A 56,561-nucleotide genomic window follows, 5' to 3' on the forward strand; every position below is an offset into this window, starting at 1 on the left:
TTGCTACCCACGCTTTCGTGCATGAGCGTCAGTATTGGCCCAGGGGCTGCCTTCGCCATCGGTGTTCCTCCACATCTCTACGCATTTCACTGCTACACGTGGAATTCCACCCCCTCTGCCAGACTCTAGTCTGCCAGTCATAAACGCAGTTCCCAGGTTGAGCCCGGGGATTTCACGCCTATCTTAACAAACCGCCTGCGCACGCTTTACGCCCAGTAATTCCGATTAACGCTCGCACCCTACGTATTACCGCGGCTGCTGGCACGTAGTTAGCCGGTGCTTCTTATTCCGGTACCGTCATCCACACAGGGTATTAACCCATGCGTTTTCTTCCCGGCTGAAAGAGCTTTACAACCCGAAGGCCTTCTTCACTCACGCGGCATGGCTGGATCAGGCTTGCGCCCATTGTCCAAAATTCCCCACTGCTGCCTCCCGTAGGAGTCTGGACCGTGTCTCAGTTCCAGTGTGGCGGATCATCCTCTCAGACCCGCTACAGATCGTCGCCTTGGTGAGCCTTTACCTCACCAACTAGCTAATCTGATATCGGCCGCTCAATCAGCGCAAGGTCTTGCGATCCCCTGCTTTCCTGCTCACAGAATATGCGGTATTAGCGTAACTTTCGCTACGTTATCCCCCACTGAAAGGTACGTTCCGATACATTACTCACCCGTTCGCCACTCGCCACCAGGATTGCTCCCGTGCTGCCGTTCGACTTGCATGTGTAAGGCATGCCGCCAGCGTTCAATCTGAGCCAGGATCAAACTCTTCAGTTTAATCCAACATTACTACTCACAATTCACTGACGGTAGAATGTTACTTCTACCTCGATGGATCTCTCCATCCGTGTGATTGCCTTTAATACTTTTGCGTGACCGAAGTCACTAGCATCAAGGCACCCACACCTATCGGTTGTCCAAATTGTTAAAGAACTTCTTTCTTCGCCGCGCCGTTTCTTTCGATCCGTCTGCAGCAGAGAGGCAAGATTATGAAGCAAACCTCACTTCCCGTCAAGCGTTTCTGAAAAATCTTCTTTCTTCGCTTGCCCCCCAAAACCGCCGAAAACACCCGGCACCGCAGGAGAGGTGCGCATTCTACAGACTAATTCCACACCGTCAACTTAAATTGAAAATAATCTTCAGGTCGCCTACAGAAATAGCTTTTTCAGGCGATTTCTTGGTATCTGACCTCGATGATATCGAGCTCTCGAATACCTAATGGGCTTTGGAAACGAATCGAGTCGCCCTCACGCGCCTTGATCAGCGCACGGGCCAAGGGAGAAATCCAGCTGATACGCCCTTGCGACACATCCGCCTCATCGACACCAACGATCGTATAGGTGTTCTCTACACCTTCGATATCTGCCACGGTGACGCGGGCACCAAAGAAGACTTGATCGTTACTTCCCTGACGCAATGGATCGACTATTTCGGCGATCTCCAGGCGCTTGGTCAAAAAACGGATTCTGCGATCGATTTCCCTTAATCGCCGTTTGCCATATATATAGTCACCGTTTTCGGAGCGATCCCCATTTGACGCAGCCCAAGCGACAATCTCAACCACATGCGGACGCTCGCGTTTGACCAAGTGCTCAAGCTCATCCTTCAGACGCGCATGCCCGGCCGGCGTAATGTAGTTGCGCGTCCCGGCAGGAAGTTTCAGTGCAGGCTGAAGCTCTTCTTCATCATCACTGTCACTTTCCCTGACGAACGCCTTGTTCATCAATAGCCAATGCTGTAATGCTCAACGTCAACTCGAATAAGCTCACGCCCGAGCAGAGCCACAGTGTATTTTGCGAATTGCTCTGCCCAAGTGTGCTGACTTTCGAAACGAACTTCACCAGCATATTTCGCAACACTTAATATGCGGTCGACTGCAAGAATCTTCCCGGTAGGCGTTGCAACGTCACACTCAAGGACGGTGAACTCATGGTCAAACCATCTGCGCGCCTCTTCAGGCAGGGCAGCACCTGAAAATTTGAATTCGAATTCTTTTTCTTTTCCGAACGAAACAATCACGTGATGTTGCATTTCCTCTCCTCCGCTAATCGGTTCAAGGTATTCTAGCAAAACAAAAGAAGTCATCAGGAGCCGAAATGTCCCTTCACCCGCTGAGCGAGACGGAGATCAGCGAAGTTCGCGCCCAATTGCATGAACTGCAGGTGGAACATCGCGATCTCGATCAGGTCATTAACCACCTGATCGACAGTCCGCCCCCGGAAGATTTATTGATTCGCCGGCTGAAGAAACGGAAGCTGTTATTGAAGGACCGTATTATTCAACTTGAAGAGATGCTGGTGCCGGATATACCGGCCTAGTCACTTTCAGCCGGGATGCGGAAGAAAAACCAGTAGATTCCGCCGATGGCGCCGACAAGAGCAAGCTCCCAAAGTACCGGAACCAGCCAAACGATTCCTGCCAGCATGGCTAATAGGAATCCATAGGCGACAACCCTGAGAATCAAAGAATCAGGGTGCCGACATACCAGGCAAGAGCGGCCATGGCCGCACTGCAAGGAATAGTCAGAATCCACGCCCAGACGATTCCCCCGGCGACGCCCCAGCGTACGGCCCGCGCACCACGTGTAGAACCGACGCCAGCAATGGCACCTGTAATAGTGTGCGTGGTTGAAACAGGGATACCGAAAGCAGTGGCTAGAAATAGGGTGATTGCACCACCGCTGTTAGCGCAGAAACCACGCGCCTGATTCAGCTTGGTAATGCGATTACCCATCGTCTTGACGATGCGCCAGCCTCCAAACATGGTACCCAAACCCATGGCGCTGTAGCAGGCCAAAACTACCCAAGCGGGGATTGAGTCGGTTGTTTTTGAGATTCCGGCCGCAATCAGCAACATCCAGATGATACCGACCGTCTTTTGCGCGTCATTTCCGCCATGACCCAGACTGTAAGCAGCCGCCGACAGCAACTGGAGACGCCGAAAATGCTTGTCCACCTTGCGTGGCGCCATGTCTCGGCAAATCCAAGAGACAATTACCATCAAGGTGCCACCAATCATAAAGCCGAGGAACGGGGCGACGAAAATGAAGGCAATGATCTTCAGCACGCCAGCTGAAACCAGGCCGCCAATACCTGCCTTGGCCATGGCCGCCCCGACCAGACCGCCAACCAGTGCATGCGACGAGGACGACGGAATGCCGTAGTACCAGGTAATAATATTCCAGATAATGGCCCCGACCAGAGCGCCGAAGATAATGTAGTGATCAACAATGGAGGGGTCGATGGTGCCTTTGCCGATGGTCAGGGCCACCTTGAGCGGAAACAGGAAATAGGCGATGAAATTGAATGCCGCCGCCCAGATCACCGCCTGATGCGGCTTGAGAACGCGTGTCGAAACGATGGTAGCAATTGAATTCGCTGCATCGTGAAAGCCGTTCATGAAGTCGAACAGCAAGGCCACGACCACCAGGGTAACGACAACCCCGAGACTGATATTAAGGGTGTCCATAGCGAGCGATCCGCTCAGGAATTCTCAAGAACGATGGCCTCGACCGTGCTAGCCACATCCTTGCAACGATCGGTTACCGATTCGAGCAGTTCGTAGATTTCCTTGAGCTTGACCACCTCGCGAACATCCGGCTCTTCGCGGAAGATTTTTGACATGGCAGAACGCAACGAACGGTCTGCTTCGGACTCCAACTCGTTGATCTCATGGCAAAGTTTCAGAATGGCTGGTGCGTTATCCATGCTGTGCAACAGCTTGACTACCGACCGCACGCAAATGCAGCAATTCTCGGTCACTACTGCCATCACCTTGGCCTCAGGCGGGACTCGGTTGATGTCGTACAGCGACATCGACTCGGCAACATCCTGCATGATATCCAGAATGTCATCCATGCCATTGATCAGTTGATGAATTTCGTCCCGATCAAAGGGAGTAATGAACGCAGTGTGCAACTGCGCCAGCGTGTCATGGGTAATAGCATCGGCCTTGCGCTCAAGGGTATCGATTTCCTCGGCATAAAGCGGTGCCTTCTCCGGATGGTCCACCAACGCGCCGATCATATTGGATAAAGCCGTTCCACCCAGCGCAATCAACGCGGCATGCGAGTTGAACAGATCGAAATACTTGCCCTCCCTGGGCATCAAGCGTCCGAACATGACAGTTCCGTGAAGTTATTATTACAGCCATTGATTTTAGCACCTGGCACGTCCAACCGGCGCTCAGTGAAGCCCTTCCCGCTAAAATACGGTATGGCCAATTCTTCATTTCCTGTCGATGCCTTTGGTGATCGCTTCGATCTCCGCAAACTGCCGCTTCCTCGACCACCCGCCGGTTACGCAGTACAGATGCTCGATACCGACACCGTGCTGGACCGCGATTCAAACACCTTCTTACCGATCCGCTCGCCAGCACTGCGCGGCCTTTTCCCGAGCTTTGACGAAGCCTATTCGGCCGCGCGGAACTGGGCGGAAGGCAACTGTCCCGATCCTCAAGCGCACCGCCTGGCCATTGTGCCGGCGGGATTTGACACTGTCTTGAATCGCCATGTGCTGATTTATGGCGTCCTCTGCGGTCAACCCTGATTTTTGCCCGAATTCGGAATATTCCAATGACCCCATTCCTGATCAATCCCCTTGGCGGCAGCCCCTTGAAAGTCCCCGAAGTCTGCCTCGGCACCATGACCTTCGGCGAACAGACCAGCGAGGCCGATGCCCACGCCCAGCTCGATTTCGCGCTGGCAGCCGGAATCAACTTCTTCGACACCGCGGAAATGTACGCCGTCCCGACTCGCGCCGAGACCTATGGTGCCTCGGAAAGCATCGTCGGTCGCTGGCTCAAGAGCCAGCCGAGAGAGCAAGTATTGATCTCGACCAAAGTCGCCGGCCCGAGCCGTAATCTCTCCTGGATTCGCAACGGTCCGCCGGCACTGGATCGTGCCAACATCCGCGCCGCCATCGACGGCTCGCTGCAGCGCCTGCAGACCGATTACGTCGACCTCTATCAATTGCACTGGCCAGAACGCAACCAGCCCATGTTCGGTCAGTGGAAATTCGAACCCCAAAACGACAGGGAATGCACACCCATTCGCGAACAGCTCGAAGCGCTGGCCGAACTGGTACAAGAAGGCAAGGTTCGCCAGATCGGCGTCTCCAACGAGCACCCCTGGGGCATCATGGAATTTACCCGGCTGGCAGATGAACTCGGCCTGCCGCGCATTGCGTGGACGCAAAACTCCTACAGCCTGCTCAACCGGACTTTCGAAACCAGTCTGGTGGAAGTCTGTCATCGTCAAAAAATTGGACTGCTCGCCTATTCCCCGCTGGCCTTTGGCCATCTGACCGGCAAATACCTGACAACGCCCAATGCGCCCGGTCGCCTGACCCAGTGGCCAGCCTTTGGTCAGCGCTTCAACAAGCCCAACGTGCCAGCCGCCGTCCAGGCCTATGCCGATCTGGCTACGAAGCATGGCCTGACGCCATTGCAACTGGCGCTGGGCTTCACCCGGTCCCGCTGGTTCGTCACCAGCACCATCATTGGCGCCTCGTCGCTGGCACAATTGAAAGAAACGCTGCCGGCCATGCAGACACCGATGTCGCCCGACATCCTGGCGGACATTGACGCCATCCATCTCCGTTACACCAATCCGGCGCCCTGATGGAATCCATGTTTGGCCGCCTTGCCGAAGCCCTGGCAGTTTCCGAAATTGGCCCAAAAGTCGCGTTGACCGCAACACTGGCCACCGACTGGCAAGCTGGCAAACTCGACTACCGGGACGCTTTGCCAGCCGAGTTGATGTGCGGCCGCCCGGACAAGCCAGCGCTTTTGCCCCACAAAGACGTGCCGAATCGCAGCCCAGGCACACTGGAAGGGCGTGCCCGGCTGCTCCACGCCATCGTGCACATTGAATTTTCGGCCATCAACCTTGCCCTTGACCACGCCGCCCGCTTTCGCGGCCTTCCGCAAGCCTATTACGCCGACTGGATTGGCGTCGCGGCCGAAGAAGCGGAACACTTCATGCTGCTCCGCGACCGCCTGCAATCGCTCGGTTACGACTACGGCGACTTCCCCGCCCATGCCGGACTGTGGGACATGGCCGAAAAAACCGCTGACGACGTCCTCGCCCGCATGGCGCTGGTACCACGCCTGCTCGAAGCGCGCGGCCTCGATGCCACACCCCCCATCCAGATGAAACTGGAGCAAGTGGGCGACCACGAAAGCGCCCGCGTACTCGACATCATTTTGCGCGACGAAATCACCCATGTCGGACTGGGCGATCGCTGGTTTCGCTACCTCTGCGCCGAGCGCGGGATTGAACCCGAAAGCACCTACCTCGACCTGCTAACCCGTTATCAAGCGCCCTGGCCGCAAGGAAAAATGAACGAATCCGCGCGGTTGGCAGCCGGTTTCAGTGCCGGTGAACTGGCGGCCCTTGCAAAAAAAAGGTAGAATAATCAGATCAATGCGTTGATGCACCGCCCGCAGTAGTTCCGAGCAGCCCCCGGTTCAAGTAGGTTTTGTTTGCAGGTTCACCCCATTGATTCGCCCCCGGTATGGCTGCATCGGGGTACTCAGGCCGCCCGACCATCGGGCCAATCCGTCGCCGGTTAAAACAATGTGAATGGCGACGATGAAAGGAAACAGCATCTATGTCGTCTACTCCCGACAGCTTCGCCGATCTCGGCTTAAGCGAAACGCTCCTCAAAACACTGATCGAAATCGGCTACGAAACCCCGTCGCCGATCCAGGCCCAATGTATCCCGGTCCTGCTCGAAGGCCATGACCTGATCGGCATGGCCCAGACCGGCACCGGCAAGACCGCCGCTTTCGCCCTGCCGCTCATGGAACAGATCGACGTCAAGCTGATGAAGCCGCAGGCGCTGATCCTGACGCCGACGCGCGAACTGGCCATTCAGGTTGCCGAAGCCCTGCAAACCTACGCCAAGAACCTGCCCGGCTTCCACGTCCTGCCGATCTACGGCGGCCAGAGCTACACCATCCAGTTGAAGCAGCTGTCGCGCGGCGCCCACGTCATCGTCGGCACCCCGGGTCGCGTCATGGACCACCTCGAGCGCAAGACGCTCAACCTCGACAACCTGAAGACCATGGTGCTCGACGAAGCCGACGAAATGCTGCGCATGGGCTTCATCGACGACGTCGAGTGGATTCTCGAACGCACCCCGGCCCAGCACCAGACCGCGCTGTTCTCGGCCACCATGCCGGAACAGATTCGCCGCGTTGCCCAGAAATATCTGGTCGAGCCGCGTGAAATCAAGATCAAGTCGGCCACCGCCACTGTTGCCGCCATCCGTCAGGTTTACTGGCAGGTTTCCGGCATGCACAAGCTGGACGCCCTGACCCGCATCCTCGAAGTAGAAGAAGACTTCGACGCCGCCATCATCTTCGTCCGCACCAAGACGGCCACCGTCGAACTGGCTGACAAGCTGTCGGCCCGTGGTTACGCTGCCGCCGCCCTGAACGGCGACCTCAACCAGCAGATGCGCGAACGCGTCATCGAGCAGTTGAAGTCCGGCGCCCTCGATATCGTCATCGCCACCGACGTTGCCGCTCGCGGCATCGACGTGCCGCGCGTCAGCCACGTCGTCAACTACGACATCCCGTACGACACCGAAGCCTACGTGCACCGCATCGGCCGTACCGGCCGCGCCGGTCGCACCGGTAACGCCATCCTGTTTGTTGCGCCGCGTGAAATCCGCATGCTGCGCACCATCGAGCGTGCCACGCGTTCGCCGATCGCGCCGCTAACGCTGCCCAGCCGTGCCGACGTGACCAACAAGCGCGTTGCCGACTTCAAGCAAAAGGTCGTTGAAGTGCTCAACGCCGAAGGCCTCGATTTCTTCTCCAACATCGTCTCGCAAATTGCCGAAGAGCAAAACGTCGGCGCCGAGGAAGTTGCCGCCGCGCTGGCCATGATGGCCCAGGAAGGCAAACCGCTGCAGATCGTCGGTGAAGACCCGCGTCCCGCCCCGGCCCCCTCCTTCGACAGCCGTGACAGCCGCCCGCGTCCGGGCAGCTTTGGCGAACGTGATGAACGCAAGCCGCGTGCCGATCGTGGCGACAAGCCCAGCTTCGAGAACCGTGGCGAGCGTCCGCGTCGCGAAGAGCGCCCGACCCGTTCGGCGCCGAGCGGCGACATGGTGCGTTACCGCATCGATGTGGGCAGGGATCACGGCGTTCAGGTCAAGGACATCGTCGGCGCCATTGCCAACGAAGCCGGCATCGAAAGCCGCTTCATCGGCCGCATCGCCCTCTACGACGAGTCGAGCACGGTTGAATTGCCGGCCGGCATGCCGGGCGAAGCTTCCAACGCCCTGAAACGCACCCGCGTCCGCGGTGTGCCGATCAACCTGCGTCCGGACGAAGGTCGTCAGGATGGCGGCGCCAGCACCGAACGCAAGTTCGACGGCGAGCGCAGCTTCAAGAAAAAGAGCTTCGCCGACCGCTGATCACGTTCAGCCAGCATCACACCAAAAGCCACGGCCAGTCCGTGGCTTTTTTCATGTTGGCATCAGCGTCCGATGAACCGATCAGGCTTCGTCGATTAGCACCCAGTGATTGTCCACCGCCATTTTCTCCGGCCAGGGCAACAGGGCCGGCTTGGCGCTCGGGTGCCAGCGAACCAATCCCAAGGCCGTGGAAACCAGTACGCCTCCGCCGGGATCGGGGCCCTCCCAACCGGTCAGGGCGTAGGCTTCCTGCAACTCGACGATGCGCGTCAGCTTGTCCGGCTGGCCCGGATGCCACAACTGGGTCAGCCCGACCTGATTGCTCGACAGGGCAAATCCGCCGTTGTAGGCGGGGGCAATATCACCGGCATAGCCGGCGCCATCGCTGACCCGGGTTGGTATGCACAGTTCGTCCCCGTTGAGCACGGCAAGAATCGGCGCCGCCATACGCGCGACAGGATCGTCATGTTCGGCCTGCATGGCAACGCCGAGGAAATTTTTGTTGGCCGCCGGGCTGCGGCTCCAGGCCAGGTGGCGCAGGCTGAGGCGACGGTCATCCAGCGTCCATTGACGCAGCAGGCCGCCATTCTGGCCATCGAGCCTGACCAGCGATGACTCCATACGGTGCAGATCGTATTTTTTGTCGTTTGCCGTACGCGGGATGCCGCCGTTGGCGATCATCAGGTGCCCGGTGTCGTCGAGCAGCAACTGATGCGGCTCCTGACCGTGGCTGTCCCACTCGGCCAGTTTTTTCAGGCTCCTGCGGTCGCGCACGCCGATCAGGCCACGTCCGCTCTTGCTGTCCGTTTCCGTCGTGTAGATCACGTCGCCACGGGCACTTACCACAACGTGACCGTTCAGCCGGGCGTTTGAGCTTTCGTTGGCGAGGTCGATCAGCTGGACTTGCTTGCCGTCACGGTCGATGCGCATCAGCCATCCCCCTGGGCGCACACCAGTCACCAGCAGGCTGCCATCGGCTTCCGGCGTCAGGCCGTGCGGGCGTGTCGGCAAAGCTACGGCGTGGCGGATTTCCATTTTTTTGCGCGCCCAGTCCGCGGCCAGCACACCGGCGTAATAAGTATCGTCGGCATTGGGGCCACGCCAGGCAGCAGCAATTGTTGCCCCCTTCGGCGCGTCTTGCCCGGCCCATGACAATCCAGCCTGCGGCATCACTGCCATGGCGCCGAACAGCTTCAGAAACTCACGTCGCTTCATTTTCATGACTTATCCATCATTGCTACGGTCAACCGGAAATTTTGGCCAAAATCGAAATCCGGGCCGGTTCAGAAAACGCCCATCCCAGGATGGGCCGACGGCCAGATACTCAGAATCTGAACTCGCCGCTAAGGATGAAACGCCGAGCCTGGCCGGGGACGGTAAAGCCGCCGTTATCGTAGAGCGCGTCGTAATACAGCTTGTCGAAAATGTTCTGGACATTGAACTTGATTGAATACTTCGGCTGCTCGTAGGTCACCATGGCATCCCAGCGCACATACGACGACACGTAGTTCGGGTTGAAGGCCGCTGTTCCGGTCGGCGCGCCACCGTAGCGCTTGCTCTTGAATTCCGCCCCGCCGCCAATCTTGAAACCCATCGGCAAGCGGTAGGTCGACCACAGGTTGAAGGTTGTCTTCGGCGTATTGCGCGGCTCCTTGCCGATAAAGTTCGGGTTGCCCGTCACCGGCGCCACTTCAAGAATTTCCGCCCGGATCAGCGACAGGCCGCTGAAAACCTCCCATTCGTCGGTAATACGACCGGCCAGCTCCAGTTCCAGGCCATTCGAACGGCGTTTTCGGGTCAGAATGCTGGCCGTCGATTCCAGATCGGTGTTGCGCTCCCAATCCTTGATCGCGCTGTACAAGGCCACGCGGAAAGCCAGGTCGCCATCGAGCAGCAACCACTTGGCGCCCAGTTCGGTCACCGCCGAACGTTCCGCCGGATACTGATTGCCCGAAAGCTGGTAGAGATCCGCCGTCGGGCTGAAGGAATCGCTCCAGCCCAAGTAGTAGTGCGCGTCGGGCTGCGGCTGCCAGGACAGGCCGACGCGATAACTGTTCTCGCCGAAGTTGCCGGAGTACTGCGTGCTCGTCATTGTCGAAGTACCCGTCCGGGCAACCGCCACGTAGTCCGAACGCATCTCGTCACGCCGAATGCCTGCGGTCAGCTTCCAGTCTGGGATGAACTCCATCGAATCCTGAACGTAGGCGCTGTAGGTATCACCCTGATAGGTATTGACCGGTCGCGAATCGATGAGTTGGCCCGTCACGCTGTTCGTGAACCCGACCACATCCTTGAAGTAAACCCCGCTGTTTCCGATATTCGCCAGATTCCAGCGTCTTGCCTCTTCCTTCAGATACTCAACCCCGGTGACCAGCTCGTGCGTCATGCCAAAAGTCTTGAAGCGCGTATTCAGGTCGCTCTGAATCACCAGATTGTCGGTCGCCGTCTGTCGTACCTTGGCACTGCTGCCGGTCGCAAATGACGCGGCGCTGCCCGGCGCCGATGCCCAGTACGCGCGCTTGTAGTTGCTCGAACGAAGCACCGTTCGCCACTGGGTATCGGGCGACATCGTGAACAGGTAGTTCAGAGTCGTGATGTTGGTTTCGCTATCGTCAAAGGTGCCATCGACGCCCCAATAGGCGCCTGACTTGGCATAAGCCGCGTTCGGCCGCTTGGTCGCGCTGTCAAACGGAACACCGTAATCGGCGCGGTCCTGGGTGGCCAGATACAAGTGACTCAAAGTCACTTCATGGGGCGTCCCCATGCCGAAGGCAATGTTCGGCGCAAAACCTTGGCGGTGGATTTCCGGCGTTGTTCCGGTTACCGGATTGCGCCGCGTGCTGCCCTCGTCGCGCGTCATGACATTGATGCGAAATGCCGCCTTGTCACCGATCCGCTGGTTCAAATCAGCCTTCACTTCAAAAAAATCGTTGCTGCCGATCCCGATACCAGCCTTGTTGATACCAAGCAGCATCGGCGTCTTGCTCACCTGATTGATCACGCCACCAGCCTGGCCACGACCGAACAGCATGGCCGCCGCGCCACGCAGCACATCGACCTGCTCGGTGTTGAAAACCTCGCGGTTGTACTGGGCGGTATCACGGATACCATCCAGATACATGTCACCAAACGTATAAAAGCCGCGGAGCATCATGTTGTCGCCGGAACGGCCGCCCTCGGCGGCATTGAAGGACAGGCCGGAGACATTGCGCAACGCCTCGCGCAGCGAATTCGCCTCCTGTTCTTCCATCAGCGAACGGGTGATCGTCGTGATCGCCTGCGGCACATCATGCGGATCCTGCACCACCTTGCCGACACGGGTCTTGCTGCCAAGGTAGCGATCCTGCTGTTCCGCAGTCGCCTTGACGGTCACCGGCGCCAGCATCTGCTCTTCGTCAGCGGCAGCATCGACCGCGCCAAGCAAACCGGCGACCATGACCGCCCCAAGCGGCATCAGGCTGGCAGGTCGCCTGCCATGAAGCGGCATGGACTGTGCCCGGCCGAGCTGAAATTTCAAAGGGATTTGGTGGCTGTTGTTCACAAGCAGTCCTCAGTCAAGTCAAAAATGGCTGGCTGGCAGAGGCTGGCTTGCCGAACAAAAAATCAAAGGAATCGCGCGGACCTGTCCAGTAATCCCCGGGTCTGAATACTCCGCTCAGGCGCTTGAAACACAAACCGAAACATGGCGGAACGGAAAATGGCTGGTGATCGACCGAGCGTTAATGCGAATGTATCGCATTTGCAAATAAACAACAAGTTAATTGCGAATGATTCGCAATTGTAATTGACACACATTCTTACTTACGAGACGATGCGATCAATTCTTATTTGCATTAGGTATCCACCATGACCGTTCAAGCGCAAACACCCGAGCCCTGCCCGACAGAAAAAGGACCCGAAAACACACCGCGGATCAGCAGTGAATCCATTCTCTGTGGCGCCCCGATGGTCGAGATCGAACACGCCGGGCAGCGCTACCTGCTGCGCGTCACCCGGGAAAACAAGTTGATCCTGACCAAATAGCCGCTTGCCGCAAGGCCATTCAGATCGCCAAAAATCCCGCAAACCATGAGCTACACGCTATCCCGCCCCTCACCTTTCCAACGCAGCGGCCTGCTGACGGCGGTCATCAGCTTGCATGCCGGCATTTTCCTGATCCTTCTGGCAGCGAAAACTGTCGCACCGCAGATAATCGAACTACCCCTCATCGTCGATCTGCTCGAGACGCTGGATCCGAGTAAAGACCCCATCGCCATGCCACTGCCAGTGGCCAAGCCGCTCCCACCCCTCAAGGTGTCGCGGACACCAGCACCCAAGGCTGCTGCCCCCGCCCCCGTCGAGGCCACGCAACGGAACATTGATCCGCCCGCCGCCGGGATGGCTGCCCCGGCCCTCATCGAAACCAGGCCAACCCCCGCTGCCTCGCCAGCCGAAACAGTCAGTCAGGCACGTTTCGATGCCGATTACCTGAAGAACCCGGCCCCGCCCTACCCACCCCTGTCCCGCCGGATGGGCGAGGAAGGCAAGGTCGTGCTGCGCGTGTTGGTCAATGCGCAGGGTACGGCGGACAGCATCGAGATCAGAACGTCGTCGGGCAGCGAGCGACTCGACTCGTCGGCGCAGAAGGCCGTACGCAACTGGAAATTCATTCCGGCCAAACGGGGCGATATCGCCGTTCAGAGCTGGGTGCAGGTCCCCATTATTTTTAAATTGGAGCAATAAGATGCAGGAAAACACCTTCGGTTTCGCGCACCTGTGGGCCAGCGGCGACACTATTTCGCACGGCGTGGCGGTCATCCTGGCCATCATGTCCGTCATCAGCTGGTATCTGGTCCTGGCCAAGGCCGTCGATTGGTGGATGATGCGTCGCGCCGCCCGGGCCCTGACCGCCTTCTGGTCGGCAAGCAGCGTCGGCGACGGCATTGCCCTGCTCAAGCAGGCCGGCGCCAACAGCCCATACGCCCAACTGGCGACCCAGGCCAACGGCTGCAACACCGATTGCGAAGCGCTTACCGGTCGCCTCGCCTCCCGTTTCGACCCGGCCGAACAAATGGAACGCGCGCTGCGCCAGCAACTGTCCACTACCCAGGCCGGCATGGAAAACGGCCTCACCCTGCTCGCCACGACCGGTGCCACCGCACCTTTCGTCGGCCTGCTCGGCACCGTCTGGGGCATTTACCACGCCCTGCTCGCCATTGGCCTGTCTGGTCAGGCCGCGCTGGAAAACGTCGCCGGCCCGGTTGGCGAGGCGCTGATCATGACTGCCGCCGGCCTCGCCGTCGCCCTGCCCGCCGTCTTCGCCTACAACGCCTTCACCCGCGCCAACCGCGTCATTCTGGCCGACCTCGACGCCTTCGCCCACGACCTGCATGCCTTCTTCACGGTCGGCAAACCGTTTGTGGCCAACAGCGCCCAGATTCATCCGATGCGCGCCCGCGTTGCCACGGAGGCGGCATAGCATGGCTATCGGCAGCTTCAATGCGCAGAACCACCCGATGCCGACGGCGGACATCAACATGACGCCGCTGGTCGATGTGATGCTGGTGTTACTCATCATCTTCATCATCACGGCGCCGCTGATGACGCATCAGGTGCCGGTCGACCTGCCACGCGCTTCAAGCGCCCCGTCGCCGAAAAAGCCGCTGACGCTGCAAATCAGCATCGATGCCGAAAACCGCGTTTTTTTGGCGGCAAATCCGGTTGACCGTGACAGCCTCGAAAACCGCTTCCGTGAAGCCGTCGCCCAGGATGCCAACGTTGACATGCAGCTGCGCGCCGACCGCGCGACCCGCTACGAAACGGTGGCCGAAACGATGAGTGCCGCCCGCCGCGCAGGCCTGACAAAAATCGGTTTCGTTACCCAGCCGGGGGCTGCACCGCAGTAAGAACTTCGACGTTCAATCATCCTCAAGCCAGCCAAGCGATGCCCAGCCAGCCAGAGAAACCAGGGAGTTTATAAATCATGCTGACTATCAAAAATCTCGTTTCCACGCTGGCCTTGACCGCCGCCCTCGCCACCCCGGCCCTCGCCCTCGAATACCCCATCGGCGTGCCGCAGCAACGCAACGGCATGGAAATCGCCGCCGTCTATCTGCAACCGGTGGAAATGGAACCGGACGGCATGATGAAAAAAGTGTCGGAATCCGACATCCACCTCGAAGCCGACATTCACGCTCTGGCCAACAATCCCAACGGATTTGAGGAAGGCGCCTGGATGCCTTACCTGATGATCAAGTTTGAAGTCAGCAAGATCGGCGGCGACTTCAAGACTTCCGGCGACTTCATGCCGATGGTCGCCAACGACGGCCCGCATTACGGCGATAACGTCAAGCTGGCCGGCCCCGGCAAGTACAAGGTGAAGTACACCATCCTGCCGCCGTCGGCCAATCCGCACGCGCATTTCGGTCGCCACACCGACCGCGCCACCGGCGTTCGCCCGTGGTTCAAGCCGTTTGAAGTCGAGTACGAATTCACCTACGTCGGCATCGGCAAAAAAGGCGGCTACTGATCATGCGCCTCGCCAAAATCACCGCTGCGCTCGTCGCGGCGGGGCTGGCCCTGCCTGCGCTCGCCGCCGCCGATGAGGCCACGATGAAAAAGCTGGTCGAGCGCATGGAAAAACTGGAAGCCCGCAACGCCGAACTGGAAAAGGAAGTCAAAGCGCTCAAGGGTGAAAGCGAGGAAATCGCCAAGGGGCTCGAAAGCCCCCGTCTGTCGCAATACGAGCCGGAGCTGACGGTACGCCTGAAGGGCGCCGAAAAGGATGTGCTGGAGATGAAGAAGTCGGCCAAGCTGGCCGACAAGCTCGACGGCATCAAGGTCGGTGCTGCGCTGACTACCGTCGCCCAGCACGCGTCCGGCCTGCCCACCGGCACCGCCGATGGCGGCAGCCAGCTCAATTACCGGGCCGATGTCAGCGTTGAATTGCCGCTCAGCCCGATTGGGGACATCGAGCAAAAAGTCTTCGCCCACGTTCGCATGGGTCAGGGTCAGGGCTTGAACGCGGCCCTGTCGCGCCTCGGCTATTTTGCCAGCGCGCCGAATGCCGTCGCCTTCCGCGCCAGTGGCGCCAATCCGGACGACTCGGTGGCGATCCTCGGCCAGGCCTGGTATCAGGCCGCCATTCCGCTGCCCTTCGGCGGCTTCAAGCCCTATTCGCGCGAGAAGCTGGAACTGACCTTCGGCAAGATGGACATCTTCGGTTTCTTTGACCAGAACACCGCAGCCGCCGACGAATCGAAGCAATTCCTGAACTCCGTCTTCGTGCACAACCCGCTGCTCGATGCAGGGCGCGAAATCGGCGTCGATGCCAACGGCTTCCAGCCCGGTTTCATCGCCGCCTATGTCAACAACACCAACAAGGCCGAACCGTGGCGCGTGTCGCTGGGCGTTTTCGGTGCCGGCGACAAGGGCTCGAATTACCAGAAGAGCTTGTCGGCCCCGCTCACCATGTTGCAGGCCGAAAAGCAGTTGCGTCTGTTTGGCGGGCTGCTCGGCAACTACCGGGCCTACGCCTGGACGCGCAGCCAGGTGTCCGAACTGGATGGGGTGACGACTGGCCGCCATACCGGCATCGGCCTCTCCATCGACCAGCGCGTCGGCGACGGCGTCAATCTGTTTGCCCGCTACGGTAATCTGGTCAAGGGCGAACTGCCGTTCAATCAGGCGCTGTCGATTGGTGGGGAAATCAGCGGCGCCTACTGGGGCCGGGGCGGCGACGCCATCGGTATTGGCGGTAGTTGGCTGAAGGCGAGCGCGGCCTATCGCGCCCATGGCGGCAGCGGCGATGTGGATGGCGACGGTGTGGCCGACTTTACCTTCACGCCGCTGGGGGCCGAGAAAGTGGCGGAAATTTACTACCGCTACCGCATCTCGCCGCAATTTGAAGTAACGCCCGATTTCCAGCTGATCACCCGCGGCGGTGCCAATCCGGATGCCAGTTCGGTCAAGGTGCTCGGCCTGCGCGCCAACATTTCGTACTAAGGAAAGCTCATGAAAACCGCCCGCCTGATTTTCGTTTTTGGCCTTTTTTTTTTTACGGTTGACCGTAGCAATGGCCGACGACCTGCCAACCTACCAGATACTCATGAAGGACGGACGCCTGATCCCGGCCACGCTGGAAGTACCGGCCAACACCAAGTTCCGGCTGGAAGTTCGCAACGAAAATCCAGGCGCGGCGGAATTCGAAAGTTACGACCTGAAAAAGGAACTGGTGCTGGCCCCCGGCGTCACCCGCAAGCTCGTTTTTCAGCCGCTCCAGCCTGGCAGCTACAAGGTCTTTGACGAATTCCATCTGGAGACAGGCAAGGGCCTGATCATCGCCAAATGAGCAACGAACAGGTCATCAAATTCCACCCCGGCCGCGCCAAGGTCCATAAAGCCAACGGCCAGCCCCAAGGGCGTCTGGAAAAAATCGGCCTATTCCTCAGAAACAACCGCCGCACCATCATCGCCATCCAGTGGCTGATCGTCACCCTCTACGCCGCGATGGTCATCATCCCGGCGTTTTTGCCTTTGCCGCCGGAAGACGCGCACATCTGGGACAACCTGCGCCTGTTCGCGCAATTCTGCTTCTGGGGCTTGTGGTGGCCGGGCGTCATGATCGCCACCGTAACCATGGGCCGCGTCTGGTGCGGCCTGTTCTGCCCGGAAGGCGCCGTTTCCGAATGGGTCAGCCAATACGGCCGGGGCAAGGCGCTGCCGCGCTGGCTCAAATGGACCGGCTGGCCCTTCGTCGCCTTCGTCATGACCACAGTGTACGGCCAACTGGTCAGCGTCTACGAATACCCGCAAGCGGCGCTGCTGGTCCTCGGCGGCTCGACCGTCGCCGCCGTCGGCATCGGCCTCCTTTACGGGCGCGAAAAACGCATCTGGTGCCGCTACCTGTGCCCGGCCTCCGGCGTCTTCGCTGTGCTCGCCAAGATCGCCCCGCTCCACTACAAGGTCGACCGCGCCGCCTGGGATCGTCACCAAGGTGACTTCGAACCGGTCAATTGCGCCCCATTGCTCGACGTCCGCCGCATGACCAGCGCCTCCGAATGCCACAGCTGCGGCCGCTGCGCCGGCCAGCGCGGCGCTGTCACCTACTCGGCCCGCTCGCCGTTCAGCGAAATCCTCGATTTCAACAACCCGGCCAGAACGCCGGATGCGCTGACCCTCGCCTACGGCGTCCTCGGCGTTGCCACCGCCGCTTTCCAATGGACGCTCAGCCCCTGGCTGCTCGCCATCAAACTGGCCACCGCCGACTGGCTGGTCGACCACAACCACTTCGCCCTGCTTGACAACGACGTACCCTGGTGGCTGCTCACCCACTACCCGGAAGCCAGCGACCTGTTCACCTGGCTCGACGGCGCGCTGATCCTCGGCTACCTGCTCGGCGGCGGCTTCCTGCTCGGCAGCCTGCTCCTCATCGGCCCGGCCATCGCCGCCCGTCTGCTCAAAACCGAACACCTGAGCTGGCAACGCTTCACCCTCGCCCTCACCCCGCTCGCCGCGGCCAGCGTCATCCTCGGCCTGTCGATGCTCACCGTCACGCATTTGAAGGCCGAACGCCTGTGGCTCGGCTGGCTACCCTATTTCCGAGTCGGCCTGCTCACCACCGGTTGCCTCGGCAGCCTGTGGCTGGCCTTTCAGCTAATCCAACGGTCAACCGGAAAAAATGCCCAAAAATGGAATGCCGGGCTGGCGATGCTGTGGCCGGTCGGGCTGATGGCGACGGTGTGGTCTTTGGCTTTCTTCGTCTGGTAATTCACGAAACGGGAAAATTAGCAAAACTTGCTATAGCTTTTGACTGGCATAATCGGTCGAATACATAAGCATAAGGGGGCGGCCTTGGCTGCGCTGATACCGGCAATCGGCACCTACGTCTCGCGCATGACGGGCGGCGAGCGATGCTTTGCTATCCGCCTTGAACAATGGCGGAATATCAGCCGTGCCCCGATCAGCGCCGGCCGCCACGGCCCGAAACCGCTGCTCATCAAACTGCCAAGCATTCAGGAAGAAGCCGACTACATCGCCAAACACCTCAAGGAAGCCTACACAACCGGCACCCCTTGGAGCGACATGGCCGTCATCTATCGCGACTACGGCAACGGCAAACCGGTCCTTGCCACGCTCAGAAAAGCCAGCATCCCGGTCACCTATCAGGACGACATCACCTTCGCCGAAAGGGAAGACACCGTGAAGTTTTTGACCATGCACAGCTGCAAGGGGCTGGAATTTCCGCTGGTGGCGATACCGGGGGCTGGGAGAGCAGTGGATGAAGGGCGGAAGGATGAGGAGGCGCGGTTGTTGTAAGTGGCGATGACGCGGGCGACGCGGGAGTTGGTTATAGTCGGCGACAGCTGACATTACGCTGGCAATTGATTTGACTGATACAACCAGTTTAGAAAGCGACGATTATGGCTTTGCATGAGTTTCTGATCGATGAGTCTTTGGATTTTGCACGAAGACACTTGACGGCATATTACGACTCAGATTTCTTTCCGAAGCCTTTTGAGTTTGAGTGCATTTGGCATCGTTGGGATGACTTAAAAACGATGGGCAAAGAAAAACTCGCTTCAAATGTTCCACCTATAGCTATTCCTTGGAAAAAGCCGCGTGGTGGATACCGAATAGTTCATCAAATGGACCCACTTGACGCCATTTGTTACACAGCAGTTGCTCACGGTTTATCAAACAAAATTGAGGAACATCGTATTCCCGCTCGGGAAAACGTAGCTTGTTCATATCGCATATCTCCGGACGGAAAAGGCTTCTTTGTAAAGGGCTCTGGATTTTCAGACTACAGGGTGCGATGCGAAGAATTAGCCAAGATTTACAAGTATGTATTGGTTACCGATATTTCGGATTTCTACAATAGAATTTACCTCCATCGACTAGGCAATGCCATATCGATAGCCTCTACGGAAAACGCCGGCAAATCGGTAGAAAACTTCCTTCTTGGGATTAATTCAAAAGCGTCACAAGGAATCCCGGTTGGACCGGCCGCAAGCATAGTAATGAGCGAAGCTGCACTAATTGACATTGATCAGTTCATAATGAATTTGAACGTTGATCACGTCAGATACGTGGACGATATTCGTATATTCTCAAACACTACCCACCAACTGGATAGCATACTCAGAAACCTAACGTTATATTTACATCAAAACCATCGTCTAGGACTTGTCAGCGATAAAACGAAAATAATCGATTCCGAGAAGTTCATACAGATCGAATTAAACAACCAGTATCAACTAGAAAAAATAGATATTCTTCATGAAATTGAAGTTATAAATCCCTATACTTTTCAGGTTGAAGATATTGTTGAGAGTGTTTGCTCTGATATTGGAGAACGCTTAGCAGATGCCATTCAGAGAATATTGAAATTTGAAAATCTAGACCTTGGTGTTGCCCGAGCAATTATTCGGAGAGCAAGAGCCCATCGAATTCCTGATATAGCCGAAATCTTACTAAACAACTGTGAATTCTTCCGCCCAGTTATTAATGATGTCGCTTTATACCTTGATGTAATACTAACCGAATTCGACGCAGGGCCATTTATTAAAATAATTGTAGATTTAGAACAGCAACGGCTACTGGAAGACCCTGGAACAAACGAGTGGTTCTCATGGTTAATCAGCAAACATTCGCGCCTCGCAAAAGATCGGCGCCTGCGTCGGGTATTGGATTCAAACATGCGACTAACCTATCTTGCCCGCGCCGCAGTTTGCACACGCAACCTCGCATGGGTTAGAGAACAAAAGGACTTGTTGTTTAACAATGCATCATGGAATAGAAGAGCGATTCTATATGCTGCTCAACTTATGAGCTCCGACGAAAAGAATGCTTGGCTAAGACCACTTAAGAACCACTCAACTATTTCGCTTCTTGAAAAATGGATGATCGAATGGGTTCTAGCAGACACACCGATAGCGAATCCCCTACCGGATCCAGCGGCATTAGAGTTTGATTTTGACGCAGAGTTTGGAATTCCGTTTTAGAAGCCAAAGGGGTCAGAGTGAATTAGTTTTCCCGACCCCTACGGTCAACCGAAAAATAGTCCAAAAATGAATTGGCTGGGTATTCCCTGAACAATGGTTGTCAGGCCGCTATTGTTTAACTGGCTCAGCCTTCGATCAACTTGCCGGCGTCAGCTATCAGTTCGGTCACCAGCGCGCACAGTTCGGCGATGGCGGATTCTTCGATCTCCAGAAACCCCTCGTATTCGGCAAGATTCCGTTTCTGGTGGGCGTTATCCAGGACGCGCCATTGGACGGCGGACCAACCCAGCGTGTGGGACAGACATTGGAAGACGGTGTAGCGGTTTTCGCTGCGGTAGCCGTGCCAGCGCAATGCGGCGAGTGCGGCGGCGTGGGCAGCATTGTAGGCACTGGTGAAGCGGCCTTCGGCGGAGAGATTGCCGAGTTGGGCATCGGCCAGCCGGGTGCGTGCCATGGCCAGCATGCGCCTGGCTTCGGCGTCGTTGCGCGGTTCGGCCTTGAGTTGGCCGATGCGAACCAGATTATCCAGGGCGGCTTGGCTCAAGATCTTTTCCGATCAGGGGCAGGATGGGTTGGGCGAGGATGCGATTGACGAAGGAGTCCGCTTCGGCGAGGCGTCGCGCGTATTCAGCCGAGGTGTAGCAGTTGGGGTTGATCTTGCGCCCAAGTTGCGTTTCGAGGGGTAAGAGCAGGGTCAGTATTTCGTTCAGGGAAAGATCTTCGCCAACCAGCAGGAGGTCAATGTCGCTTTGGGCGGTGTCGGTTTGTTTGGCGACGGAGCCGTAGATAAACGCGACTTGGAGCCGGGCGGCGATGGGTTGCAAGGCTTCGCGCAGCAGGGGCGCAGCGCCGAGCGTCTTGCGCGTCAGCGCAACCAGTTCTGTGAAAACGGGGCTTTGCGAGTTGGCCTGAAAACGCCGCTGGTTGCCGACGCGTTCGGACAGAATGAGGCCAGCATCGACCAGACGGTTCAACTCGCGTTGCAGCGAGGCGCTGCCAAGTTGGCTCAGGCGGCGCAATTCGCTGAGGTGATAGCTGCGTTCGGGCTGACCAAACAGCCAACAAAACAGGCGAGCCTGGCTATCGGAGAAAAGGGTTGTGGCAATCGACATAGCCAAATATTAGCATGATCATGCTAAATTTTGGATCGATATTCCCTGCATTTCAGATTTGGCCATTTTTCACGTTTCAAGTAGCAAACCCGGTTGACCGTGGAAACCGCCGCTATTTCCCTACCCCAGCCGCCCAATCCGCTCCGCTGCCGCCTGCAAGTGCCTTTCCAGCGCGGCGCGGCATTCGACAAATCCGGCATTGAATCCCGCTTCCTTGTTCAGGCGATCCAGATAGGCCTGAGCCAGCGCCAGTGCCTGGCGCCATTGGGTGGTGCTGATCTGGCTGTCGAAACCGGCAGCCGGCAACGTGGTGGGGAGTTCGCCGCTGCTGCGCGGGGCAAAGGCCATGGGGAGCATGTCGTAGGCCGGGGCAAGTTGGTAGGGGCGGCCGCTGTCGGTGACGAAGGAGAGGTTGCCGGGGTGCATGTCGGTGTTGCCGATCAGTGTGCCGAAGGCGTGCAGCAGGCCGGCGGTTTCGTGTGCTTGGCCGGTGATGTGGCGCTCGGCGAGCAGGCGTGCGGTCATGGCCGGCCAACCGCCGCGGCCGAGGCCGATGAATTCGGCGTCCATGGCGCTGAGGGAAATGAGGCCGCGCCGACCGTGCGGGCCGATGCGGTCAAACCGTTCGACTTCGAGAAAGCGCTGTTGGCCGTGGTCGATGATGCGCGTGGCGACGGCGGCGATGTCGTTTTCGCGCAGCAGCGTGAGGGCGTGGTGCTCGGCCAGCAATAGATCGCGCCAGCGTTGGGCGATGGGGTTGTTGGCGCCTTCGCCGACCTCAAGCGAAAACTTGACGAGCACATGGCGCGGGCCATCGGTGGTTTCGGCATAGGCGCCGAACTTGGGTTGCTCGCCGCCGGCCGACGAGGCCGGGGTTTCGCCGCTGAGCGCTTGCCGGGCGCGTTCGGCATAAGCGGCGGCAAGCCCGGCAGCTGGCAGCGCCACCGGCTCGGGGCGCTGGATAAAGTGCTGGCGCCCGGCATCGCCGATGATCAAGTTACCGATGGCGTCGCTGCCCGGCTGACTTAGCAGGGCGCGCAGGATGTGTTCTTCCTGCCAGTCGCCGAGACGGGATGGCAGGCTGAGCGTTTCAGCCTGGGCGGCGACAAAGGCACGCCCGAGAAAACCCTGTGGCCGCATGTCATCGAGCCACCAGGGGAAACCTTCGCTGTGGCTGGCGCTGCCGTCGGCGTTGGTCATCACATAACCCGTGGGCTGCACCGGGCTGAGTTGCCCAAGCGCCTCGACCTGACCTTCTGGCGTAACGCGATGGACGGGAACATCCGGCATGGCCAGCAAGGGTCGGCGCAGCGCGTAATGAATAGATCGGTAAGGGCCAAAGCGGATGATCTGATTGCCCAGCGATTGCATGGCGCGGGACAACGTGGCCTGGCTAATGCCCATATTTTTAGCCAACCGTCTGGCTGTCAGCGGGCCGCTGGCGAGTAATGTGCGAATATTCAGCGCGTGATCGGGCGGCACTTTGGATCGATCCATGAATAGATTGTTGAATCGATAGTAGTCTAATTGAGGCAGATTCGCTACGACAGAGACGGCGGTTCTCCTCCACCGAGAAAATTCACAACTTAGATTGGTTCGCTGGAAATTTTTATAGCCGTAACCCAACAGCTGCGGTCAACGAAAAAAGCAGGCAAAAAAAGCCAGCCGGGGATTTCCCGGCTGGCTTATCTGGAGAAATAGCCTGGATGGCTATCCACTGTTTTCTGGTTCTGGGCGATCTGAGGCATTCGCGCTCACTGGGGCGAGGGCCAAAGGAACAGCCCTCTTTGCGACGACTTCTACACGCCGAAATGCAGTCCCGGTCAGCTCTTTTCGACCACGACTTCGCTGATCTGGAGTACCGGCGCGAGGTCCGTGTAATTCGGAATATCGGCCATGATTTCTTCCGCATGCGGACCGAAACCGGCTTCGAAGGCTTCGACCGATTCGCAGAAAATGTGGCACATGCCGATGTAGGTTGCTGGTTCGCCCGGCGCACCGCCGGCCAGGCCCTTGTCCACGGTGTAGTACTTGCAGCTGTCGCCCATTTTGGCCTTAACGAAGGGCATGTGCTGGTCTCGGTAGTAGGCGTGGTCGAATCGCGCACCGGGCGTATTGGGGTACATCACACTGACTTTGATCATTTGTTGTCTCCGGATTTTTCTAGTCTGTTGGGTGGAATGGCCATCCTGCCTTAGACCGTCATTTGCTGCAAGCGACGGGCGGGATGCGCATTCACCAACATACAAACGCGCTCCGACCCGGAATGAATCGATTTCGCCGACTTCCACGGTCAACCGGAAGTTTTGGCCTAAATTGAAATTCGTTCTCAAAGCCAATACAGGTCAGCCGCTATTGTTTTCTCCCCTTTCAATTTTGGCGCTTTTTCCCGGTTGACCGTGGAAGTCTGCGTCAGCCAATCCCGGTCGGTCATTCGCGCCCGGCATTGATGCCTGGTTGCCGCCTGGAACAGGTAGCTTCGTAATAGGGCGGCTTTCCTCACTGGCCATTTCTCACGAATATGTATCTCAATATTGACAATACGGCTTATTTGCCTAGTATGAGAAACACTATGCCAGCCAAAGCCCCACCCAACCCCGCCGTCGTTGTCGAGCAGCTTGCCGCGCTCGGCGTTCAAATTCGCGCGCAGCGCAAGGCCTTGCGGGTAAGCGCGACGGCGCTGGCCGAGGCGGCGGGGATGTCGCGGGTGAGCGTGCATCGTATTGAGCAGGGCGAGCCTTCGGTGACGATAGGGGCTTACCTGAATGTGCTGGCCGCGCTGGGGATGACTTTTTCGGCGACGGCTGCAGGCGATGAGCCTTCGGAAAACAGTCCGGACGACAAGGCCGGCTGGTTGCCGGCGCGGGTTCGTCTGGCTGATTTCCCGGCGTTGAAGGAATTGGCGTGGCAGGTTCAAGGGACGGATGAATTGACGCCGCGCGAGGCGCTGGGGATTTATGAACGCAACTGGTGGCATGTCGATGAGGCGGCCTTGTTGCCGCGTGAGCGGAATTTGATCGATGCCTTGCGGCTGGCTTTCGCTGGCGCGGAGTCGCCGGGTGCCGGCGATGTTTGAACGGTCGCACCATCGGCGGATTGGCCGCGTGTTGTCGGCGCTGGATGGTGATTTGTTGCGCGAGGCGAATTGCCTGTTTGGCGGCGGTACGGCGATGGCGCTGCGCTTTGGCGAGTATCTCGAATCGGTCGACATGGATTTTCTGGTGTCGGACCTTGATCGCTACCGCGGTCTGCGCCAGTTGCTTACCGGCGAGGCCGGCTTTGCCAGCTTGTTGCGGCCGGATGGCGAACGGTTTCGGCTGGCGCGGGAGGTTCGTGCCGATCAGTACGGTATTCGCACGACGCTGCTGGTCGATGATCTGCCAATCAAGTTTGAAATCGTTCTCGAAGGCCGCATCGAGATTGAGGCGGCCAGCGGGAAAGATCAGGTGTGCGGCGTTTCGACGCTGAGGCCGCTCGACATGGCGACGAGCAAGTTGCTGGCGAATGCGGATCGGTGGAGCGACGACAGCGTGTTCAGCCGCGACGTGATCGATCTGGCGATGATGAGTCCTTCGTTACCGTTGTTGCGCAAGGCGCTGCTCAAGGCGCAGGGTGCGCATGGCGAGGCGATTGCTCGCGATCTTGATCGCGCTATCGAGAGTCTGCAAAATCGCCCGGATTGGCTGGAGCGCTGCCTGCAGGTGATGGCGATCAATCTGCCAAAGGCGGTGCTGTGGAGCAAAATCCGGGCGCTGCGGCGGGTGCTGGTCTGAGGCTGGGCGTGGTTTGGCGATTTTAATTTCGGCGGTTTTTTCGGGTTGACCGTGGAAATCGCTCCGGCGCTACCTCAATCGCCCAATCCGCATCGCCGCGGTTTGCCGATGGCTTCCCGATGCGGCGAGCAAGTCGCCAAATCCGGCTAGTTTCTTTCTGCTTGCTCTTGCCGCTTGGCCGGCAAATATCACCTGCCTTGTTGGGAACGTGTCGGCTGGGTTGGGGTCTGTCATTTACCGTTGAAGTTCTGCCCGGCACGTTCCGCTGCCTCCGGGTTCCTTGTGCGGCAAGCGGCCTGGCCGGAAGATTCGGCTTGGCGCCGCGACGACCCAAGGCCATGCGGAGGACCGGTTTGATTGTTGCTTGTAATTGGACCAGAAGCAGGACGAGGGCCTTTGGCCTTCCAAACAGTTGGAGGCGTTATGTCGGTCAATGGAATTAACAGCAACAGTTTCGATTTCTCAAAACTTCTGGGCGACAAGGCAACGACGCCGGCGACGGGTTCGGCGGGGGCGGTGGATTTCTCGTCCGCGCTGAAGTTGCAGATGGCCAGTATTCAATCGCAAACGGTCGGTTCTCTGGTTTCGTCCACGCTGGGCTCTGGCAAGGTGTCGGGGGGGACGAGCTTCGCCGATATTCTCGGGGCCGGCAAAACGGCGGGTACTTCGTCTCTGGATGCCATGCTGGCCGGCGCTGCCAGCATGAGCGGGACGAATGGCGTTTCGGCAGTGGGGCGCAACATGGCGCTGTTCGATCCGGAGTCGGCCTACCGGATGATGACGGACATCAACGCTATGTCCGTCACCTACAAGGCCGAGGCGTCCGAATTGGGCGACATGAAGTCCTACGTGTCGACGCTGCAGCAGGAGGCTATCAAGCTGGGCAGCGCCGATGGTTCGACCGGCAACGAGGAAATCCGCGGCCGCGTGCAGGCATTTGCCGATGCCTACAATGGCTGGATGCAGCGCTTCGGTAGTGAGTTGCAGGATGGCGGCATGCTGGCCGGCACGCAGGCGGCCAAGGTGGCGCAGTGGGAATTGGAGCAGAGCATTGCCAATCCGTTCAATGGCGCGATGAACGGCGTGCATGGCATGGCTGATCTCGGTCTGAGCATTGATCCGGTGAGCAAGCTGGCGACCGTCGATAACGCCCGGCTGGATGCCGCGCTGGCCAGCAACAAGATGGCGGCCATGGGGGCACTGCACGAATTCACCACCAATTTCGCCAAGTCGGCTGAGCTGTTGAACTCAGCCGGCAATTTCATTAGCAACCGTCAGGATAATCTGTCGCGCGTCATTGACTATATCGACACCAACACGGCGTCCCTGCAGGCCGAATTTGGCCTGGGTGACGCGGCGAAACCGACCGGGCAGCAGGCCAAGGCACTGGCCAATTACAACGCGACGCACGGCATTGGCTGAATTGGCGGTTTTTGAGAAGTCAAAGGGTCAGGAAAAGGGGCCAGACCCCTATTGATATTTTGGCCAGCAGGACAGTGCCTGAATATTGGCTCTGTTGGGTGCCGGCGCGCTGGCTGCGCTGTGGCAGCCGTGATGGCCGGCGTACCCGACGCTGCGGGCTACGGTCAACCGGAAATTTTGCTCAAAATGAATATTGAACTGTGCCGGTGGAACGACCACTAACGGCAATCCATCTTCGCGTTTCAGCCCGCGCCTAAACAGGCATGAGCGACCATCGAGCCTTCAATGAAAGTTTTCCTTTCCTACGCCTCCAAACAGCGTGCCCTGGCTGAAGACCTGACCAAGCGATTGGAGAGCGCGGGAATCGACGTTTTTTTCGACCGCGATGACCTGCTGCCGGGCGATGCTTTTGATTTGCAGATTACGCAGTCGCTTTCCCACTCGGATTTGCTGGTCTTTCTGGCCAGCCCGGATTCACTGCGCGCGGGCGCCTACACACAGACTGAGCTGGCGATGGCGGAGAAGCAATGGCCCAAGGCGACCGGGCGGGTAATTACGCTGCTGGTGGGCGACACGGCGATTACGGATTTGCCGAGCTATCTGCGTTCGGTTTCGGTACTCAAGCCGGAAGGCGACGCCATTGCCGAGACGGTGGCCGCCGTGTTGCGGCTGGCGGATCGGGCGCACCGCCGCTTGCGCTGGCTGTTGCTTGGTGGCGGCGTCCTGCTCGCGCTGGCGGCCGCGGCATTCTGGAAGCTGGCGCCGCAGTCAGACGCGCCTTACCGGATCGGAAATGTCGCGGTGGCCAAGGTGGCGGCGGGCTATCGTTTCACTGCCAACCTGAAAAATGGCGGGCCGGAACCGGTCACCACGGTCAATCTTTACGCGCAGGCCGATAACCCGGCAGTCCATTTTTCTGGCGACTTCGAGTGGTTCGAGCTGTTGCCGACCGATGAAAAGGCGGCCTCGGTCGACCTGCAACTGGCCGATGGCGCCGGCGGAAAGCCGTTCAAATGGCGGCTGTGCTGGGTGGTGGTCAAGTCGCTTGACCTTGAAATGGCGAAGGATATCAATCCGATCGAGAAATTTATCGACCAGCGCAGCCGAACGGTGTGCACCGCCTACCGACCTTGGGCACCGTAGTTTGCAAAGAAGCCAAAGGGGTCAAGGTGAATTGGTTCGACACCCATGCCCCAAGCGGGCCTCCTTCGGGGCGCGGTCAACCGGAAATTTTGGCCAAAAACCAAATCGGTTGTGGCCGGTTTTGGAAACAAGGGAATCGATAAGTAAAAGTAATAGAAAATGCCTGGCTCGAATTTTGAACACGGCTGCATACCTAGCCGCAGCCAACTGCAACATTAGAAAATCACATTTCCCCGTACCGCCAATGCAGGCGAGCGTCGCTGGTGGGCTGACATCCCGGTTAGGCTCATCTGCCCCATGGGGCTAGACTTGGGGGTGTCTGTGTTGCATTCGCGCTTGGTGAGTGCAGCCTGATTCGATCTCTTGAAAGGAGTTTTCAATGGGAAAGAAGTTGATTTTGTCGCTGGCTATCGTCGTTGCGCTGGGTCTGGGTGTCGCTTTCTGGCTGTTCCAGACACCGCCCCCAGAGCCTGAGGCGATGGTGCTTGCGCCGCCTCCGCCAGCGGCCGTGATGCCACCGCCGATGCCGGTCGAGCAGCATCCGATTGTGGCTGTCGACGCGTCTGCGGAGCAGGTGCCGCTCCCCGATCTTGAGCAAAGTGACTCGATTTATCGCCAGGCGCTGGCCAAGTTGTTCGGTGACAAAACCTTGAGCCGCTACTTTTATTCGGACCGGATGATTCGCCGCTTGGTGGCGACTGTGGACAATCTGTCGCGGCATGATACGCCGGCCATCATGATGCCGGTCAAGCCCGTGGGCGGTGCCTTTCTGGTGGATCACCACGGGGCTGAGATGAGCATTTCACCCGCCAATGCCCAGCGTTATGCCAGATATATGGCGGTGATGACAGCCGTCGAACCCCGCCGTCTGGTCGATTTGTACGTGAGTTTCTATCCGCTGTTCCAGCGGGCTTATCGCGAGCTGGGCTACCCCGACGGCTTTTTCAATGATCGCGTGTTCGAGGCCATCGACAGTCTGCTGAAGACGCCGGAAGTGGCGCCGCCGATTGCTTTGGCTCAGCCGAAGGTGCTTTACACCTATGCCGACGAGTCGCTGCAAGCGAGCTCGGCCGGACAGCGGATCATGCTGCGGATGGGGGCCGAGAATCGGGCCAAGGCGATCAAGGCGCTCCTTGCCATTCGCACTGAATTGCTGGGGCGTTCGCCGGCCAAGGAATAGTAATCGGCCAAAGCGGTTAGCGTGAATTGGTTTTTCCGATTGCTGCGGTCAACCGGAAATTTTGGCCAAAAATGAAATCCGTTGTGGCCGGTTTTGCATGGTGATTGACTGGCCGGACAATGGTGCGTGCACTCGCCATCGCCCAGAATGGCGCTTTCAAAACACAAGGGAGACAGCATGCAGGCCTTTCAGGATTACTACCCGGAGAACCTCGCCCACTGCTACGGCTGCGGCCGCGAGAACGCGCAGGGACACCAGATCAAGACTTTCTGGGACGGTGACGAGACGGTCACGCATTTTCAGCCGCGCCCCGAGCACACGGCGATTCCCGGCTTTGTTTATGGCGGCTTGCTGGCTTCGCTGATCGACTGCCACGGCACGGGATCGGCCGCCGCCGCGATGTATCGCGCCGAGAATCGCAGCATGGACAGCCTGCCGGCTTTTCGCTTCGTCACCGCGTCGCTGCAGGTCAGTTACCTGAAACCGACACCGCTCGGCCCGCAATTGGAGATTCGCGGCAAGATCAAGGAGATCAAGGGGCGCAAGGTGGTGGTCGAGGTGACGGTATATGCCGAGGGCGAGGCCACCGCGCGCGGCGAAGTGGTGGCGCTGCAGATGCCGGATACCTTCGTCGCGAAGTAAGTGGCCATCGGGATCGGAGACATTTCGTTTCCTGCCCCTTTCAAATTTGGCCGTTTTTCCCGGTTGACCGCGGCAGCCATGGATAACGCGCTCTGGCCTGTCCTGCTTGGTGCTGGTTTTGTCGGAATTTCTTACAGTATGGAAGCAGTGGTGACGCAGCAAAACCACAAGCCATTGATTAGCAAATGCTAATCAATGGCGGCACAAAATATGCACGTATGAATTGAACACTGTCGGTGAGGTCAAATTTATCGACAGGTTCGATAACACTGCCGAACAGAGCTCGGGTCCAAGCTCAGCAGCTTAAGGAATCCGCGCCAAATGTGTGCCAGGGAGGCATCATGAAATCTATAAAGCTGTTTGCTTTACTGTTGTCGTCTATTGCTTTTTCAGCCAACTCAAACGCGTCAGTCGTCAATCAGTTCATTTCCATTGACCAGTCAGGCTCAGTTGTCTCGGTAGTGAATAAAACGATCCAACCATTTGATACGTCGCTGGGCGAACTTGAGGCGGTTCGAATTAACTTTAATGGCACCTTGTCGGTATCCGGGATTTACACCTCGAATTTGAGGGGGGATTTGGTACCGGCACCCGTTCCCTATTCCTTCATGGCCAAAGTCGATCAGGCTTTCTATGGCGAAGCCGGGCTTTCAGGATTCGGGTTCGATACGCCAGCCAGCTACGTCTTTAGCGCGGTGGCAGTTGGCACGATCGGCGAATCTTATTTGCTGCAAAAATCATTCAACTTTGACTTTACGTTTGATGACATCAGCGATCTGCTCGGGTTTGCATTGCACGCCAGCGTCAGTGGCCCGAATACGCCGCCGACGCAGATCAATGGCCTGACGGATACGTTTGAGAATTCCAATTTGTTATTGCTTAGCCGGCTGATAACGACAGATTTGAGTGGCATGCCGAATACCCCTGTCACATCGATGCATGCGCTATTGTCGGTAACCTACGACTACACGCCGAATCAACCAGGAAATGACGTGCCGGAACCGACGACGGCAGCACTGCTTGCAATCAGCTTGTTGGGACTGGCTGCTTCATCTCGGAAGGCGAGATTACATTAGGACTGCAAAGCAAAAAATCCATCGCTACAGGTTGTGGTACATCGATAAATTGGGGTTCGCCACCAATTCAAGATCGAGATCAACCTCGATCAATTCGCTTTCCCCGCGCCGAGGGTCGTCGGCCAGCTGCGCCAGCGGCGTGGCCGGAGGGATTGGCAGCCCAAAGCTGACCAATGCCGTTACGTGCCGGAGCAAGTCTTCCGCCGCCATGACACCAGCGTGTTCCACACGCTGAGCGGTGCTATCGCAGTCGGGAAAATCGGGAAATTCGATCCGGTAGCCCGCGTTGCCGTTCTTGCGCAAATAGCCAATGTAAGTCGCCATGCCAGGATCTCCTTGATGTTGATTAGCCATACCGGGAACAAGCCCGCCTTCCATCCGACAAAGCATGTTCCGGACCGGGACCAGGCTTTGATCTGCTGCCTCAGGATCGAATTTCCCGATTTTCCGCGCCTTGCACATAGCTATTCAGCGCTGCCGGTAATGCTGGAGCGCTGGCGTGTCAGCCCTGCAAGCTCGCATCAAGAGTGATTGTCTTTATCCGTATCCGGCTTGGCGCGGCCGGCAAAAAACAGAATCAGCCGCAAGCTTGCAACGCAAGCGAAGGAGACGCCCAATATCGCCGCCCACGACGAATCGGGGAAGAAGTAGGCGCCCGTTGCTGCCAGGCTGAGGAAAATGATGGCTAAAAACATGGTGGCATATTAACCGGCAACGTGCATTTTTGAGTACAGCGGTGCCACCTTCTTAGGCCCGGCAGGTTGTCCATCGCTATGCGCCCGTCGGGCAAGCCTGCTGAGCGGCATTCGAGCTTTCTCATCAGCGGCCCTTCTGCGAAAATCGCTGCTTTCCAGTTTTCAGTGCAATCATGATCCAGGGTCAATTCCGTTCTTCCATCCTGCAGGTGCCGGCCAACATCACGCCACTCAAGTTCCGCGGTTATCTGCGCAAGGAGATCGAGGCGGTGCAGGCGACGGCGCAGAGCGAGGAGGACATCATTGTCGTCCGTGTGTTTGTGCTGGAAAAGGTGCTGTTCGGGCTGGGCGCCAGGAAGGTGGACAGCATTCTGCATGGGGTGGTCGCAAAGTGTCCGAACATTCAGCGTATCGAACTGGAGGCGCTGGTTCGGCCTTTGAGTGCCGAAGAGATGCAGGAAGCAGCTGACGAAGCTCAGGATACCTTGCAGGCGCTGGGTGATCGGGTGATGGCTTCGGGCGGCAAGCTGGTGGCGGATACCGGCGGCAACTAATTAGTGGGAATCAAGCGGCTGCGCGTTGGCTATTGGCCGAGCGGATATTTCAAATTCGGCGCTTTTTTCCGGTTGACCGTGGCAACGATCCCGGGAACTGTCAAACCAGCATTGGATGCCCGGCGCATCTGAGCACGACGTTTTACATGGCCGGGGATTCGCGTGGCCCGGATCGGGCCACGCGAAATTCAGAGGCTAGGCACCCGACCACAGATTTTGGGCGTGCTCAAAGGCGGCAACACCGACCTTTTCGCCAATATCGAGCCCGACCACATTGCCTTCATAGAAGTGAATGCCCCCATAGAGGCGCGACTCGCCGGCTTCCCGGGCGGCAGCGCTGAAGGTGGGCCAGGAGAGCAGGACGCCCTTGACCGGCTCGCCGGGGTCGGCTCGCAGCACATCGTTCTGGACATAGAAAAAGCCGAAGGCGTCACTGCCGGTAAATTTCTTGAGCACGGTGGCCGCCGCCATGGAAAAGGCACTGTGACCGGAGGTGAACTCCGCAAACGGCGGCGTCGGGAAGGTGGCTGCCTGGAACGGAATCCAGGCTTCACCGGGTACGTCCTGAATGCCCTTGCCCGGCCCGCCCCAGGCACGCAGCAGTTTGCCGCGGAAGAGATGACGGATGGCGGTGATCGGCCGGACGTAATCGAAGGTCCGCTTGGCGTCCCAGGTGGCGATACTGGCGTCAAGAATGGCGTTGGCCAGCGCGAAGTAGAGTTTGACCGAGGCTGACAAATCAAGCCCGTCACGCTCGGCGACAAAGGCAGCAAACTCGGTCCAGTGGCCAGGCGGCAATTCGGATTTCGGGCCGTCCGCCCAGTATTCGGCGATCACCTTTTGCTCGAGCGTCAGCTTGCTTTGCACATCAACGACATGCTTGGCCTGATCGAGGTAGCCCTGGCTCAGCGGGTTTTGCGGCGGGGTCGTCGGGCGGAACTGGCTGCCGCTGCTCATCGCGAATGGTTTGACGCTGCCCCAGTGCGGCGCGATGAAGCCCGGCGTCTTCGCTTCGTGCTGGTCGTTCAGATAGGTAATGGGCTGCCAGCGACCCGGATAACTGATGGCATCCACGGCAGAGGGCAGCAGCACGCTCATCGGATGATTGACCGGGGCATAGCCCGTGGTATCGGCATACAGGCCGGACTGGTTGGCATGGTCGCCATGGCGAAACGCCAGCACCGCATCGGCCGCAAGGTTGCCGACCCCCACCGGGTTCGTCGCGCTGGTGTTCGGATCACCGTAGGTGATCCCTTCACTGGTCAGCAAGGTCTGAAGGGATGCTTCGTATTGGCTGCGAAACGGCTCGGCAAATACCTCAATCGGAAACTGGTCGATCAGCGCCCGATAGACTGCCTGGCTGACGGCCTTGCGCCGGTTCGGCTCAGTACGCTGGGCGAGCGGACGCCTGGGGGTCGAACTGTAAGCGGTTTTGGCGACGGCATCATAGGCTGCCCAGGCATCGTAGGCGGCGCTGAAAATCACACCCAGCGAGCGCGCCACTTGCGGCGGTCCGCCACGGATGGACTGGGGCGCAGGCAATTTGCCTACGTTGCGGATGGCTTCAAGAACGACGCTATTCCAAGCAAGAAGCAGATTCATGTTCAAACTCCTCCAGTTAATTTATTTTCGCGGAAACCCCCCAGGAAAATACGACATCTGGGTATTCAAAATGTATACGATTTGGACACAGTCAGGCAGGGATATAAAAAAATTCAATGAGCACCGGCCGCAAGTGGGCCTTTGATTTTTTGGGGTAATTACACGGTCAACCCGAAAAATTGGCCAAAAAGCAAATATCGGACAGGCGACATGGCGGGTGATGCAAATGCGTATCCAGTCAGCGCTTTTAATGAAATCAGGGCCCGGAGAAAATCATTAAAGTCGATAAATTAGATACAATTTATTTCAAATATGGCACATATGGCGATCATATTCTGAGAAAATAAACAAAAGCTACCAAGCTATGATCCACGGCTCTCATCACATGATCAGTTCCACAAACATGAATACTGGCTGGCGCGCTCGCATACTTCTGGTGATGGGGCTGCTCGGCGCGAACATCCTGGTATTTGTTTTGGCCTTTTATTCGCTGGAGCACAGCAGGACGCTCTACGAAAAACAAGCACAGGCACTGACCCAAAACGCCGTCCGTTCGCTGGATCAATCCGTTTCCGGCAGTATTCGCAGCATTGATCTGGCGCTGCATGTCGTGGTTGATGAGCTCGAACAACAACTGGCGGCAGGTGGAATCGATGAGTCGTCGATCAACGCTTACATTGCCCGCCAACAAAAACGACTGCCCGAACTCGAAGGCATGCGCATCGCTGATGCATCCGGCCTGGTTTTTCTGGGGACGGGCGTAGACCGGACGGAAGCCGCATCATGGGCGGACCGCGACTATTTCATCTATCACCGCAATAATGCTGACGAGGGAATGCGCTTTGCCAAGCCCCGCTGGGGGCGGATAGCAAAGCAATATATTGTTAATTTTTCCCGTCGATTCAATGCTCCGGATGGGCGTTTTGCCGGTGTGGTATCGGCCCCCATAGCGGTCAGCTATTTCGCCGAGCTGCTGAAACAATATCAACTGCCGCCCGACAGCACCCTCATTCTGCGCGATAAGGACAATGGGCTGGTCACGCGCACCCCTGCGCTCCCCGACCGTCCGGATGGCCAGGTAGGCGACGCCGGCGGATCGCCGGAATTTCTAAAACTGATCGAATCTGGCGTGAAATCCGCGACCTACCAACTGTCAAACTCACCGGATGGGGCCGATCAAATGCTTTCGTTCCAGCGTTTGGACAATGCGCCCATGATTGCCATCGTCGGAATATCCGGCAATCACTATCTGGCCGGCTGGCGTGCCGAGGTCTACAAGACAGCCGCGCTGGTTGCCGGCTTCCTGATTTTGTCCGCGCTGCTTGGCACGCTGCTTTTCAAGATGCTGACTCGTTCGGAACTAGACCGCAAGCGCCTCGAACTCAGCGAAGGACAACTCCGAACCATCATCGCGACCGAGCCAGAGTGCGTGAAGCTTCTGGACAAGGACGGTCGATTGTTACAGATGAATCCCGCCGGTCTGGGGCTGATCGATGCTTCCTCCATCGATCAGGTTGCTGGGCATTTCGTCCTCGACCTGGTTGCCCCCGAAGACCGCCAGGCCTTTGCCGACCTACATCAGCGGGTGATCAACGGCGAAAGCGGAACGCTTGAATTCTCGGTGATCGGCCTGACTGGAACCCGCCGAATCCTGGAGTCCCATGCCGTGCCGGTCGAAGTCGCGGGCGCCATTGCCCATTTGGCGGTCACTCGCGACATCACGGAACGCAAGCGCTCGGAACACGAACTCAATGCCTACCGCAGCCATCTGGAACTCCTGGTCAAGGCACGGACGGCGGAGCTTCGCTCGGCCAAGGATGCCGCCGAGGCAGCCAGCCGTGCCAAGAGCACGTTCCTTACCAACATGAGCCATGAGCTGCGCACACCGCTCAATGGCATTACCGGCATGATCCGGCTGGCGCGCGCCAGAATGGACGACGTAAAAGGCAAAGATCAGCTCGACAAGGCCCGATCCGCCGCAGATCACCTGCTCTCCGTCATCAACGACATCCTCGATATCTCCAAGATCGAAGCCGACCGACTGATACTGGAAAGCACCGACTTCAAGCTCTGGCCGATCTTCGAAAAACTCGTCAGTCTGGTCGATGACAAGGCTCGCGCCAAAGGGCTGAAACTCAATACCGAACTACCGTCAAACCTGCTGGAACAGGCCTTCACCGGCGACCCGCTGCGCCTCGGGCAGGTACTGATCAATCTGGTCGCCAATGCGGTCAAATTCACCGACCATGGCAGCGTATCCGTCCGCGTGATCGAGCGTGAATCCAGCCCGAGCACAGCTCATTTACGCTTCGAAATTGTTGATACGGGCATTGGTCTGAGTGCCGAGGAAAAGCAGCGGCTTTTCTCCCCGTTCGAACAGGCCGACAGTTCGATGAGCCGAAAATACGGTGGCACGGGTTTGGGGCTGGCGATCAGCAAACGCCTTCTCGGCCTGATGGGCGGAACAATCGACGTTGAGAGCACCCCTGGGCATGGCAGCACTTTCTGGTTCGAGATTGAATTACCCAAGTCCGTCCATTCAGTCGTTGATCCGGCCAAGCCGCTGGTTGAATCCGACGCCAGCCAGATTCTCCGACTGCATGCCGGAAAACGCATTTTGCTGGTCGAAGATGAAGTCATCAATCAGGAGGTCGCCCGTGACATGCTTGAGCAGGTCGGCCTGTTGGTCGATGTCGCAGAAAATGGCGAGGAAGCGGTGCAGCACGCGACTCGCGAGGACTATGCAGCCATCCTGATGGACATGCAGATGCCGGTGATGAGCGGGATTACGGCGACACGGGTGATTCTTGCCGAGTCCTGCAACCAGAAAACCCCGATTATCGCGATGACCGCAAATGCCTTCACGGAAGATCGTAAAAGCTGCCTGCAGGCGGGCATGAAGGACTATGTCACCAAGCCATTCAGCCCTGAGCGCCTCTATGAGACGCTGTTGAAATGGCTATCCGCGTAGGAATGCCATTCGTTTTGAATGAAAAATCCCGTGAGTAGCGGCTAGCAAGTGCTTAACCGTTTCCCCGGTATTTTTTGCAGGGAAGTCCATCGATTAGGTGAATAGCGCTCACATGCGATCTATGCCTAAGGTAATATCGAAGCCATTGTTTTTTAGGCTAATTGCCTTTGCATAAATCATATGAAGTTAACAAGCTTGCGTACTGGCCGTATCGTTTTGGGAGCGGCCGGACTCCTCATCTTTCTCATCATCAGCATTTCGATTGTTTCCACACTCTATCTTCGTGATCGGGAACTGGAGAGCGCACGCCAGCAATTGGCCAATCTTTCAATGGTGCTGGCTCAGCAGTCTTTTGAGACCATGTCCTCCGCGCAGCTTGCCATGGATAGCATTGCTGACGTTCTTGAAGCGATGAATATTCGCGATGACACCGAACTGCGCCTGATCGCGAAAACCAAAGCAATACACGAAAGCCTGAAAGACAAGATAACAAGCCTGCCACAGATTGATGTGGCGACGATCGTTGCAGCCAATGGGGACGTCATCAACTTTACCCGTGGCTTCCCTGCCCCATCGATCAATTTGTCCGATCGTGATTATTTCAAGGAACGAAGAGACAATCCTTCGCAAGACATATTCATCAGCGACCCGGTTCGCAACAAAGGCAACGGCAAGTGGGTTTTTTATCTAAGCCACCGACTTAACGATCCACAGGGCAATTTTCTGGGCATGGTCCTGGTCGGTATTTCGGTAGAACAATTCAGCAATTTTTATGGGCGCCTGGCGGAAAATCTTGGCGAAGGTGCTGCTGTCACGCTCTACCGTCGAGACTTCTCGGTACTGACCCGATGGCCAAGAATGGATGAATCCATCGGCAAGAAGAACCTCAGTGGAAGCTCCTACCACGTCGTTCAAGAATTGAAAAAATTGCACGACGTCGTCTATTTTCGCGGTCCGCGATTCTCGGAAGGCGGTCAGGCAGTTCCCCGCATCGGTGCCGTGCGGGTTCTGGAACGTTTTCCGATGATCATCAACTTGACCATCACGGAGGAGTTCGTTCTTGCAAACTGGCGGCACGCCAGCGGCGTTATCGCCCTTCTCGCCGCTGGAAGTTGTCTGGCACTGGCCATCGCGACCATGGTGTTGCTCAGGATTGTTCGGCATCAGGAAAAAAGTGACGGCTTGCTGATTCGTGAAAGTCACAAAAATCAGCTACTTCTGCACAATGCCAGCGACGGGATTCATATTCTCGATAAACAAGGAAATGTGATCGAGGCTAGCGACTCCTTCTGCCGGATGCTGGGTTACGAACGCTCGGAAATCATGGGCATGAACGTCCGCCATTGGGATGCATTTTTCAATGCCGAGCAACTGAATGATGTATTGGCCAAACAATATGGCCAATCCGAAACAATGAAGTTTGAAACCAGGCATCAGCGTAAAGATGGAAGCATTCTGGACGTCGAGGTGACCGGGAATCCTCTGACGCTGGATGGCGAAATCGTGCTGTTCAATTCTTCCAGAGACATTACTGACCGGGTTCATTCACAGAACAATCTCCAACGTAGCCAAGCCATTTTGCGAGGAACGCTGGATGCCAGCGATGAAGGCATCCTGGTCATTGGGGCGAATGGCAAGGTCCTCACTGCGAACAAGCGTTTCCAGACCCTGTGGAGTATTCCCGATGCGTTATTTAGCGCCGGCGACGATGACCAGCTATTGACATTCGTCCTTGCGCAATTACTCGATCCCGATGGTTTTCTGCGTGAAGTTCAACGACTTTATGGCAGTCTGGATTCGAGCTTCGACATTTTGCACTTCAAGGATGGAAAGGTCTTTGAGCGCTATTCTGCTGCCATCGACTTGCCGGGTGACCATGCTCGCCTCTGGTCTTTCCGTGACGTGACGGAACGCAAGAAAACCGAGGATGAACTGGAACGCCACCGCAGCAATCTGGCATCACTGGTCGAGGAGCGCACCGCTGCCCTGTCGATTGCCAAGGAGGCGGCCGAAACAGCCAGTCGGGCGAAGAGTACTTTCCTTGCCAACATGAGTCACGAATTGCGCACACCGATGAATGCCATCATGGGAATGACCGCCTTGGCGCTGCGTCTTGCCAGCGATACAAAACAGCGCGACCACTTGTCCAAGGCTCAGTTGGCATCCCGTCACCTGCTGGATATCATCAACGACATCCTGGATATTTCAAGAATCGAGGCCGAACGCCTGACGCTCGAAAAAACGACTTTCCAGTTGAGCGCTGTATTCGAGCATTTCAGCAGCATGATCAGTCTGCGCGCCAGTGAGAAGGGGCTCGGACTTGAAATTGTCTTTCCTGACGAACTGGCGCAGCAGGCTCTGGTGGGCGACCCCTTGCGTCTGAGTCAAGTGTTGCTCAACCTGACGGCAAATGCGATCAAGTTCACTCCGCAGGGGCATATTTCCGTACGTGTAATCAAAATCCAGGCGCAATTCGAGAGCATAACGCTGCGTTTTGAAGTGATTGACACCGGCATCGGCATCTCTCCGGAAGCGCAACAACGGCTGTTTACGGCGTTTGAGCAAGCTGATAATTCGATGACCCGAAAATTTGGCGGGACCGGCCTGGGCCTGGCAATTTCCAGGCGACTGGTCAATCTCATGGGTGGTGATATCGGTGTCGATAGCGAGCCCGGCGTTGGCAGCACCTTTTGGTTTACCGTCACGCTTCAAAAATCGGCAGACACCGTAAGCCGGCCGCTGGAGATGACGAACCAATTGCCTGAAACACTGCTGAAATCGAAATTTGCAGGTAGCAGAGTGCTGCTGGCTGAGGATGAACCGATCAATCAGGAGGTTGCCTGCGGGTTGCTGGAGGATGCAGGACTCCAGGTTGATCTCGCCGAGAATGGTCTCGAAGCCGTAGCACTCGCCCGTGAAAACACCTACGACCTGATACTGATGGAGATGCAGATGCCAAAACTGAATGGGATCTACGCAACACGTGCCATTCGTTTACTGCCGAACCATGCCACGACGCCCATTCTGGCGATGACCGCGAACGCTTTCGAAGAAGACCGCCAAATCTGTCTCGAAGCTGGCATGAACGAGCACATCGGCAAGCCCGTTGTTCCCGAAAAGTTGTTTGAAACCTTGCTGACGTGGTTGTCCAAGGAAAAGCAGATTCAATAAATTGCAAGGGCGGACTTGTGGCCTGCAGCGGCTGAATTGAAATTGAACACTGGCACCGTCGCTTCGGGCGATGGGTTGCCGATCAAGGTCACGGCATTGCCAAATCAGCAGCGGAAACAAAGCTCGTCGCCAGAGGATTCGTCTCGGTAGGTAATCGTTGCCGTGTTGAAATTCAGGTCAACCAGCAGGTGACAATAGTGTTGATCGAGGCGCCAGCCCATGGCCAGTGAGCTGCGATTGCTCGATTGCAACTCGAAGCGCCCGGCAAAGGCGGGGTATTGATTGCGAAAACGCATCAGGCTCAGCAGGCGCTTGACGACCGGTTTTTCCAGAGCTTCGTCGGCTTCGGCCAGCGTATAAAAATGGCGGTTGATGTCACGCGATTCGCCCGAGCTTTCCATGAGTTCAACATCGTTGCTGCCGGCGAACAGGCCCACGTAGTAAACCTGCGGGATACCAGGGGTAAAGAACTGGATGGCACGGGCGCAAAGGTAGGCGTCGTCGTTTTGTTTCAGCGCGTCGTAGAAGGTGCAGGTGAGCTGGTAAATGGCGCCGACGCTGTGCACGTTGGCAGCGGAGCGACGGAGGATGGAATCGCCGCCACGGGTCGATACGTTTTCGACCAGTTCGCGAATTTTCGACTCGGGCAACAAGTCTTCGACATCCGGAATGCAGATGCCATCGTGGGTGTCGAGCACGGTAATTTGCCGTTGCGGACACATGCGCAGCCAGGCTTTGAGATGCCGGCTGTCGACATCCAGCAGGGCGAAGAGCACCAGCGGTGGCAGCGCGAAGGCATACGGAAGCATCCCCTCACGGGAGATGGCGTGCTGGTAGCTTGGGTGATCGTGCACTTCAGGCAGGACTTCTGCCCCGTAGGTTTGAGCCTTGTCGCGGAACCAGTTGAGAATGCCATAGACCTCGGGTTCGACCAGAAAGCAGGTGCTGCCCAGGCGCTTGGTGGTGTACCCGAACGCATCGAGACGAAACAGCCGGACGCCGCGCTGAGTCAGAAACGCCATGTAGCGATCCATGAGTTCATAGGTCTGTGGCGAGGCAAAATTGAGATCGATCTGATGTTCGGTAAACGTGCACCAGACACGACTGTGGTCGCCGTTGGCGCAAAGCACTTCACGGAAAGGCTCTTTCTCCTTGCGGATGTGGATGCGCGACAGATCGTCCGGCGTCGGCTCGCCCAGCCGTTCGAGATGCACGAAAAGGTCGGCATAGGGCGACGCGAAGCCGTTTTGCTGGAAATCGATAAACTCTGGCGAGGCGTCGGAAATGTGGTTGAGGATCAGGTCGACGCACAGGTCGAAGCGCCGGCTGATTCGCTCGACATCTGACCAGTCGCCCAAGTCTTGATCCACCGCCATATGCGTCAATGGCGAAAAGCCGGCATCGGCATTTGAGGGATAGAACGGCAGAAGGTGAACGCCACCGATCAAATCGGCCAGGCGTGTTTCCAGGAATCCGGCAAGGTCGGCGAGATCTTCGCCAATCCGGTTGGGGTAGCAGATCAGCTGGATCTGGTTCTTGAGCGGCATCGCGATTCTTTCAGACAGTAGGTGGCGTCGAGGACGACATCGAACAGTGTCGGGCCGGGGGAGAAGCGTGAACTATACCCGCTGCATCGCCGTCGCTATCCGACGACATGAAAACTCCTGCCCGCTTGGTGCCACGCCGGCTTTTTCTGCCAACAGCGTCGCTAATAAACGACAATGACCCGCCCCAAAGAGGCGAGCCATTGATTTGATCACGCTATTTTTTGCCGAAAGATCGGCAAAGGTGAGCTACACCCAGGGCTTGCTTGTTACTTGTAATAGCCCACGGCGCAGACTTGGTCACCGATTTTGGTCACGTAGCTGTATTTTTGTACTGGCTCGGCTGAGCCCGGGCGTGGCCACATATATGACACTTCGGAAATAGCGCCTTCCTTGGCCGCACCGTATAGCTTGGCACCTACCGGCTCGCCGGTTTTGCTCATCAGATCCTTCATGCTTTTCCCGGTCAGGCTCGGGTGCGCGCTGAAGTTGCCGTCAGGGCCACCACAGAAGGGATAGAGGTCACGATCCCGAAAGCCATTTTCACCCTTGGCCATTTGGGCCAAGGCGGTGGCCTTGTCAGCCTTGACGGCGACGACGGCCTTTTCCAGCATTGCCTTTGCTTCCACTGCGTTGCCAAACTCGGCGGCACTGATGGCTGCCGTACTAAAACCGCCGGCGACTGCGACCAGGGTAATTGCGATGAATTTTTTCAATTTAGCTCCTCCTGCGTTGATATGACACCATCACCGGATGACGATGGTGAAATCAATTAGACGCAAGATGGATGCCAATCAGTTTTTTTGAAATTCCGCCAGTCAATGATGAACAGCCAGGAAACGTCAATGACGTTTCGATAGCCGTCACTACCCACTGCAAAGGCATCAGAGGATCTTCCTGCAGCCTCATTTTCCATCGCCATGCCTCGCCTGCCTGACCCAACGAATTGGCTATCACGCGGCTTTGGCAGGGAACTGATGTCATCGCCTGCCACCATGAATGGGTCTAGCGCAGGCGACCGTTGAGTTCGTCGATAACCGAGGCCCAGTCAGCGTCTTCGATGATTTCTTCCTTGAGAAAATCGCGTTGTGCAACGCTCCAGAATGACGCGCGATACAAGGCGATATCGTTGTCCAGCGGGCGGTGGGCGGTGATGAATTTCTCAATCGCCACGTCATCGGACGGCAGTCCGAGTTGGGCGAACAGGTTGTTCATGGTGTGTAGTTGGGATTGCATGGAAAACTCCTTGGTTTGGCAATGCGCGTGCTCTGGTCAATGGATGGAAAGTGAAACGATTGCGCTGATCAGCGGCGTCGGGCAGCTTTTTGTCGTTACCTCACGACGATGGGCTAAAGCAGCGCCTCGATGGCTTCCACCAGTTCATCCGGTCGGGTAGCCGGTGCATAGCGATGGATGACCTTGCCGTTACGGTCGACAAGAAATTTGGTGAAATTCCATTTGATGGCCTCGGTGCCAAGGATGCCGGCCGCTTCATGCTTGAGCCATGCATAGAGCGGATGGGCGTTGTCGCCATTGACATCGATCTTGGCAAAGAGCGGGAAGCTGAGGTCAAAACGGGTCTGACAGAATTGGCCGATGGCCTCTGCGTCGCCCGGCTCCTGTCCGCCGAACTGATTGCAGGGGAAGCCGAGAACAATCAGGCCCTTTTCCTGGTAAGTCCGATAAAGCTCTTCCAGGCCCGTGTATTGGGGGGTAAAGCCGCACTGGCTGGCGGTATTGACGATCAGCAAAATCTTGCCTCGGTAGGCGTCGAATGTCTGCAGATCACCGTTCAGGAGCAGTGCACTGAAGTCGTATAGGGTTTGGCTCATTAATATTGGACGTAACTGGTTTCAGTAGCTCGATGTCGGCGCCGCGGGCGGTAGCAACTGCCCACGAATCTCTCCGGGTTTGTGATCGGCGCTATGGACATTGACGTACAACTCGCCGGCTTTGTAAGCCTTGTATTCGGCCTCGCCGAGTTTGCTGCCTTCTGGAACTATCCACCCATTGTTGCCACTCTTGCTCAGCGTGATGACGACCGGACCATTGGTGCCGGCTTTTCCCAGATGGATATGGGCCATGGTGCCGTCCAGCCCACGGGTCATGACTTTGCCCGTAACGCTCATGTCGGGCTTGATGGTGATAGCCCCTTCTCCGGTGGCCGCAGTATTGACCGACGGAACCTCCATGTCGCCGGAGAGCTTGAACATGAGATCATCGGCGACAACCGGCATGGCAATCGATGCCAGGACGACGGAAATGGCGGCCAGAATACCTGGCGGGCGGCAATTCAGTGAAGTGTTCATGGCATGCCTCTTGTTCTTGAATGGGGAGATGTAGCCAGTCGAAAGATGTCCCAGTTTGGCTAATGTCGTTTCGATAGCGACCACTTGCGATTTGAACGCCAATACCCCATTTGGTTCGCACAAAACAAGGGAGGCCTGCGCCAAGGCACTCAAGCGGTTAAAGCGCCCCAAGCGCCTAATGTGGCGACTTGCGCCGCCAAAAAACATTCATCAAGGGTTTTACGCTGGCGCCGTGCATGACGATCGACAGGGTAACCACAACCAGGGTCAGCTGAATCAGCTGCAAAGCCATTGGCTCGGGCAAGCCGTGCTGGATTACATACATCAAATAATACAAAGAGCCGATACCACGCACACCGAACCAACCGATCAGGCCGCGCATGCGCCACGGGGTATGACTGCCCGCCATGCCCATCACCACACTGACCGGACGCACAACGAAAAACAGGAACAGGGCGAAGCCAACGGCCGGCCAACTCCACGAATTGACGAAAAGCATTCCGCCGACCAGAAGAATAAGCAGAACCTCCGACAGACGCTCCAAATGTTCCTTGAAAACCAGTGAGGCTTCGCTGACCAGCGTCGGCGGATCGGCGATGACCGGCGTAGGCATACTGATGCTGGGAAAAGCGTTAGCCTCGGACCTTGATACGGTCAACGCCAGATCTTGCTGAATTGTCGGCACCTTGTTGGCTGCACCGGCCAGTTTCAGCTCGGTCTGATGCAAGGCAACGGCAGCAAAGAACACCGCCAGAAAGCCCCATGCGTCAATCAGTACGCTAACGCCATAGACAACCCCGATCAATCCCAGACCAAGAAAATCGTCCATCATTTCACGGTCCTGTTTATGGCCGCGAATTTTCCAGACCAGCCGCGCCAACGTCGTGCCAGCGAGGACGCCGACGGCGATGCCGGCGACGGTCGCCCAGACCACATCCAGCAACACCCAGCGCATGCCGTGATCGCCGATTTCATGCAAGCCAAGCAGTCCCATACCGAGCATGACAAAGGGGAAAGCGCTGCCGTCGTTCATGCCGGCTTCGCAGGTCAGGTTAAAGCGCAACAGATCGTGGTCGCCGGGGTGGCGAATCTGGACATCGGTGGCCAGCACCGGATCAGTCGGGGCGACGATGGCGCCGAGCAGAACGCAGGCCCCCAACGGCAACTCGAGAACGTAATAGGCGAAAGCGGCCACCATCGCGACGCTTGCCGTCATCGACACCGTTGCCAGCAGGACAGGGGTGCGCCAACGCCTAAAACTGACCGGTGTCGGCATTTTTACGCCAGCGGAAAACAGGGAGATCAACACGGCGACTTCGGTCAGCACTTCCAGCAAACCCGACTGCTTCAAGGGATTGAAGTGGAAGACGTTGAGCACGGTTGGCCCGACCAGCAAGCCGACAGCCAGATAAATAATGGCCGAGGTCACCGGCAAGTACTTGAGCCGCGAGTAGGTCAGTGCCATAAACAGCAGCAAGCCGCCGACCAGCAGGAACCAGATGGAATTGGAAATCATCCGGGCATTTTAATCGACAAGGCGAGGCTGCTACGTGACCGAGCTTGACCGAACTTGACCACGGCGATACGCAGTGTACCGACGTTCATGAGCATCAACGCGTTCAGAGGCATTTGCCTGACGGAACGGAAATAATTCATGCGCGGCGTATTCCAATTCCGGACCATGCGCGTTAGTTTCCTTGGTGACGAACCGGCAAACGCACATCAAGGCAATTGCCGGGGATCGTCCATAGCCCTGTATTGGTATCCACTCTCCCGAACCTGAAGGAAGAAAACAATGACCCAGACCAACTCACTCCTGCGTACCCTGATCGCCATCGTCGCCATTTCGGCAGCGGTTTCCGCTTGCGGCAAGAAAGAGGATCCCGTTGCCACCGCCAACAAGGCGGCCGAAGAGGCTGTCAAGGCAGCTGGCGATGCCGCAAAGTCGGCGGCGGAAAAGACGGGTGACGCCGCCAAGGCAGTGGGTGAGGCCGCCAAGGCCAACGCCGAAAAGGCAGCCGAAGAAGCCAAGACTGCCGCCGCTGAAACGGCCGACAAGGCCAAGGAAGCTGCAGGAAAAGTCGCCGCTGAGACCAAGGAAGCCGCTGAGAAAGCTGGCGCCGAAGTCAAGGCAGCGGCAGAAGCCGGCGCCCAAAAGGCCAAGGACGCCGTCTCCAAGTAAGTGATCCGTACCGTCCCTGCAATGGCCCGCCTGAGTGCGGGCCATTTGCTTAGGAGATGCGTACTGAATGGCGTAAGAGTCAGTGCTGCGATGCACGCGGTGTTGAGCAGCGAATGCTGCCGGAGTCGGCTATTCCTAGTTGATGACCAATCGACCGAACTTCTAATTCGCTTTTTGCAGCCAAGCCATCCCGCATCCTGCGGTCAACCGGCAAAAACAGGCAAAAATGAAATGATTCCAGTCTTGCCTTTTGGCTTCAGTCCGCGCGGCGCAAATGCAGCTCCCCGATATTGCTGCGGCTGGCGTCGATCAGAACTTTGCTGATCTGGTCCGCCGGCTGGACGTTGGTGCAATTGGGGATGTCGGCCATGATGGCGGTGTAGGGTGCGGCACTGTCCGGCGCCTAGCCCCCCCTCGTCAACGGCGATGCCCTTGCAAGCATTGCCCAACTAGTCCTTGATCATGGATAGTCTCCGGTCAATGGATGAAAGGCGTGTGGTGCTTTGGGCACCTGTTTCTAATCTGGCAGGTGGCGGCGCCACTGGAAATGCTGGGGAATCTCATGCGCAGGCGACTTGTGCGTTGCGGCTCAGGATATGCAGCTCGGGCAGGTGTTGCAGGCAGTGGCCATGCCGGCTTGCAGTTAGCGCATTGGGTACGGTGAGCGCCTTTAACCGGCCAGCCCGCCTTCCCGCGCCAGCATGGCATCCTTTTCGGCCTTGACCGTCGGGTGGTAGCACTCGGCTGGCTTGGCGCCAAGATGGCCGACGCAGCCGCTGCAATCAACGCAGCGCGGCCCGGGCTGCCTGTCGCGCGTGTGACGATAGAAGAAGGGGTCGGCAATGTAGGCACGGCCGGCCGAGACGGCGTCGCATTTGCCTTGGGCGATGGCAGCTTCCATGACGTCTCGGGTGCGAAAGCCGCCGACGCAGATCACCGGAATACTCAGCCTTTTCTTGAACTGCGGCGTGTAGTCGAGGTTGTAGCCCTGACGTCCTTTCCAGAGCAGGTTGGAAACAATCGTGACCAGCGGCCGGAAGACCCGCAGCAGGGTGCGGCGAGGTTCCGGCAGGTAGCTCATGCTGCCGTCGACCATGTAGCGCAGGCAGCGGTTGAAGGTGCCGCAGACCATGGGGAAGCCGGATTCGTAATGACCGACCGAGACTTCGACGGCGTTGAAACCGGCCGCTTCGAAGTGCACGGCCGCATCGACCAGTTCGGCGGTCTTCAGGCCGTCGCGCAGGGGCAACCAGTCCGAGCCGTTCATTTTGATAATGACGGGAAAGTTCGGCCCCAGGCGGGCGCGGATGGCCTGCAGGATTTCGCGGTGGAAGCGCGTACGGTTTTCCATGGAGCCACCGTATTCGTCGATGCGACGGTTGGTGTAGGGGGTCAGGAACTGGCTGAGCAGGTAGCCGTTGGCCGAGTGCAGTTGCACCCCGTCGAAGCCGGCGCGATGGCAGCGTTCGGCCGCATCGGCGTAGCAGCCGACAAGGCGCCTGATCTCGGGCACAGTGAGCGCCTGTGGCTGGGTGCCGGTGAGCAAGTCCTTGACGTTGGAGGCCGAGTAGGCAATCGGTGACTGGGCAAAATTCGGAATCACCTGGCGCCCGCAGTGGTTGAGCTGGGCGAAGAATTTTCCGCCGTGGGCGTGCACCGCATTCACGACGCTGGCGAGGCCGGGGATTTTTTCATCGTGGTCGGCACCGAGTTGCATCGGGGCCGATTTGCCATCGCGGCTGACGTAAATATTGCCGGTGATGATCAGCGGCGTTTCGCCACGCGCGATGAGGGTGTAGAAGTCGATCACCGCCTGCGTGGCAAAGCCATCGAGCGTCGCCCGGGTTTCCGCCGTGGCAGTCTTGAACAAACGCCCCGGCAACGTCAGTTGCCCGATACGGATAGGCGAGAAAAGTATGCTGTTGTCTGCGGCCATCGCTGCCCCCTGTGACAGGCGCGTTGGTCGCGCCATGGGAATTGGAGTCAGAACATTCCATTTGGTTCACCCCGGGATCAGCAGCCCCGGCCATGGCGATAAAGTTGATCGCTACGGTCAACCCGAAATTTCGACCAAAAATCAAATTTCTGTTGGGCTAGCCAGGGCCGGGTCAGGACTAATGTGTGGCATGCCAAAAATAATTACCCCCGCCTGAAGCGCCAGCCCTTACCATCCGAACCAGCAATTTTTCTGAATCCCCTCGCCCATGAGCACCGCGCTTTCTCCCCGCGACGAACGTTTTTTTCTGCTGACGCTGGCCGGCATTCAGTTCAGCCACATCCTCGATTTCATGATCATGATGCCGCTCGGCCCCGTCCTGATGAAGGCCTTCGGCATCGGGACGCACGAGTTCGGGCTGCTGGTCGCCTCCTACAGTTTCAGCGCTGCAGTGTCCGGGATCCTGGCGGCCACTTTTGTCGATCTCTTCGAACGCAAGCGCCTGTTGCTCATCGCCTTCAGCCTGTTTGCACTGGCCACGCTGGCCTGCGGCCTGGCGCCAAGCTATTCGATGCTGATGGTGGCGCGCGGCCTGGCTGGCGTTTTCGGCGGCATCATGGGCGCGCTGGTGCAAACCATGATCGGCGATGCCATTCCTTTTTCCCGGCGGGCGCGAGCCAGCGGCATTGTGTCCAGTGCCTTTTCGATTTCAACCATTGCCGGCGTGCCCCTGTCGCTGTGGCTGGCCAACCATTTTGGCTGGCGGATGCCTTTCATGTTCATCGGCGCATTGAGCGTCATGTTCATCGGCATCGGCCTGCGTTTCCTGCCCGAACTGCGGCACCACCTCAGCGACGAAAAACGCGCCCACTTGCTCTCGGCCACCTTCAGCGTGCTCGGCGATGCCAACCATTTGCGCGCCCTGCTCTTTTCCGCGCTGATCATTTTTTCCGGATTTACCATCATTCCCTACATCACCGTTTATGGGGTCAATAACGTCGGCATTCCGCTGCACCAGATCCCCATTATTTATCTGGTCGGCGGTTCCGCCACCTTCATCAGCGCCCGCCTGATCGGGCACTGGGCCGACAAGCACGGCAAGGTCGAGGTCTATCGCAAGGTGGCCCTGCTCGCCATGCTGCCCTTGCTGGCGGTGACCCATGTTGGCGCAGTGCCGCTGTGGGGCTGGCTGATCTGCACTACTGCCTTCTTTGTCCTGACTTCCGGGCGGATGATCCCGGCCATGGCCATCATCTCCTCATCGGCCCAACCCAAACTGCGCGGCACCTTCATGTCATTGAACGGCACCGTCCAATCACTGGCCATGGGCCTTGCCACCACACTGGCCGGCTTCGTTACCTCACTCGACGACAGCGGCCGCATCGTCGGCTACCCGCTGGTCGGCTATGTCGCCGTCGCAGCGAACCTGATCGCCGTCTGGTACGCCTCCCGCATCGTCATGCATGGACGAAATGCGTAGGACAGCCCAGTTTTTTTGATGACTGCGGTCAACCGGAAAAATCAGCAGAAAAACCAAAGTATGAAACCACACCCGGACGCAACGACATGCCGGATGACAGACAATAGGCCTGTGCCAGCTTACTGCTCTGATCGCAGGCAAGTTGCCGAAACCTGCCTGGCAAGGAACAATTGAACACCAAAATACATCGCGCTGACCCGCCGAAATTATCTCCTCGGTCGGCTGATGTGTGCCCTGAGCGGAAGTCAGCGAAACGAAAAGCGGACGTTCAACGTGGAGGTAAGCTAGGACACGAAGGCACAGTATTAAATATAGAGAGATGCCATGCCAACACGCTTAATGAATTGAGCGATATATATAGGCGTCATCAATGTAGATCCCATTAATATTGTTTCGCGTAAACCTAATACCTGAAATGCCTTGGCCAGTGCCAATCATCATGGCTAGCATGCTGATGAGTTGGTGCTTGGGCGTTGTCACGCTGATGTCGTTAAGCGAAATGACATCCTCGGACTCAGCCGCGTTTCTGTTTGCCCCTTGAATTTTTTCATACAGTTTTCTAGGCCCGTCCGTTTCGACTATCTCCGATGCGAGTATCAATTTCCAGTTTCTAGCGTCTGGAAAGTAGAGCCATAGGGCGCTCTTGATGTTTGACGCATCTTCATCCAGTCGCTCGACAAGCTTGGCCCCGGCTTGAATCATCTTGTCCGATAGCGCGTCGGTTACCAGTAATTCTTTAGCCATTGCAGCACTCCATTGTTGTTGTCTGATATGGCAGCAACGAGATCTCGTGCCTGCGCCTGAGTGATGCCTATTTCATAACGCGACCTCTCAGACCAGTCCTTTGCAACGGCCCAGTTGAGCGAGAACACTTGGTCGCTCTGCTCTCGTTGTGACAAATCTGTTTTCAACCCGGCCACCCCAACCAGTTTGCTGAGATCGTGGCTGTAGCTGTCTTCTGCCAGCTTCTTGTTGGGAAAGTCGTGTTGATTAACCTTTTTTGCTATGCATGCCTTTAGTGCACATTCAAGTGCGTAGCCGGCAAGGTAGTAAGCACCGTGAAAGTGACTGAATGAAAGTAGGGTCTCCGCTTCCTTGATGCGCAGTTCCGCTAATGATTCGAGATCTGATTTATTCATTACCTATTTTTCCCGCCAAACCATGCAAGCACTCAATATTGACAATTGAATTGTACGACTGCTTTCAGGCGATTCGACGACTGACCGCTCCGCAGGGGGGGAAGGGGGCCGGGGGGGGGGGGGGGGGGGGGGGGGGGGGGGGGGGGGGGGGGGGGGGGGGGGGGGGGGGGGCGGGGGGGGGGGGGGGGGCGGGGGGGGGCGCGGGGGCGGGGGGCGGCGGCCCCCCGGGGGGGGGGCGCCGCCGAGGGCGCGGGGGCCCGGGGCGGGCGCCCCCCGCCGGCGCCCCCGGGCGGCGGCCGCGGGGCGCCCGGGGGCCGGGGGGGCCCGCGCGGGCCCGGGGGGGGGGGGCGGGGCCGGCGGGGGGGGGGGGGGGGGCCGGCGCCGCCCGGCGGCGCGCGCGGGCCGGCCGGCCCGGGGGGGGGGCGGGCGGGCGGCGCGGGGCGGCCCGCCGGGGGCCGGGCCGGGGGGCCCGCGGCCCCGGCGGCGGGGCGCGGCGCGCGGGCCGCGCCCCCCCCCCGGCCGCGCGGCGGGGGGGGCGGGGGCCGGCGCGGCGGGGGCGGGGGGGGGGGCGCGGCCGGGGGGGCGGGCGCCGGGGGGGGGGGGGGCCGCGCCCGCGGCGCCCGGCGGGGGGGGGGGGGCGGGGCGGCGGGGGGGGGGGGGGGGGGGGGGGGCGGCGGGGCGGCGGGGGGGGGGGGCCCCCCGGGGGCCGGGGGGGGGCCCCGGGGGCCCCCCCCCCGCCCCCCGCCCGCCCCCCCGCCGGCCCCGGGGCCCCCCCGGGGGGGCCGCGGGGGGGCCCCCCGGGGGGGGGGGGGGGGGGGGGGGGGGGGGGGGGGGGGGGGGGCCGCCCCCCGGGGCGCGCCCCCCCCCCCCCGGGGGGGTTTTCCCCCCCCCCCCGCCCGGCCCGGGGGGGGGCGGGGGGGCCGCCCGGGGGGGGCCCCCCCCCCCCCCGGGGGGGGGGGGGGGGGGGCCCCCCCCGCCCGGGGGGGGGGGGGGGGGGGGGGGGGGGCGGGGCGGCCCGCCCGGGGGGGGGGGGGGGGGGGGGCGCCCCGGGGGCCCCCGGGGGGCGGGGGGGCCCCGCCGGCCCGGGGGGGGGGGGGGGGGGGGGGCGCCCGCCCCCGGGGGGGGCCCCACCCCCGGGGCCCCCCCCCGGGGGGGGGCCGGGGGGGGGGCGGGCCCGCCGCCGGGCGGGGCGCCCCGGCCCCCCCCGCCCCCGCGCCCCCCCCCGGGCCGCGCGCGGGGGGGGGCCCCCCCCCCGGGGGGGGGGGGGATTCCCCGCCCCCCGGGGGGGGGGCGCGGGGGGGCGGGGGGGGGGGGCGGGGGGCCCCCCGGGCCCCCCCCCCCCCCCGCCCCGCGCGGGGGGGGGGGGGGGGGGGGGGGGGGGGGGGCGGCCCCCCCCCCCCCCGGGGCCCCCCGCCCCCCCCGGCGGGGGGGCCCGCGGGGGCCCGGGGGCCGGGGGGGGGGGGGGGGGGGGGGGGGGGGGGGGGGGCCCCCCCCCCGGGCCGGGGGGGGCCGCCCCCCCCCGGGGCCCCCCGGCGGCCCCCGGGGGGGGGGGGGGGGCCGGCCGGGGGGGGGGGGCCCCGCCCCCCCCCCCGGGGGGGGGGGGGGGGGGGGGGAAGGGGCGCCCCCCCGCCGCCCCGCCCCCCGGGCCCCCCCCCCCCGGGGCCCGGCCCCCCGGGGGGGGCCCCCGCCGGGGGGGCCCCCCGGCCCGGCCCCCGGGGCCCCCCCCGGGGCCCCCCCCCGGGGCCCCCCCGCCCGGGGGGCGGGGGGGGGGGGGGGGGGGGGGCGGGGGGGGGGGGGGGGGCCGGGGGGCCCCCCGGGGCCCCCCGGGCCCCCCGGGCGCCGGGGGCCGGGGCGGGGGGCGCGGGGGGGGGGGGGGGGGGGGGGGGCGCCCCGCCCCCCGCCGCCCCCCGCCCGGCGCCCCCCGGGCGGCCGGGCGGGGGGGGGGGGGGGGGGGGGGGGGGGGGGGGCCGGGGGGGCGCCCGGGGGGGCGGGCGGGCCCCCCCGCCCCCCCGGGGGGGGGGGGGGGGGGGGGGGGGCCCCGGGGGGGGGGGGGGGGGGGGGGCGGCCCCCCCCCCCCCCCTGCGGGGGCGGCGCCCCCGGCGGGGCGGGGCGGGGGGCGGGGGGGGGGGGGGGGGGGGAGGGGGGGGGGGGGGGGGGGGGGGGCGGCCGCCGGGGGGGCGGGGGGGGGGGGGGGGGGGGCCCCGCCCCCGGCGGCGCGGGGGGGCCCGGGGGGGGGGGGGGGGGGGGGGGGGGCCGCCGGGGGGGGCGGGGCCCCCCCCGGCCGGCCCCGGCGGGCGGGGGGGGGGGGGGGGGGGGGGGGGGGCGCCCCGGGGCCCGGCCCCGCGGGCGGCCCCCGCCCCGCGGGGCCCCCCCCGGGGGGGGCGGGGGGGCCCGCCCGCGCCGGGGGGCGGGGGGGGGGGGGGGCGGGGGGGCGGGGGGGGGGCCCGGGGGGGGGCCGGCGGGCGGGGCCCCCGGGGGGGGCCGGGGGGGGGCCCCCGGCGGGGGCCGGGCGGGCCCGGGGGGGGGGGGGGGCGGGGGGGGGGGGGGGGGGCCCGGGCCCGGGCCCCCGGGGCCCGGGGCCCGGGGGCGGGGGGCCCGGCCGCCCGGCCGGGCCCCCCCCGCCCCCGGGGGGGGGGGGGGGGGGGGGGGGGGGGGGGGGGGGGGGGGGGGGGGGGGGGGGGGGGGGGGGTGGCCCCGCCCCGGCCCCCCCCCTTTGGGGTGGGGGGGGGGGGGGGAAGTTTTTAAAAGTTTTAATTGGCCGAACTCCGCCTAATGACGATTAGGTATTTTTCATTCAGCGATGAAAAACTCAGTTGATATGCCACATTCAAATCAGAATTGGCTTCACTCATCAGCCAGAAAAAAACCCCGATTTTCGGGGCTTTTTTCTGGCTGAAGGCCCCGTTTCCGGGGCGCTTTCTTGGCTACTACGATTGCACGATCAATAGCGTGCGTCCGATGGCTTGGGATCCTTCGGCCAGTCCTTGACCTTGTCCGGGAAGTCCGGACGTGGCTGGTGACTGAAGTACTCGGCCACGTCGAGCGCTTCCTGGTCGGATAGACCACCCTGGCCGAGCGGGAATTTGTCATGGAAGCCGATCGGCATGTTGCGTTTGACGAAGGCTGCTGCCGTGTAGGTCCGGGCCATGCCGGCGCCGATATTGAAGGACTCGTCACCCCACAACGGTGGATAGACCATCTTGCCGACGGCGTTCTTCAGTCCCTCGCCGTTTTCGCCGTGGCAGACCGCACATTGGTCGGCGTAGATCTTCTTGCCGTTGTCTGTATCCGGCTTCATCGAGCGGTCGATCTTGCCGACGCCACGCCCGGCGACTTTGTCTTCCGGCTTGGTTTCACCTTTCATCCAGTCGAAGTACGCGACCATCGCTTTCATATCATCGGAATCTTTGGCCAGCGGCTTGCCGTTCATCGAGCGGCGGAAGCAACCGTTGATCCGTTCCTCAATCGTGATGATCCTGCCGGCCCGCGCACCATAGCTCGGGAAGAAGGCGGAAACACCGACGAAGGGCGAGCCGTCGGCTACCGTTCCGGCGTTCAGGTGGCAGCTGGTGCAATTGAGCTGGTCGCCAACATTGTTGGGTAGAAAGTCCTTGGTTTCGAGGTGCAGGCGCATGCCGCGGACCAGTTGCGGGGCATTCTTGGCCAGCAACATGTTGGCCAGACGCGGCGTTTCGAATTTGCTCGAATCGGTCGTCTTCGGATCGAGTTCGGCCCGCATCTTGGCCACATTGCCCGCATCGACCACGGGCGCACCATTGCCCCAACTAGCCCGGACGAAACTGAGGATCTCTGCCATTTCCGTGTCAGCAAGACGGGCAAAGGCCGGCATGGCGAACACACGCGGATGGGTTGCCGTGGCAGCAGTCTGCCCACCGGTCAGCATGATATGCACCAGCGTCGAGGCATCTTTCGAACTGACCGTAGGATTGCCGGCCAGAGGTGGGAAGATTTTTTCGACGCCGCCGCCATCAGCGCGGTGACAGTCACCGCAGAACTGGATGTAGCCGAGACCGCCACGGGTGCTGAACAGGTTGTCCGGCACATGGGCGACCACTGCCAGCTTTTCCGTGCTGGCCGGCATCGGCTTGTCGTTGGGACCGGCTGGCAGGGATTTCAGGTAGCTGGCGATGGCCAGCAGATCGTCATCGCTGACATGCTGCGTGCTGTGCATGATGACGTCGGCCATATTGCCCGAAGCCGTTGCATAGCGGTTCTGCCCTGTCTTGAGGAAGAGTTTGGTATCTTGGACCGTCCATAGATCACGCAGGCTCAGGGCGCGCCAGGATTCGACCGTTTCGCCGGACAGGAAGAGCGAGCCGTTTGAACCCGAGTCGCTCATTGTTTTTTCCTGGAAAAGGAATCCACGCGGTGTATGGCAGGCGCCACAGTGACCCAGGCCCTGGACCAGATAGGCGCCACGGTTCCAGGTCGCATCCTTGCTGCTGGTGGCTACGAAAGGCTTATCGTCGAGGAAAAACCAGTTCCAGATCGCCAGGCCCCAGCGCATGTTGAAAGGCCAGTGCATTTCGGAGGGTTTGTTGGCCAGCTGGACGGGCGGCAGGCCTAGCATCAAATAGGTGTAGAGCGCCTGCATGTCATCCGCCGTCATCTTGGCATATGAGGGATAAGGCATGGCGGGATAGAGATTGTGGCCGTCAGCAGCGACCCCTTTACGCATGGCGCGGTCGAACTGTTCGAAGGTGTAGTTGCCAATACCAGTGGCCTTGTCCGGCGTGATATTCGTTGAGTACAACTTGCCAAACGGCGTGTCCAAAGCCCGACCGCCAGCCATCGCCGTTCCCTTTTCGCTGGTGTGGCAAGCCACACAGTCACCGAGCTGGGCGAGGTAACGACCGCGCTCGACTGACTCATTGGCGGCCATGGCAAGGCCGCTTGCTGCAATTGCCAACGTGGCCAGCAGGCTGTGCAAATATCGAAATTTCATGCTGTTCTCCCATTGATTCATCTCTGCCTGAATCCAGGAAGAGAGCTATGCGCTGCCCGGCCATACCCGCCCTAAACTTTGGGCGGGGGATTCACTTTTACGCTGTCGTTGCGCCCCATGCCGCCGAAGATTTGCTTGAGACCAAGATAGGGACGAGCCTCCTCTGGCTCACTATCGACTACCGGGATGCGCATCTCCAGATCGGCGATGACTTCTTTCTGAGCACTGCAGGCTTTTTCCAGCTCGGCAATGTGCTTGTTCTGCCGGGTTGTCGCCCATTGCCGTCGCAAGGTGGCCGGTGTCGACATCAGCGCCACGATAAAGCCACCAAGGGCCAGCGTTAGCAGAAGCACGATGGCCAGTGAACTTTCGAAGCGCCAAAGCATGAATTCCACGACAGTGGGCACATTGTTTTGCAGCGCAAAGACGACGCAAAATGCCGCAACCAGAATCCCGGCGATAGTAAGTAACTGCATAGTGTTCTCCTGGTGCTGTGACGTTTCGAGGAAGCGTTACGTCTTGAGGCTTGCGCAGACTTTCTGCAAAAGTGCCCCGACTTCCTTGGCAAGCACTTGCACCTCAGGTTTGTCGACCAGCCCCAACACTGCCTCGGGATCCATGAATGCAACCGTAATGCTTCCATCGGCTTCTTCACGGACCACCACGTTGCACGGCAACAGCAGCCCAATGTCCGGATCCGCCTCAATTGCACGGTGGGCGAGCGGCGGGTTGCAGGCGCCGAGGATGCGATACGGCCGATGCTCGATATCAAGTTTGGTTTTCAAGGTCGCTTTGACATCGATATCGGTGAGCACGCCGAATCCTTCCTTCTTCAGTGCCTCCGTAACTTTGGTGACGGCGCTATCGAATGGCAGTGTTAGCTGCGTACTGAATCCATACATGGACAGACTCCCTTTTTCGTGATGAAACCGTGAGCCGGACTTTGCGAGTTGATATTGCTTGCCGGCAAAAGAAACGCCTTGCGGCGTGGCGGCCCAGCCTGCCGGCCACCCGCCACGATTGGGCGTTTCTCGCATCGCTAATCAGCCGCGTTTCTGCTTTTCGCGCTGCTCCTTGGTGAGCACCGCCTCGATCTGCTTCCGGGCATCGAGCGACAGATCAAACATCTGATGTCGGAGGTCCGATATATTTCTGTAGGTCTTTTTCAGCATCGCGTCATCGGGGTTATCCGAGGAATACTGCTCGCCCATCTGCGCTTGCTCGTCGAGCATTTTGCCCATCAGGGCCCAGTGCT

General features: G+C 59.4%; 54 protein-coding genes and 1 rRNA gene (2 of these 55 only partly in view). 28 read left to right on the forward strand and 27 right to left on the reverse strand.

The features are described 5' to 3' along the window. The 3 genes from IPJ12_03755 to IPJ12_03765 all read right to left on the reverse strand — a co-directional run. Positions 1-773: ribosomal RNA gene (locus IPJ12_03755) — 16S ribosomal RNA — on the reverse strand (it extends 763 nt beyond the left edge of the window). A gap of 388 nt (positions 774-1,161) precedes the next feature. Continuing rightward, positions 1,162-1,719, reverse strand: coding sequence for a transcription elongation factor GreB (greB, locus tag IPJ12_03760; protein MBK7646284.1), 558 nt, complete (start codon positions 1,717-1,719; stop codon positions 1,162-1,164). Then, positions 1,719-2,027, reverse strand: coding sequence for a hypothetical protein (locus tag IPJ12_03765; protein ID MBK7646285.1), 309 nt, complete (start codon positions 2,025-2,027; stop codon positions 1,719-1,721). The genes greB and IPJ12_03765 overlap by 1 nt, the downstream gene beginning before the upstream one ends. A 65-nt stretch (positions 2,028-2,092) precedes the next feature. Between IPJ12_03765 and IPJ12_03770 the strand changes: the two genes are divergently transcribed. After that, the gene (locus tag IPJ12_03770; protein MBK7646286.1) at positions 2,093-2,314 is read left to right on the forward strand and encodes a DUF465 domain-containing protein; all 222 of its coding nucleotides are present in this window, start codon (positions 2,093-2,095) and stop codon (positions 2,312-2,314) included. 142 nt (positions 2,315-2,456) lie between these two features. Here IPJ12_03770 and IPJ12_03775 read toward each other — a convergent pair whose 3' ends face one another. Further along, positions 2,457-3,464, reverse strand: coding sequence for an inorganic phosphate transporter (locus tag IPJ12_03775; protein ID MBK7646287.1), 1,008 nt, complete (start codon positions 3,462-3,464; stop codon positions 2,457-2,459). A gap of 14 nt (positions 3,465-3,478) precedes the next feature. Continuing rightward, on the reverse strand, positions 3,479-4,117 hold the full coding sequence (locus IPJ12_03780) for a DUF47 domain-containing protein (protein MBK7646288.1): 639 nt from the start codon (positions 4,115-4,117) through the stop codon (positions 3,479-3,481). Positions 4,118-4,210: 93 nt separating this feature from the next. Here IPJ12_03780 and IPJ12_03785 point away from each other — a divergent pair, with 93 nt between their 5' ends. The 4 genes from IPJ12_03785 (at position 4,211) to IPJ12_03800 (ending at position 8,425) form a co-directional block, all read left to right on the forward strand. Then, positions 4,211-4,543 carry a hypothetical protein gene (locus IPJ12_03785; GenBank protein ID MBK7646289.1) on the forward strand — a complete coding sequence of 111 codons (333 nt, stop codon included), beginning with the start codon at positions 4,211-4,213 and terminating at the stop codon, positions 4,541-4,543. Positions 4,544-4,569: 26 nt separating this feature from the next. Next, on the forward strand, positions 4,570-5,616 hold the full coding sequence (locus IPJ12_03790) for an aldo/keto reductase (protein ID MBK7646290.1): 1,047 nt from the start codon (positions 4,570-4,572) through the stop codon (positions 5,614-5,616). Beyond that, positions 5,616-6,407 (forward strand): ferritin-like domain-containing protein, encoded by a 792-nt coding sequence (locus IPJ12_03795; GenBank protein MBK7646291.1) that lies wholly within the window; start codon positions 5,616-5,618, stop codon positions 6,405-6,407. Before IPJ12_03790 ends, IPJ12_03795 begins: the two co-directional genes overlap by 1 nt. Before the next feature lie 200 nt (positions 6,408-6,607). After that, positions 6,608-8,425, forward strand: coding sequence for a DEAD/DEAH box helicase (locus tag IPJ12_03800; protein ID MBK7646292.1), 1,818 nt, complete (start codon positions 6,608-6,610; stop codon positions 8,423-8,425). A gap of 81 nt (positions 8,426-8,506) precedes the next feature. Here IPJ12_03800 and IPJ12_03805 read toward each other — a convergent pair whose 3' ends face one another. Further along, positions 8,507-9,646 carry a DUF1513 domain-containing protein gene (locus IPJ12_03805; protein MBK7646293.1) on the reverse strand — a complete coding sequence of 380 codons (1,140 nt, stop codon included), beginning with the start codon at positions 9,644-9,646 and terminating at the stop codon, positions 8,507-8,509. A 103-nt stretch (positions 9,647-9,749) separates the two neighbouring features. After that, positions 9,750-11,912, reverse strand: coding sequence for a TonB-dependent siderophore receptor (locus IPJ12_03810; protein MBK7646294.1), 2,163 nt, complete (start codon positions 11,910-11,912; stop codon positions 9,750-9,752). A gap of 359 nt (positions 11,913-12,271) precedes the next feature. Here IPJ12_03810 and IPJ12_03815 point away from each other — a divergent pair, with 359 nt between their 5' ends. The 10 genes from IPJ12_03815 (at position 12,272) to IPJ12_03860 (ending at position 20,409) form a co-directional block, all read left to right on the forward strand. After that, entirely contained in the window at positions 12,272-12,448 is a 177-nt protein-coding gene (locus IPJ12_03815; protein MBK7646295.1) for a hemin uptake protein HemP, read from the forward strand. Between the two features lie 45 nt (positions 12,449-12,493). Next, on the forward strand, positions 12,494-13,147 hold the full coding sequence (locus IPJ12_03820) for an energy transducer TonB (protein ID MBK7646296.1): 654 nt from the start codon (positions 12,494-12,496) through the stop codon (positions 13,145-13,147). A 1-nt stretch (position 13,148) separates the two neighbouring features. Beyond that, positions 13,149-13,883, forward strand: coding sequence for a MotA/TolQ/ExbB proton channel family protein (locus tag IPJ12_03825; GenBank protein ID MBK7646297.1), 735 nt, complete (start codon positions 13,149-13,151; stop codon positions 13,881-13,883). Position 13,884: 1 nt separating this feature from the next. Beyond that, the gene (locus IPJ12_03830; protein ID MBK7646298.1) at positions 13,885-14,310 is read left to right on the forward strand and encodes a biopolymer transporter ExbD; all 426 of its coding nucleotides are present in this window, start codon (positions 13,885-13,887) and stop codon (positions 14,308-14,310) included. A 77-nt stretch (positions 14,311-14,387) separates the two neighbouring features. After that, positions 14,388-14,933 carry an iron transporter gene (locus tag IPJ12_03835; protein ID MBK7646299.1) on the forward strand — a complete coding sequence of 182 codons (546 nt, stop codon included), beginning with the start codon at positions 14,388-14,390 and terminating at the stop codon, positions 14,931-14,933. A 2-nt stretch (positions 14,934-14,935) separates the two neighbouring features. Continuing rightward, positions 14,936-16,408, forward strand: coding sequence for a carbohydrate porin (locus tag IPJ12_03840; GenBank protein ID MBK7646300.1), 1,473 nt, complete (start codon positions 14,936-14,938; stop codon positions 16,406-16,408). A gap of 70 nt (positions 16,409-16,478) precedes the next feature. Next, positions 16,479-16,754, forward strand: a complete 276-nt coding sequence (locus IPJ12_03845; protein ID MBK7646301.1) for a cupredoxin domain-containing protein — start codon at positions 16,479-16,481, stop codon at positions 16,752-16,754. Positions 16,755-16,828: 74 nt separating this feature from the next. Next, entirely contained in the window at positions 16,829-18,172 is a 1,344-nt protein-coding gene (locus IPJ12_03850) for a 4Fe-4S binding protein (GenBank protein ID MBK7646302.1), read from the forward strand. An 84-nt stretch (positions 18,173-18,256) separates the two neighbouring features. Continuing rightward, positions 18,257-18,721: a hypothetical protein gene (locus IPJ12_03855; protein ID MBK7646303.1), complete on the forward strand. Its 465-nt coding sequence runs from the start codon at positions 18,257-18,259 to the stop codon at positions 18,719-18,721. Positions 18,722-18,825: 104 nt separating this feature from the next. Continuing rightward, the gene (locus IPJ12_03860; protein MBK7646304.1) at positions 18,826-20,409 is read left to right on the forward strand and encodes an RNA-directed DNA polymerase; all 1,584 of its coding nucleotides are present in this window, start codon (positions 18,826-18,828) and stop codon (positions 20,407-20,409) included. Positions 20,410-20,533: 124 nt separating this feature from the next. On the opposite strand, the gene IPJ12_03865 is transcribed toward IPJ12_03860, so the two are convergent. From IPJ12_03865 to IPJ12_03880, 4 genes are all read right to left on the reverse strand, one after another. Continuing rightward, positions 20,534-20,953 carry a hypothetical protein gene (locus IPJ12_03865; GenBank protein MBK7646305.1) on the reverse strand — a complete coding sequence of 140 codons (420 nt, stop codon included), beginning with the start codon at positions 20,951-20,953 and terminating at the stop codon, positions 20,534-20,536. Further along, complete coding sequence (locus IPJ12_03870; protein ID MBK7646306.1) at positions 20,931-21,521, reverse strand: transcriptional regulator; 591 nt, start codon at positions 21,519-21,521, stop codon at positions 20,931-20,933. The genes IPJ12_03865 and IPJ12_03870 overlap by 23 nt, the downstream gene beginning before the upstream one ends. Before the next feature lie 120 nt (positions 21,522-21,641). Next, positions 21,642-23,018 (reverse strand): type II toxin-antitoxin system HipA family toxin YjjJ, encoded by a 1,377-nt coding sequence (gene yjjJ / locus IPJ12_03875; protein MBK7646307.1) that lies wholly within the window; start codon positions 23,016-23,018, stop codon positions 21,642-21,644. A 326-nt stretch (positions 23,019-23,344) separates the two neighbouring features. Beyond that, complete coding sequence (locus tag IPJ12_03880) at positions 23,345-23,665, reverse strand: EthD family reductase (GenBank protein ID MBK7646308.1); 321 nt, start codon at positions 23,663-23,665, stop codon at positions 23,345-23,347. Positions 23,666-24,093: 428 nt separating this feature from the next. Between IPJ12_03880 and IPJ12_03885 the strand changes: the two genes are divergently transcribed. From IPJ12_03885 to IPJ12_03920, 8 genes are all read left to right on the forward strand, one after another. Continuing rightward, the gene (locus IPJ12_03885; GenBank protein MBK7646309.1) at positions 24,094-24,597 is read left to right on the forward strand and encodes a helix-turn-helix domain-containing protein; all 504 of its coding nucleotides are present in this window, start codon (positions 24,094-24,096) and stop codon (positions 24,595-24,597) included. Further along, entirely contained in the window at positions 24,590-25,294 is a 705-nt protein-coding gene (locus tag IPJ12_03890) for a nucleotidyl transferase AbiEii/AbiGii toxin family protein (GenBank protein ID MBK7646310.1), read from the forward strand. Before IPJ12_03885 ends, IPJ12_03890 begins: the two co-directional genes overlap by 8 nt. Before the next feature lie 423 nt (positions 25,295-25,717). After that, a complete protein-coding gene (fliD, locus tag IPJ12_03895) occupies positions 25,718-26,716 on the forward strand; it encodes a flagellar filament capping protein FliD (protein MBK7646311.1) in 999 nt (332 codons plus the stop codon). Between the two features lie 285 nt (positions 26,717-27,001). Next, positions 27,002-27,859, forward strand: coding sequence for a toll/interleukin-1 receptor domain-containing protein (locus tag IPJ12_03900; GenBank protein MBK7646312.1), 858 nt, complete (start codon positions 27,002-27,004; stop codon positions 27,857-27,859). Between the two features lie 379 nt (positions 27,860-28,238). After that, positions 28,239-29,039, forward strand: a complete 801-nt coding sequence (locus IPJ12_03905; GenBank protein MBK7646313.1) for a DUF3014 domain-containing protein — start codon at positions 28,239-28,241, stop codon at positions 29,037-29,039. Positions 29,040-29,216: 177 nt separating this feature from the next. Then, positions 29,217-29,681, forward strand: a complete 465-nt coding sequence (locus IPJ12_03910) for a PaaI family thioesterase (GenBank protein MBK7646314.1) — start codon at positions 29,217-29,219, stop codon at positions 29,679-29,681. Beyond that, entirely contained in the window at positions 29,682-29,873 is a 192-nt protein-coding gene (locus IPJ12_03915) for a hypothetical protein (GenBank protein ID MBK7646315.1), read from the forward strand. It begins immediately after the preceding gene. Between the two features lie 149 nt (positions 29,874-30,022). Continuing rightward, on the forward strand, positions 30,023-30,757 hold the full coding sequence (locus IPJ12_03920; protein ID MBK7646316.1) for a PEP-CTERM sorting domain-containing protein: 735 nt from the start codon (positions 30,023-30,025) through the stop codon (positions 30,755-30,757). A gap of 24 nt (positions 30,758-30,781) precedes the next feature. Here the strand turns inward: IPJ12_03920 and IPJ12_03925 are convergent, their stop codons facing one another. Beyond that, positions 30,782-31,081 (reverse strand): type II toxin-antitoxin system HicB family antitoxin, encoded by a 300-nt coding sequence (locus IPJ12_03925; protein ID MBK7646317.1) that lies wholly within the window; start codon positions 31,079-31,081, stop codon positions 30,782-30,784. 197 nt (positions 31,082-31,278) lie between these two features. Beyond that, complete coding sequence (locus IPJ12_03930) at positions 31,279-31,452, reverse strand: hypothetical protein (GenBank protein ID MBK7646318.1); 174 nt, start codon at positions 31,450-31,452, stop codon at positions 31,279-31,281. A gap of 173 nt (positions 31,453-31,625) precedes the next feature. Between IPJ12_03930 and IPJ12_03935 the strand changes: the two genes are divergently transcribed. After that, positions 31,626-32,006, forward strand: a complete 381-nt coding sequence (locus IPJ12_03935) for a hypothetical protein (protein MBK7646319.1) — start codon at positions 31,626-31,628, stop codon at positions 32,004-32,006. 195 nt (positions 32,007-32,201) lie between these two features. Here the strand turns inward: IPJ12_03935 and IPJ12_03940 are convergent, their stop codons facing one another. Then, positions 32,202-33,608 (reverse strand): vanadium-dependent haloperoxidase, encoded by a 1,407-nt coding sequence (locus tag IPJ12_03940; GenBank protein ID MBK7646320.1) that lies wholly within the window; start codon positions 33,606-33,608, stop codon positions 32,202-32,204. 385 nt (positions 33,609-33,993) lie between these two features. Between IPJ12_03940 and IPJ12_03945 the strand changes: the two genes are divergently transcribed. Both IPJ12_03945 and IPJ12_03950 read left to right on the forward strand, forming a co-directional pair. Further along, on the forward strand, positions 33,994-36,579 hold the full coding sequence (locus tag IPJ12_03945; GenBank protein ID MBK7646321.1) for a response regulator: 2,586 nt from the start codon (positions 33,994-33,996) through the stop codon (positions 36,577-36,579). A 180-nt stretch (positions 36,580-36,759) separates the two neighbouring features. After that, positions 36,760-39,750, forward strand: coding sequence for a response regulator (locus tag IPJ12_03950; GenBank protein MBK7646322.1), 2,991 nt, complete (start codon positions 36,760-36,762; stop codon positions 39,748-39,750). Between the two features lie 104 nt (positions 39,751-39,854). Here the strand turns inward: IPJ12_03950 and gtfA are convergent, their stop codons facing one another. The 6 genes from gtfA to IPJ12_03980 form a co-directional block, all read right to left on the reverse strand. Then, complete coding sequence (gtfA, locus tag IPJ12_03955; GenBank protein MBK7646323.1) at positions 39,855-41,297, reverse strand: sucrose phosphorylase; 1,443 nt, start codon at positions 41,295-41,297, stop codon at positions 39,855-39,857. 266 nt (positions 41,298-41,563) lie between these two features. Beyond that, positions 41,564-41,908 (reverse strand): cache domain-containing protein, encoded by a 345-nt coding sequence (locus IPJ12_03960; protein ID MBK7646324.1) that lies wholly within the window; start codon positions 41,906-41,908, stop codon positions 41,564-41,566. A 391-nt stretch (positions 41,909-42,299) separates the two neighbouring features. Next, positions 42,300-42,530: a DUF2789 domain-containing protein gene (locus tag IPJ12_03965; GenBank protein ID MBK7646325.1), complete on the reverse strand. Its 231-nt coding sequence runs from the start codon at positions 42,528-42,530 to the stop codon at positions 42,300-42,302. Positions 42,531-42,643: 113 nt separating this feature from the next. Beyond that, positions 42,644-43,126 carry a glutathione peroxidase gene (locus tag IPJ12_03970; GenBank protein MBK7646326.1) on the reverse strand — a complete coding sequence of 161 codons (483 nt, stop codon included), beginning with the start codon at positions 43,124-43,126 and terminating at the stop codon, positions 42,644-42,646. A 21-nt stretch (positions 43,127-43,147) separates the two neighbouring features. Next, positions 43,148-43,603 (reverse strand): CHRD domain-containing protein, encoded by a 456-nt coding sequence (locus IPJ12_03975; GenBank protein ID MBK7646327.1) that lies wholly within the window; start codon positions 43,601-43,603, stop codon positions 43,148-43,150. A gap of 175 nt (positions 43,604-43,778) precedes the next feature. After that, the gene (locus tag IPJ12_03980) at positions 43,779-45,116 is read right to left on the reverse strand and encodes a cation:proton antiporter (GenBank protein ID MBK7646328.1); all 1,338 of its coding nucleotides are present in this window, start codon (positions 45,114-45,116) and stop codon (positions 43,779-43,781) included. Between the two features lie 282 nt (positions 45,117-45,398). On the opposite strand from IPJ12_03980, the gene IPJ12_03985 reads away from it, so the two are divergent. Next, positions 45,399-45,785 carry a hypothetical protein gene (locus tag IPJ12_03985; GenBank protein ID MBK7646329.1) on the forward strand — a complete coding sequence of 129 codons (387 nt, stop codon included), beginning with the start codon at positions 45,399-45,401 and terminating at the stop codon, positions 45,783-45,785. Between the two features lie 670 nt (positions 45,786-46,455). Here IPJ12_03985 and IPJ12_03990 read toward each other — a convergent pair. Next, a complete protein-coding gene (locus IPJ12_03990; protein ID MBK7646330.1) occupies positions 46,456-47,721 on the reverse strand; it encodes an NADH:flavin oxidoreductase in 1,266 nt (421 codons plus the stop codon). 268 nt (positions 47,722-47,989) lie between these two features. On the opposite strand from IPJ12_03990, the gene IPJ12_03995 reads away from it, so the two are divergent. Next, positions 47,990-49,201 carry an MFS transporter gene (locus tag IPJ12_03995; protein ID MBK7646331.1) on the forward strand — a complete coding sequence of 404 codons (1,212 nt, stop codon included), beginning with the start codon at positions 47,990-47,992 and terminating at the stop codon, positions 49,199-49,201. A 336-nt stretch (positions 49,202-49,537) separates the two neighbouring features. Here the strand turns inward: IPJ12_03995 and IPJ12_04000 are convergent, their stop codons facing one another. From IPJ12_04000 to IPJ12_04025, 6 genes are all read right to left on the reverse strand, one after another. Continuing rightward, the gene (locus IPJ12_04000; protein ID MBK7646332.1) at positions 49,538-49,945 is read right to left on the reverse strand and encodes a hypothetical protein; all 408 of its coding nucleotides are present in this window, start codon (positions 49,943-49,945) and stop codon (positions 49,538-49,540) included. Then, entirely contained in the window at positions 49,924-50,340 is a 417-nt protein-coding gene (locus tag IPJ12_04005) for a HEPN domain-containing protein (GenBank protein ID MBK7646333.1), read from the reverse strand. Before IPJ12_04005 ends, IPJ12_04000 begins: the two co-directional genes overlap by 22 nt. 2,941 nt (positions 50,341-53,281) lie before the next feature. Further along, on the reverse strand, positions 53,282-55,306 hold the full coding sequence (locus IPJ12_04010) for a c-type cytochrome (GenBank protein ID MBK7646334.1): 2,025 nt from the start codon (positions 55,304-55,306) through the stop codon (positions 53,282-53,284). Positions 55,307-55,377: 71 nt separating this feature from the next. Further along, positions 55,378-55,782 (reverse strand): LapA family protein, encoded by a 405-nt coding sequence (locus IPJ12_04015; protein MBK7646335.1) that lies wholly within the window; start codon positions 55,780-55,782, stop codon positions 55,378-55,380. A gap of 36 nt (positions 55,783-55,818) precedes the next feature. Further along, positions 55,819-56,208, reverse strand: a complete 390-nt coding sequence (locus IPJ12_04020) for a DUF302 domain-containing protein (GenBank protein MBK7646336.1) — start codon at positions 56,206-56,208, stop codon at positions 55,819-55,821. Between the two features lie 141 nt (positions 56,209-56,349). Further along, positions 56,350-56,561: the 3' portion of a Spy/CpxP family protein refolding chaperone gene (locus tag IPJ12_04025; protein ID MBK7646337.1), read on the reverse strand. It continues 340 nt past the right edge of the window; the window shows 212 of its 552 coding nt (coding positions 341-552); its start codon lies off the right edge, out of view; the stop codon is at positions 56,350-56,352.

It is taken from the genome of Betaproteobacteria bacterium (assembly GCA_016709965.1).
GTDB classification, from domain to species: domain Bacteria; phylum Pseudomonadota; class Gammaproteobacteria; order Burkholderiales; family Rhodocyclaceae; genus Azonexus; species Azonexus amarohabitans.

What these genes read in the sequence shown, in the direction of transcription:
- IPJ12_03785 (MBK7646289.1), top strand. Translation starts at nt 4,211, where the DNA reads ATGGCCAATTCTTCATTTCCTGTCGATGCCTTTGGTGATCGCTTCGAT.
- IPJ12_03965 (MBK7646325.1), bottom strand. Translation starts at nt 42,530, where the DNA reads ATGCAATCCCAACTACACACCATGAACAACCTGTTCGCCCAACTCGGA.
- IPJ12_03775 (MBK7646287.1), bottom strand. Translation starts at nt 3,464, where the DNA reads ATGGACACCCTTAATATCAGTCTCGGGGTTGTCGTTACCCTGGTGGTC.
- IPJ12_03950 (MBK7646322.1), top strand. Translation starts at nt 36,760, where the DNA reads ATGAAGTTAACAAGCTTGCGTACTGGCCGTATCGTTTTGGGAGCGGCC.
- IPJ12_03935 (MBK7646319.1), top strand. Translation starts at nt 31,626, where the DNA reads ATGATCCAGGGTCAATTCCGTTCTTCCATCCTGCAGGTGCCGGCCAAC.
- IPJ12_04000 (MBK7646332.1), bottom strand. Translation starts at nt 49,945, where the DNA reads ATGGCTAAAGAATTACTGGTAACCGACGCGCTATCGGACAAGATGATT.
- IPJ12_03825 (MBK7646297.1), top strand. Translation starts at nt 13,149, where the DNA reads ATGCAGGAAAACACCTTCGGTTTCGCGCACCTGTGGGCCAGCGGCGAC.
- IPJ12_03905 (MBK7646313.1), top strand. Translation starts at nt 28,239, where the DNA reads ATGGGAAAGAAGTTGATTTTGTCGCTGGCTATCGTCGTTGCGCTGGGT.
- IPJ12_03945 (MBK7646321.1), top strand. Translation starts at nt 33,994, where the DNA reads ATGATCAGTTCCACAAACATGAATACTGGCTGGCGCGCTCGCATACTT.
- IPJ12_03830 (MBK7646298.1), top strand. Translation starts at nt 13,885, where the DNA reads ATGGCTATCGGCAGCTTCAATGCGCAGAACCACCCGATGCCGACGGCG.
- IPJ12_03790 (MBK7646290.1), top strand. Translation starts at nt 4,570, where the DNA reads ATGACCCCATTCCTGATCAATCCCCTTGGCGGCAGCCCCTTGAAAGTC.
- IPJ12_03770 (MBK7646286.1), top strand. Translation starts at nt 2,093, where the DNA reads ATGTCCCTTCACCCGCTGAGCGAGACGGAGATCAGCGAAGTTCGCGCC.
- IPJ12_03880 (MBK7646308.1), bottom strand. Translation starts at nt 23,665, where the DNA reads ATGATCAAAGTCAGTGTGATGTACCCCAATACGCCCGGTGCGCGATTC.
- IPJ12_03910 (MBK7646314.1), top strand. Translation starts at nt 29,217, where the DNA reads ATGCAGGCCTTTCAGGATTACTACCCGGAGAACCTCGCCCACTGCTAC.
- IPJ12_03885 (MBK7646309.1), top strand. Translation starts at nt 24,094, where the DNA reads ATGCCAGCCAAAGCCCCACCCAACCCCGCCGTCGTTGTCGAGCAGCTT.
- IPJ12_03920 (MBK7646316.1), top strand. Translation starts at nt 30,023, where the DNA reads ATGAAATCTATAAAGCTGTTTGCTTTACTGTTGTCGTCTATTGCTTTT.
- gtfA (MBK7646323.1), bottom strand. Translation starts at nt 41,297, where the DNA reads ATGCCGCTCAAGAACCAGATCCAGCTGATCTGCTACCCCAACCGGATT.
- IPJ12_03815 (MBK7646295.1), top strand. Translation starts at nt 12,272, where the DNA reads ATGACCGTTCAAGCGCAAACACCCGAGCCCTGCCCGACAGAAAAAGGA.
- greB (MBK7646284.1), bottom strand. Translation starts at nt 1,719, where the DNA reads ATGAACAAGGCGTTCGTCAGGGAAAGTGACAGTGATGATGAAGAAGAG.
- IPJ12_03870 (MBK7646306.1), bottom strand. Translation starts at nt 21,521, where the DNA reads ATGTCGATTGCCACAACCCTTTTCTCCGATAGCCAGGCTCGCCTGTTT.
- IPJ12_03765 (MBK7646285.1), bottom strand. Translation starts at nt 2,027, where the DNA reads ATGCAACATCACGTGATTGTTTCGTTCGGAAAAGAAAAAGAATTCGAA.
- IPJ12_03840 (MBK7646300.1), top strand. Translation starts at nt 14,936, where the DNA reads ATGCGCCTCGCCAAAATCACCGCTGCGCTCGTCGCGGCGGGGCTGGCC.
- IPJ12_04015 (MBK7646335.1), bottom strand. Translation starts at nt 55,782, where the DNA reads ATGCAGTTACTTACTATCGCCGGGATTCTGGTTGCGGCATTTTGCGTC.
- IPJ12_03810 (MBK7646294.1), bottom strand. Translation starts at nt 11,912, where the DNA reads ATGCCGCTTCATGGCAGGCGACCTGCCAGCCTGATGCCGCTTGGGGCG.
- IPJ12_03845 (MBK7646301.1), top strand. Translation starts at nt 16,479, where the DNA reads ATGGCCGACGACCTGCCAACCTACCAGATACTCATGAAGGACGGACGC.
- IPJ12_03940 (MBK7646320.1), bottom strand. Translation starts at nt 33,608, where the DNA reads ATGAATCTGCTTCTTGCTTGGAATAGCGTCGTTCTTGAAGCCATCCGC.
- IPJ12_03820 (MBK7646296.1), top strand. Translation starts at nt 12,494, where the DNA reads ATGAGCTACACGCTATCCCGCCCCTCACCTTTCCAACGCAGCGGCCTG.
- IPJ12_03780 (MBK7646288.1), bottom strand. Translation starts at nt 4,117, where the DNA reads ATGTTCGGACGCTTGATGCCCAGGGAGGGCAAGTATTTCGATCTGTTC.
- IPJ12_03890 (MBK7646310.1), top strand. Translation starts at nt 24,590, where the DNA reads ATGTTTGAACGGTCGCACCATCGGCGGATTGGCCGCGTGTTGTCGGCG.
- IPJ12_03990 (MBK7646330.1), bottom strand. Translation starts at nt 47,721, where the DNA reads ATGGCCGCAGACAACAGCATACTTTTCTCGCCTATCCGTATCGGGCAA.
- IPJ12_03800 (MBK7646292.1), top strand. Translation starts at nt 6,608, where the DNA reads ATGTCGTCTACTCCCGACAGCTTCGCCGATCTCGGCTTAAGCGAAACG.
- IPJ12_03960 (MBK7646324.1), bottom strand. Translation starts at nt 41,908, where the DNA reads ATGCTGGAAAAGGCCGTCGTCGCCGTCAAGGCTGACAAGGCCACCGCC.
- IPJ12_03970 (MBK7646326.1), bottom strand. Translation starts at nt 43,126, where the DNA reads ATGAGCCAAACCCTATACGACTTCAGTGCACTGCTCCTGAACGGTGAT.
- IPJ12_03985 (MBK7646329.1), top strand. Translation starts at nt 45,399, where the DNA reads ATGACCCAGACCAACTCACTCCTGCGTACCCTGATCGCCATCGTCGCC.
- IPJ12_03930 (MBK7646318.1), bottom strand. Translation starts at nt 31,452, where the DNA reads ATGTTTTTAGCCATCATTTTCCTCAGCCTGGCAGCAACGGGCGCCTAC.
- IPJ12_03900 (MBK7646312.1), top strand. Translation starts at nt 27,002, where the DNA reads ATGAAAGTTTTCCTTTCCTACGCCTCCAAACAGCGTGCCCTGGCTGAA.
- fliD (MBK7646311.1), top strand. Translation starts at nt 25,718, where the DNA reads ATGTCGGTCAATGGAATTAACAGCAACAGTTTCGATTTCTCAAAACTT.
- IPJ12_03995 (MBK7646331.1), top strand. Translation starts at nt 47,990, where the DNA reads ATGAGCACCGCGCTTTCTCCCCGCGACGAACGTTTTTTTCTGCTGACG.
- yjjJ (MBK7646307.1), bottom strand. Translation starts at nt 23,018, where the DNA reads ATGGATCGATCCAAAGTGCCGCCCGATCACGCGCTGAATATTCGCACA.
- IPJ12_03975 (MBK7646327.1), bottom strand. Translation starts at nt 43,603, where the DNA reads ATGAACACTTCACTGAATTGCCGCCCGCCAGGTATTCTGGCCGCCATT.
- IPJ12_04010 (MBK7646334.1), bottom strand. Translation starts at nt 55,306, where the DNA reads ATGAAATTTCGATATTTGCACAGCCTGCTGGCCACGTTGGCAATTGCA.
- IPJ12_03835 (MBK7646299.1), top strand. Translation starts at nt 14,388, where the DNA reads ATGCTGACTATCAAAAATCTCGTTTCCACGCTGGCCTTGACCGCCGCC.
- IPJ12_04020 (MBK7646336.1), bottom strand. Translation starts at nt 56,208, where the DNA reads ATGTATGGATTCAGTACGCAGCTAACACTGCCATTCGATAGCGCCGTC.
- IPJ12_03925 (MBK7646317.1), bottom strand. Translation starts at nt 31,081, where the DNA reads ATGGCGACTTACATTGGCTATTTGCGCAAGAACGGCAACGCGGGCTAC.
- IPJ12_03805 (MBK7646293.1), bottom strand. Translation starts at nt 9,646, where the DNA reads ATGAAAATGAAGCGACGTGAGTTTCTGAAGCTGTTCGGCGCCATGGCA.
- IPJ12_03860 (MBK7646304.1), top strand. Translation starts at nt 18,826, where the DNA reads ATGGCTTTGCATGAGTTTCTGATCGATGAGTCTTTGGATTTTGCACGA.
- IPJ12_04005 (MBK7646333.1), bottom strand. Translation starts at nt 50,340, where the DNA reads ATGAATAAATCAGATCTCGAATCATTAGCGGAACTGCGCATCAAGGAA.
- IPJ12_03795 (MBK7646291.1), top strand. Translation starts at nt 5,616, where the DNA reads ATGGAATCCATGTTTGGCCGCCTTGCCGAAGCCCTGGCAGTTTCCGAA.